A 55,829-nucleotide genomic window follows, 5' to 3' on the forward strand; every position below is an offset into this window, starting at 1 on the left:
CCCTACCTCAATACTAGTGTGAGACTTGATACTTTCGCTATCGGCCAGATCCGAAGACCCAACCTCGCGTTCGCTATCAAGCGCCCACACTTATCGGCTGTAAATTTTTAAAGATCGCGTCGCTTGACCGCCGGCAGCACCTGAAGAACCTTCCCTTCCGGTACCGCCCGTCTTGCGTTGCTGCGTCAGCAGCAGAGAAACGAGATTATGCAGAGTGTTTCGCATCGCGTCAACTGTTTTTTTAGCTTTTCGCTTAAAACCTGTTGCCGCCGGCGCCGCTTCGTCGCCGCCTCACAAAGGAGGAAGCGAATAGTAGGTCAAACACACCCGCGATGACAAGGGTGTGACGCAACTTTTTTTAGTGGCGGCGCGCCGCCGTGACGACAGCTTCGAGCGGCACCGCCGCAGCCATCGCTTCATACCCCTCGTCGCTCGGGTGGATGTGATCGCCACTATCGAAGCGCCGCTGCAGACGGTCAGGGTGCGCGGGGTCGCGCAATGCGGCATCGAAATCGACGACGCCGTCGAACGCATGGCTGTTGCGCACCCAGTCGTTCACCGCTGCGCGCACCGCCTCACGAGCGGGCGGCAACGAGGCGGGCGTCAGCGTGGCGCCGAAAATGCGCACGCCGCTCTGGTGCGCCCGCTCGATGAGTCTGCGGTAGCCCTCCGTCAGATCGCGCGCCGTCACGGCGGTATGCGGCGCGTCGCAATCCAGGCCCGCATGCGGCGGCATCGACGCGAAGTTGATGTCGTTGATGCCAATCAGCACGAGCACGGCCGTCACCCCCGCGTGACCCAGCGCGTCGCGATCGAAGCGGCGCTCGAGCGCCTGTCCATAACACGATGAATCATTGAGCAGACGGTTGCCGCTGATGCCCAGGTTGAGGATAGCCACGGGCTCGTCCCCGGCCCCTTGCAGCCGACGCCCGAACGCGTCCGGCCAGCGCCGGTTTCGATTCAGACTCGAGCGCAGGCCGTCCGTAATGGAGTCCCCGATCGCCGCGATTGCCACCCCGCGCGGCGCCTGTACGTCAAGCGCGCTGACCCACGCCGATTCGGTGAACTTGCGCGTGTACGCGGCAGGCGCCGCGTCGGCGGAGTGATCACCAGGCGCCGACACATAGTTGATTTGGTTCGCTACCCGATGCCAGGCGGTCATCGCCTGCGATGGCCCGGCCACGAGGCTGATCGCGTACGGTTCGCCCGCCGTGACTGTCGTTTGGATCGGATCGCTGTACGCTTCCGCGCCGGCCCTCAACACGATCGACGGCTTCCCGCCGAAGGTCACGCGCACGGACGTGCCCGGTTGCGTCGCCGCGCCGCCCGCGGACTGCGCGAGCGCGACGCCGGCCAGCGTAAGCGGCGCCCGCCCGTCGACGTTGCTGATCCGAATGCGCACGCCCTTGCCCGAGATCGTCGGATAGACGATTTGCCTGACCGTGCGCCCCGCTACTTCGGGCGTGCGGTAAAGAGGCGGCGGATTGGAGAGATCGGGGATCGACTGCATGGCCGATGCCCACGCGGTAACCCAACCGCTCGAAACGACGGCCGGCGCGGCAGCCTGCGCAGTGGACGCGATACAAGCCAGAAAAAGCAGGGACGCGCCTGATGCGCGGACGGCTCGCAAAATGGGGTTGGACCAATCATTCATCGGCGTGCGGGATTTCGGGACAGAAACGGAATTGTGCCTCATGAGAAGAACGATGACGGGCCCAAGCGGGGCGCGCCAAGCTGGGGTGGTGGCCCGAGGCGTGCGCACCCGAATCCGCATTCGTCAGTTTTAATCATCGGGCCGAGGCTGCCGATAAAGCACTTCTCAGTCTCGGAGATCAAAGTGAAAGCGCCTATCCGCTCGCTTATCTGCCTTCTTGTCGTCGCGGCCCTATCCGGGTGCGCGCAGTTGCAGGCGCTTCGGTCCGACGGGCCGCAGCAATCGGCGTCCGCAACTCAGACACCGACCCCGGTCGTCGACTTCACGATCCCGCCCGACGCGCTCGGCGCACGCGATCCTCATCTCACCGCGATCCTCGGGAAGGTTGGCGCGGTCGCCTCGAAACAATCGCAACCCACGACGATCCGCGTCGCCGCGCTGGCACAGGACTTCCCGTACCTGAACCAGGCGATCAAGCGCGGCATCGCACCCTCGCGCGCCGCGACCATCCGACTCGAAGACCTTGCCGTAGGCAGCTGTCAGCCCTACCGGATCCAGCTCGGACCTACCGAATAGCTTATGGAGACGACCATGTTTCGCTACTTCGCGCTCCGGTTGGCCGGATGCCTGTGCCTCGCAACAGCACTGCCGATTCATGCCCAGACGAGTCCGCACGGCGGTGCATCGCCGCTGTCAACCAAGGCAGCAGCGGAAGCTGCGGGCCCGAACGAATTGTTTCCGCCGCTGCCGTCTCTGGCTTCGTTGCCCCCTTCGTCGGCACAGCAACTGGAAGAAGACGCCGCCCCCGTCACCAAAGCCCGTCGCTCTGGCAAGAAGACCCGACGCGCGGCACCGCGCAAAGCCGTCGAAGCGACGGTCCGCGTCATCGTCAGCGATGAATCGCAGGCTTACCTGGCCGCCGTCGAACGCACGCTCGACAATGCGCTGCGCGAAACACCCCACGATCCGCGCGATCGGCTCGCGCCGTCGGGCGCGGTCTCGGTGGCAGACGTCCGTTGACAGCGCGCTTCGCCCCTCAGCCGTTGGAGATCGCCAGATGAGAACCGACTTTGCCGCCAGTGTTTGCAGCTCACGTGCGCGACTGACCGGGGTCGTGCTCGGGGTAGCCTGCTTGCTCGGCGCAGCCGGCGCGGCGCGCGCGCAAGAGGATTGCTTCGCACGCGCCGGCGCCTACCAGGGGGTCAATCCGCTCGTTCTGCGCGCGATCGCGTGGTACGAATCGAAGGGCAACCCCAACGCCGTTCACCGCAATGCCGACGGCAGCATCGACGTCGGCCAGGCTCAGATCAACTCCGTGCATTTCGCCGAGCTGCGCCGTTATGGCGTACCGCCGGGCGCACTGAAGGATGCCTGCGTCAATACCTACGTTGCGGCATGGATGCTCAAGCAAAAGATGATTCGCTACGGCAACACGTGGCACGCGATCGGCGCCTATCACTCGGAGACGCCTTCGTTACGCGATCAGTACGCACGCAGCATCCATGGCGTGCTCGTGTCATGGGGCGTGGCGAAATAGCGCGCGGCGCGCTCGTGCCGCCGGCGGGGCATGTGCCGGAGCGGCGCCTATTGCCGCTGCTGCGTGATGATCTGGTATCCGGGATCGGCGCACTCGTGCGCGGCGCGCTCCGCCTCTTCATAGGAAAGGAAGTGCTCGGCCTCCTCGAACGAGGCGGTAAAGCCAATGTCGCCATCCTCTCCCGGGCAAAGGTATTGCTCGCCGATCTTCACGAAATATACGGTCGCCATGGTCGGAACGCACGAGGCGTCGGCTGGAACACGATGCTTTCAGTCTAGCAGGCCATAGTCTGACCGCGAGCCCTGTCTGGCTTCGGCCCGGCCATCCTTTCTTTGGTCGATCGGATCCCGTCGCCTCAAAAAAATAATTTATTAACCGACCGGTCGGTTGGTTTATACTCGCGGCAACGTACAACTCAGGACGAGATCGTTCCCATGTATACGCAATCCCTCGATATTCCGGGCAACGTCGCGGCGCTCGATACGGGCGCGGCGTCGCCCGAGCAACAACGCTTTGACGCCGTCGTCGCCGCCGACGGCAAGATCGAGCCGCAGGACTGGATGCCCGACGCCTACCGCAAGACGCTTGTGCGGCAGATCTCGCAGCACGCGCATTCGGAGATCGTCGGCATGCTGCCCGAGGGCAACTGGATTTCACGCGCACCGAGCCTGAAGCGCAAGGCGATCCTGCTCGCGAAGGTGCAGGACGAGGGCGGCCACGGGCTCTATCTCTATAGCGCCTGCGAAACCCTCGGCGTCTCGCGCGATGAGCTCATCGACGCGCTGCACAGCGGTCGCGCCAAGTACTCGAGCATCTTCAACTACCCGACGCCCACGTGGGCCGACGTCGGCGTGATCGGTTGGCTCGTCGACGGCGCCGCGATCATGAACCAGATTCCGCTCTGCCGCTGTACCTACGGTCCTTATGCCCGCGCCATGATCCGCATTTGCAAGGAGGAGTCGTTCCATCAGCGTCAAGGCTACGACGCCCTGCTCGCCATGATGAAAGGTACCGACGCGCAGCGCGAACTCGTGCAGCAGGCTGTCGATCGCTGGTGGTGGCCGGTGCTCATGATGTTCGGCCCGAGCGATAAGGATTCCGTCCACAGCAATCAATCGGCGAAGTGGGGCATCAAGCGGATTTCGAACGACGATCTGCGCCAGAAATTCGTCGATGCCACGGTCGAGCAAGCGAAGGTGCTCGGCGTCACGCTGCCCGATCCCGACCTCAAATGGAACGAGGAACGCGGACACTTCGACTACGGCGCGATCGACTGGGACGAGTTTTGGCGTGTCGTCGGCGGCGACGGCCCGTGCAACCGGGAGCGCCTCGCCACACGCGTGAAAGCGCACGACGAAGGCGCCTGGGTGCGCGAAGCAGCGCTCGCCCATGCCGAAAAAGTTCGCCAGCGCGCGCAACAACAAGCGGCTTGATACACCGCCGGGCGGTAGCCGATCGCCCGGTTCTACCAAGGATTCAGGAGTCAGTTCATGAACAAGGAATGGCCGATTTGGGAAGTGTTCGTGCGCAGCAAGCAGGGCCTCGATCACAAGCATTGCGGCAGCCTGCATGCCGCGGACGCGTCGATGGCGCTGCGCATGGCGCGCGACGTCTATACGCGCCGCCAGGAAGGCGTGAGCATCTGGGTCGTGCCCGCCAGCGCGATCACCGCTTCCGACCCGAGCGAAAAGGCGGATTTGTTCGAGCCGGCCGGAGACAAGATCTACCGTCACCCGACCTTCTACACGCTACCCGACGCAGTCAACCACATGTAACCGTCATGACGACCACGCCCGAACATCTTTCCTACGTGCTGCGTCTTGCCGACAACGCGCTGATCCTCGGTCAGCGCAATGCCGAGTGGTGCGGGCACGGGCCCGTTCTCGAAGAGGACATCGCGCTCGCCAACATGAGCCTCGACCTGATCGGGCAGGCCCGCATGCTCTATTCGCACGCAGCGACGCTCGAACAATTGCTGACCGGCGCGAAGAAGACCGAGGACGATTACGCCTACTTCCGCGCCGAACGCGAATTCGCCAACTATACGTTGGTCGAGTTGCCGCATCGCGGCCCGCTGAGCGGCACGGCGAGCAGCAGCCGCGATTACGCGGTGACGATCGTGCGCAATTACCTCTATACCGCGCTGATGGCGCATATCTGGACCGCGCTCGAAGGGTCGAAGGACGCGCAACTGGCGGCGATCGCCTCGAAGGCGATCAAGGAAACGCGCTATCAATTGCAGCATGCGCGCGAGTGGCTCATTCGTTTCGGTGACGGCACGGAAGAATCGCATCGCCGTGCGCAGGCCGCGCTCGATCATCTGATGCCCTACCTGCGCGAGTGCTTCGCGGCCGATCCCATTGAAGACGCGGTGGCAGCCGCGGGCGTCGGCGTGCGCGCCGCGGACTTCGAGGCCGATTGGCAGCGCGACGTGCAAGCCACGCTCGCCGAAGCACCGCTGACGATGCCCGCGCCGGTGCAACACATCACCACGGGCAAGCTCGGCGAGCATTCGGAGCATATGGGCTTCCTGCTCGCGGAAATGCAGAGCCTCGCCCGCCAGCATCCTGGCGCGACCTGGTGATCGAATGAAGCCGTCGTCGACTGTTTTTCCGGTTCGTCAAAATGCCAAGCACATCTGACTGTTTCGACTTCGCTGAAAAGCAAGCCGGCACGAGCGGCGACGAAGCGCTCGCCCGCGCCTGGTCCGTGCTCGAATCGGTACCTGATCCGGAAATCCCGGTGGTCTCTATCAGAGAGCTTGGTATTTTGCGCAGTGTCGAGCGCGGCGAAGACGGCGCGCTGGAAGTCGTGATCACGCCGACTTACTCGGGGTGCCCGGCGATGGCGCATATCGCTGAAGACATCGGGCACGCGCTCGAGCGGGCGGGTTTGACGCCACATCGGATCAAGACCGTCCTCGCGCCTGCGTGGACCACCGACTGGATCACCGACGAAGCGCGCGAGAAGCTGCGCGCCTACGGCATCGCGCCGCCCGGCGGCCGCTGCGCGAGCGCAGCGGCCGGCGAGCAAACCATTCGCTTCGTGCCGCGCCCGGACGCCGCGCCGGCCTGCCCGCAATGCGGCTCGATCCATACGGAGCGCCTCGCGCAGTTCGGCTCGACGGCCTGCAAGGCGCTCTACCGATGCCTCGACTGCCGCGAACCCTTCGATTACTTCAAGCCCTACTGAAACCTATGACGACTCCGCAATTCCATTCGCTGCGCATCCGCGAGGTACGGCCCGAGACCGCCGATGCGGTTTCGGTTTCGTTCGAAGTCCCGCCCGAACTGCGCGAGCAATATCGCTTCACGCAAGGGCAATTCGTGACCCTGAAGGCCCACGTCGACGGCGAGGAGACGCGGCGCTCTTATTCGATCTGCGTAGGCGTGACGGACTATGACCGCGACGGCGAGCTGCGCATCGGCATCAAGCGTGTGCGCGGCGGGCGCTTTTCGAACTTCGCGTTCGATACGCTGCAGGCCGGTCATGCGATCGACGTCATGACGCCCGACGGCCGCTTCTTTACGCATCTGAACGCCGAGCAGGGCAAGCAATATGTCGCCTTCGCCGGCGGCTCCGGCATCACGCCCGTGCTGGCAATCGTCAAGACGACGCTCGATATGGAACCGCGCAGCACCTTCACGCTGATCTACGGCAACCGCAGCGTCGATGCGATTATGTTCGCCGAAGAACTCGAAGATCTGAAGAACCGCTACATGAACCGGTTCGTGCTGTACCACGTGTTGTCCGACGATATGCAGGACGTCGAGTTGTTCAACGGCGTGCTCGATCAGGCGAAATGCGCCGCATTTCTCGAGACGTTGGTGCCGGCGGCTTCGATCGACGAAGCATTCATTTGCGGCCCCGCGCCGATGATGGATGCAGCCGAGGCGGCGCTCAAGGCCGCCGGCGTGGAGCCGTCGAAGGTTCACGTCGAGCGCTTCGGTTCGCCGCTGCCGCAAGCGGGCGCAGCGCCCGTCGAGATCACCGAGGAAACGCCGGCTGCGGAGCTCGAGATCATTATCGACGGCAAGCGTCGCAAGATGCGGCTGCCGTATGAAGGGGCGAGCCTGCTCGATGTCGGCTTGCACGCGGGCCTCGCGCTGCCTTACGCCTGCAAGGGCGGCGTCTGCTGCACATGCCGGGCGAAGGTGCTCGAAGGCGAAGTGAAGATGGACAAGAACTACACGCTCGAAGAGCAGGAGATCCGCGATGGCTTCGTGCTGACGTGCCAGTGCCATCCCGTCAGCGAGCGCGTGGTAGTCAGCTACGACGAGCGCTGAGCGTCCGTCGCCTTCGCCCGACCCGCGGCGCGTTTCGCGTAAACTAGCGCCGCGGCGGCCCGAAGCAAGGCGCCCCGGCAGCGGTTCACCCGCCGCGCGGCGCCCGCAAGCGACGATCAGGAAGAGACCAGCGGCTCCTCTCTTGTACCTCGGCCGGCCCGAAACGACGATAAGACCATGGCCCGTACCCGAGCACCCGATCACGAAACCCAGCGCGAGCAAATCCTTGAACTTGCCGCCGCCGCCTTTGCACAGACGAGCTACCCGAGCACGTCGATGGCGGAGCTTGCCGCCGCAAGCGGTACCTCCAAAGCACGGCTCTATCACTATTACGAGAGCAAAGAAGCAATCCTGTTCGACCTGCTCGACCGCTACACGAAGCGGCTCATGCTGATCATCGCCGAGGTCGAAGGCGCGAGCCAGCGGCGCGGGTTGTCCGAGCGCGAGAGCTTTGCCGAACTCGTGCGCGCGTTCCTGACGGAGTACGAGACTTCGCACAGCCGGCACGTTGCGCTGCTCAACGACGTGAAGTATCTGGTCGACAGCCAGCGCGAGGTCATTCTCGATCGACAGCGCGATATCGTCGCAGCCTTTGCGCGTCAGCTCTCGCGCGCCTACCCCGAACGCGCCACGAAAGAAAACCAGACCGCGCTCACCATGATGGTGTTCGGCATGATCAATTGGACCTTCACCTGGCTCAAGCCCGGCGGACGTCTGGGCTATCGCGAATTCGCGGACCAGGTCATCGACGTTCTCGAGCGGGGACTCGTCGGCGGTGTTGACCCGACGCAGCACTGAACGCTGCATCGCAGCATGCCTTTGGGCGGATGCAATCGGTCAAAATGACATGATGCGCATGCGCAACATAGAATTTTGTACCTAATAATCAGCCACTTACGGCCGACAACGCAGCAAATAGAAGCCGCCCTCGGGGTAAGATTCGGGTTTTCCCTAGTGATGCCGATGCGCATCGGGTAAAATTCGCACTGCGTCGCAACATGAGACGCATGACGAAAAGGAGAACCCACGATGAACCCGCACCTTTCTACTCGCGCCGTCGCGTCGATCGAGCAACACGACCGCCGCTCGCAGGCGGCCCATCGTGACTTGGTGCTCGTGCGCGAGCTGACAGCCGGCGACCGGGACCCGCTCCTCGCGCATTTTCTGGCGCTGGGCGAGGACGATCGCCTGCTGCGCTTTGGCCAGGCCGCGCCCGATCATGTGATCGAGAACTACGTCCGTTCGATCGATTTCGCCCGCGACAAGGTATTCGGCGTCTACGATCACGCGCTGGAACTCGTCGGGGTCGGCCATCTGGCCTATCTGCCGGCCGACGGCGAACAACGGACCGCCGAGTTCGGCGTCTCGGTGCTCGAAAGCTCGCGAGGCATGGGCGTCGGCTCGAAGTTGTTCGAACGCGCGGCGATCCATGGCCGCAACACGCGCGTGACCACGCTTTATATGTACTGCCTGTCGCGCAACACCACGATGATGCACATCGCCAGGAAAGCCGGCATGAAGATCGAATATGCCTACGGCAGCGCGGACGCCTACCTGACGCTGCCGCCGGCCGACCAGACGAGCATCATCACCGAGATGCTGCAAGAGCAAGCCGCCCTGTTCGACTATGCGATCAAGCGCCAAGCGCGCAATACGGCGCGTTTCATCGAAGCCATGATGCCGGACGAAGCGCTGGCCTGACGCTCGCCGAACGGTCCCGCAGCTGCCGACACCCTTCATGCATCTTCCCCTGGCGCACTGCTCTCCCCTGTGCGGTGCGCCCGGCGAGGCGACTTCGGTCGCTTCGCCGCCCCATTCCCTCCATCCAGACCGACTCCGACCACGCGATCTGCCTTCGCACGCAACGGTCAAAGGATCGGCAAAGCCGTCGTCTCTTTGAACGATTCGAGTGCGAAGCTCGTCTTGACGTCGATCACCGACGGATGATGCAGCAACTGGTCCTGCACGAAGCGCGAGAAATGGACCATGTCCTTGACCTGCACGCGCAGCAGATAGTCCATTTCACCCGTCATCGCATGGCAGGCGACGACCTCGGGCCACGCCTGCACGGCCGCGCGAAAAAGCTCGGCGTGGGTCGTGCCGGCATGGCCCGTCGCGCCGCCGCGCTTCTCCAAACGAACGTTGACGTAGGCGAGCAGTCCAAGGCCTAACTTCTGCGGATCGAGCAGCGCCACGTAGCCGCGAATGACCCCGATTTCTTCGAGCCGCCGAATGCGCCGCAGGCAGGGGCTCGGCGACAGGTTCACGCGCTCGGCGATATCCTGATTCGAGGCCCGTCCGTTTTCCTGCAAAAACGCCAGAATGCGCCTGTCGACGGCATCGAGCTCGATATCAGCCATTTTCTCACTCCCCTCGGTTTTATTAGGACAGAAAATTGCGCAATCGTAGTCGACGCCGACAAATTTCGCAAATTTTCGTCGATGTGACCGCTATACACTTGCGTCTATCTGTGGCCTGCGACGCGCGGCCGCACCGACCTGATTCCAGCCGCATCATCGCGAAACACGGAGACAAGCATGCAGGTTCAAACGTGGGACAACCCCGTCGGCACTGACGGCTTCGAATTCATCGAATACACGGCACCCGACCCGAAGGCGCTCGGCAAGCTGTTCGAACAAATGGGCTTCACGGCCATCGCCCGTCACCGCCACAAGGATGTGACGCTGTATCGCCAGGGCGACATCAATTTCATCATCAACGCCGAGCCCGATTCGTTCGCGCAGCGCTTCGCGCGCCTGCACGGCCCGTCGATCTGCGCGATCGCATTCCGTGTCCAGGATGCGGCCAAGGCGTACCAGCACGCCCTCGACCTCGGCGCCTGGGGCTTCGACAACAAGACCGGCCCGATGGAGCTGAACATTCCGGCCATCAAGGGCGTCGGCGATTCGCTGATCTATTTCGTCGACCGTTGGCGCGGCAAGAACGGCGCGCAGGCAGGCAGTGTCGGCGACATCGACATCTACGACGTCGACTTCGAACCGATTCCCGGCGCCGATCCGCATCCCGTCGGCCATGGGCTCACCTATATCGATCACCTGACGCATAACGTCCATCGCGGCCGCATGCAGGAATGGGCCGACTTCTACGAGCGTTTGTTCAACTTCCGCGAGATTCGCTACTTCGACATCGAAGGCAAGGTCACAGGCGTGAAGTCGAAAGCGATGACGTCGCCGTGCGGCAAGATCCGCATTCCGATCAACGAAGAAGGCTCCGAAACGGCCGGCCAGATTCAGGAATATCTCGACGCCTATCGCGGCGAAGGCATTCAGCACATCGCGCTGGGCTCATCGGACATCTATCGCACCGTCGACGGCGTGCGTGCCGCGGGCATCAAGCTGCTCGATACGATCGACACGTATTACGAACTCGTCGATCGTCGCGTCGAGGGACACACCGAGCCGCTCGAGGAACTCAGGAAGCGCAAGATTCTGATCGACGGAGCGAAGGACGATCTGTTGCTGCAGATCTTCACCGAAAATCAAATCGGCCCGATCTTCTTCGAGATCATTCAACGCAAAGGCAATCAGGGGTTCGGGGAAGGCAACTTCAAGGCGCTGTTCGAATCGATCGAACTCGATCAGATTCGCCGCGGCGTCGTGCAGGACAAGGCCTGACGGGTCGGGCGCGCCCGGCTGCTGCCGTTGCGCGCCCGCAAGGGAGACAGGCGGCGGGGCACCCGGCCCGCAGCCGGCGCGGGTTGCACCGCGCGTCGATCACCGTTACATGAGAACGTTCGGTGCGGAATCGGCTTGGATCTGCAACTCGTGCCGCTTGGCGGCGGCCGTCTCGGCCGTCGTGGCGTGTTCGCGGCTGGCCTGCGCGATCGGGCGGGCTGCGAAACGCGAGGTCCGTGCGCCCGCCCCGCCCAGCGATGCAGCCCAGGCCTCGGCCGGGCTCGCGCCGATCCCCGCCTGAGCGAGCGTGCGCGATACCGCCGCCGCGACCACACCGGCCTGTGCGTGACGCACGGGCAAGCCCATCGCGAAGAATGCGGCGGAAATCATCAGAAAGGTTTGAACGTGTCGCTTTTCCATCTGTACTCCTTGTATTTAGTGCGCCCGCGCAGTACCGCCGCCCAGGACGCCTCGCGAGCCCGACGGGCCGGCATGTCATTCGATGACACAGCCGCTCGGACGATGGCGAGTGGGACAAATTAGACCAAATCACCCGAGGCGACTCCAGCCTTAAAACAACACGTTACGGCCGTTACAGACAGAAACGCCGCCCTGACACATCTTTGCAGAACGAATTTCGAGATATCGTGACTCCGCGAGAGTCTTGCCGGACAAGCGATGGCACTATTTTTGACTGCTGCGGCGGGTTTCCACCAGTGCTACCATCGAAAAAAATCCGCCAATATGGCGGCCCCGGCCGAACCATCCACAAGATGGCGACGCTGAGACGTTTTGGTGATCCCAAACAGGGTTGAGGAGTCAATACAATGAATGCCCCGCTGGACGCAGGTCAGCGAGCCTCGCTCGAAGCCGCGCTATCTTCCGTCACGCTCGACGACAAATACACGCTCGAACGCGGGCGCGCCTATATGAGCGGCATCCAGGCGCTGGTCCGCCTGCCCATGCTGCAACACGCGCGCGACCAGGTTGCCGGGCTCAATACGGCCGGTTTCATTTCCGGCTATCGCGGCTCCCCCCTCGGCGGTCTCGATCTCGCGCTTTGGAAAGCCAAAAAGCACCTCGCCGCCAATCAGGTCGTGTTTCAGCCCGGGATCAACGAAGATCTCGCCGCCACGGCCGTATGGGGCACGCAGCAGGTCAATCTCTACCCCGGCGCCAAATACGACGGGGTGTTCTCGATGTGGTACGGCAAGGGGCCCGGCGTCGACCGCAGCATCGACGTCATCAAGCACGCCAACTCGGCCGGCACTTCGCGGCACGGCGGCGTCCTCGTGCTCGCCGGCGACGACCACGCCTGCAAATCCTCGACGCTCGCGCACCAGTCCGAGCACGTCTTCAAGGCATCGGGCGTGCCCGTGCTGTTTCCGTCGAACGTCCAGGAATACCTCGACTTCGGCCTGCACGGCTGGGCGATGAGCCGCTACTCGGGACTCTGGGTGGCGATGAAGTGCGTGACCGACGTCGTCGAATCGTCGGCTTCGGTCGACATCGACCCGCACCGCACGCAGATCATCCTGCCGGGCGACTTCGTCATGCCCGAGGGCGGCCTGAACATTCGCTGGCCCGATCCGCCGCTCGAGCAGGAAGCGCGGCTGCTCGACTACAAGTGGTATGCGGCGCTCGCTTATGTGCGGGCGAACAAGCTCGATCGCGTCGAGATCGACTCGCCGCACGCGCGCTTCGGCATCATCACGGGCGGCAAGGCCTATCTCGACGTGCGTCAGGCGCTCGTCGACCTGGGTCTCGACGATGACACCTGCTCTCGCATCGGCATTCGACTCTATAAGGTCGGGTGCGTCTGGCCGCTCGAAGCGCAAGGCGCGCAAGCGTTCGCACGCGGGCTCGACGAAATTCTCGTCGTCGAAGAGAAACGCCAGATTCTCGAATACGCGATCAAGGAAGAACTCTACAACTGGCCGGACGGCCAGCGCCCGCGCGTGTTCGGCAAGTTCGACGAAAAAGACGGCGCCGGCGGCGAATGGTCGGTGCCGATGGGCAACTGGCTGCTGCCCGCTCACTACGAACTCTCGCCCGCGCTGATCGCCAAAGCGATTGCAACGCGTCTCGAGAAATTCGAGTTGCCGTCCGACGTGCGCGCACGCATTGCAGCGCGGATCGCCGTCATCGAAGCGAAGGAAAAGGCGCTGGCCAAGCCGCGCGTTACGGCCGAGCGCAAACCCTGGTTCTGCTCGGGCTGCCCGCACAACACGTCGACGAATGTGCCCGAAGGCTCGCGTGCGATGGCCGGCATCGGCTGTCACTACATGACGGTCTGGATGGACCGCAATACCAGCACGTTCAGCCAGATGGGCGGCGAAGGCGTCGCCTGGACGGGGCAGGCGCCGTTCACGAACGAGAAGCATGTGTTCACGAACCTCGGCGACGGCACTTACTTCCATTCGGGCCTGCTCGCGATTCGCGCCGCGATCGCCGCAAAATCGAATATCACTTACAAGATCCTTTATAACGACGCCGTTGCGATGACGGGCGGCCAGCCCGTCGACGGTGTGTTGACGGTGCCGCAGATCACGCATCAACTCGCGGCCGAAGGCGTGAAGAAGATCGTCATCGTCACGGACGAGCCGCAGAAATACAGCGGGACGACGCTATTGGCGCCGGGCGTGACCGTTCATCACCGCGACCAACTCGACGCCGTCCAGCGTGAGCTGCGCGAGATCGAAGGCACGACGATCCTCATCTACGACCAGACCTGTGCAACGGAGAAGCGCCGGCGCCGCAAGAAAGGCGAATTCCCCGATCCGGCGCGGCGCGTCGTCATCAACGAGGCCGTCTGCGAAGGCTGCGGCGACTGCTCGGTACAGTCTAACTGCTTGTCGGTCGAACCGCTCGAAACCGAGCTCGGCACGAAGCGGCAGATCAATCAGTCGAGCTGCAACAAGGACTTCTCGTGCCTGAAGGGCTTTTGCCCGAGCTTCGTCACGGTGGAAGGCGGCCAGTTGCGTAAGCCGAAAGCCGTCGGCGCCGCAGCCAGCGAGGGTCTGCCGGCGATCCCCGAACCGACGCTGCCCGCGATCGCCCGCCCGTACGGCGTGCTCGTCACCGGCGTGGGCGGCACGGGCGTCGTCACGATCGGTGCGTTGCTCGGGATGGCCGCTCACCTCGAGCAAAAGGGCGTGACCGTGCTCGACGTGACCGGCCTTGCGCAAAAGGGCGGCGCCGTGATGAGCCATGTGCAGATCGCCAATGCGCCGACGGACATCCACGCCACGCGCATCGCAATGGGCGAAGCGAATCTCGTGATCGGCTGCGACGCGATCGTCACGGCCGGCGACGAATGCACGTCGCGGATGAAGATCGGGCAGACGCGCGTCGTCGTCAACAGCTCGAAGACGCCCACGGCCGAGTTCATCAAAAACCCGAACTGGACGTTCCCCGGCACGAGCACGGAACAAGATGTCCGCGCGGCCGCCGGCGAACATGTCGATCTCATCGATGCGAACCGCTTCGCCGTCGCGCTGCTCGGCGATGCGATCTACACGAACCCGTTCGTGCTCGGCTACGCATGGCAACGCGGCTGGCTGCCGCTCGAGCATCGTTCGCTCGTGCGGGCGATCGAGCTCAACGCCGTTCAGGTCGAGAAGAACCTCGCCGCGTTCGAATGGGGCCGTCGTGCAGCGTTCGATCTGGCCAGCGTCGAGCGTGCGGCGCAGCCTGCTGCCGGTGCGCATGACGCTGGCGCGACCGTCATTTCGTTGCATACGAAAAAGTCGGTCGACGCACTGATCGCCAAGCGTGTCGAGCTGCTGACGGCTTATCAGGATGCGGCGTATGCGAAGCGCTACGAGACGCTCGTCTCGCAGGTGCGGGCCGCCGAACGCGGACTTGCTGACGGCAATGCCGTCAGCGAACCGTTGACGGAAGCTGTGGCACGCAATCTGTACAAAGTCATGGCGTACAAGGACGAATATGAAGTCGCGCGCCTGCAGACGGACCCTGCGTTCCTTGCCAGGCTGAAGGAGCAGTTCGAAGGCGACTGGAAGCTGAACTACTACCTCGCACCGCCGCTGTTGGCGAAGAAGGATGCGAAGGGCCATCTCGTGAAGAAGCAATACGGGCCTTGGATGCTCACGGCGTTCAGGCTCGTCGCGAAGATGAAGTTCCTGCGCGGCTCGGCTTTCGACGTGTTCGGCAAGACGGAAGAGCGTCGGACCGAACGTGCGTTGATCGGCGAATACGAAGGGCTCGTGCGTGAGTTGATCTCGGGGATCAAGGCCGAGAATCTGCCGCTCGCCATCGAACTCGCAAATCTGCCCGATGGGATTCGCGGGTACGGGCACGTGAAGGAAAACAACCTGAAGGCCGTGCGCGTGAAGTGGAATGACCTGCTGGCGAAGTGGCGCACGCCAGGAGGGGCGACGCGACATGCGGCGTGAGCCGGTTTGACAAGGGCGAGCGCGTGGTGAGCGCTCGCTGGAACTGAAAAAGCCAAAGCCCCGCGTTTTTCGGAACGCGGGGCTTTGTTGTTTTTACCAGCGGGTCAGGAGCGGCGGCCCGTTGCCCCGCGGCTTTACTCCGTCCGCACGTTCGCCGCGGCCACCGCCGTCATATTGATAATTCGGCGCACCGTCGCAGCAGGCGTCAGGATATGCACGGGCTTGTCCGCTCCCAACAAGAACGGCCCGACCGTCACCCCTTCCCCGCCAACCATCTTGAGCAGGTTGTACGCGATGTTCGCGGCTTCGACGTTCGGCATCAAAAGCAGATTCGCTTCGCCCGTGAGCGTCGTGCCCGGGAACGACTGCTTGCGGATCACTTCCGACAACGCCGCATCACCATGCATTTCACCGTCGACTTCGAGTTGCGGCGCACGTTCGGCAATCAACTTGCGCGCAGCGGCCATGCGTTGCGAGGATGCCGACGGCGCACTGCCGAAGTTCGAGTTCGACAGCAGCGCGATCTTCGGCACGATGCCGAAACGCTCGATCTCGCGCGCGGCCAGAATCGCCATGTCGGCCAATTGCTCGGCGCTCGGCACTTCGTTGACGTACGTATCGCAGATGAACAGATTGCGGCCCGGCAACATCAAGAGGTTCATCGCCGCATAGTGCTCGGCCTGCGGCGCGCGACCGAGCACCTGCTCGATGTACTTCAAATGGCTGTGATACGTATCGATCATGCCGCAGATCATGCCGTCGGCCTGGCCCAGACGAATCAGGATCGCACCGATCAGCGTATTGAACTTGCGCATCGCGGCCTTGGCGATCTCGGGCGTCACGCCGTCGCGCGCACCGATCTCGTGATAAAGCTGCCAGCTTTGCGTGAAGCGCGGATCGTCTTCGGGGTTGATGATCTCGAAATCGGTGCCGACCTTGAGCTTCGAGCCCATCTTCTTCAACCGCATTTCGACGACTGACGGGCGGCCAACGATGATCGGCTTGGCGATTTTTTCCATCAGCACGAATTGCGCAGCGCGCAGCACGCGTTCGTCTTCTCCCTCGGCGAACACGATGCGGGCGGCCTTCTTCTTGGCCGCGGCGAACACGGGGCGCATGACCATGCCCGTGCGGTAGACGGTGGTGCCGAGCTGCTCGCGATAAGCGTCCATGTCCTGAATCGGCCGCGTCGCAACGCCGGAATCCATCGCCGCTTGTGCAACGGCCGGCGCGATCTTGATGATCAGACGCGGGTCGAACGGCTTCGGAATCAGGTATTCGGGACCGAACTCGAGCGAGTGCCCTTCATAAGCCTTCGCCACTTCATCGCCCTGGTCAGTCTCTTCGGCCAATTCGGCGATCGCGCGCACGCAGGCGAGCTTCATCTCTTCGGTGATCGTCGTCGCACCGACGTCGAGCGCACCGCGGAAGATAAACGGGAAGCACAGGACGTTGTTGACCTGGTTCGGATAATCGGAGCGCCCCGTCGCGATGATGGCGTCCGGGCGCACGGCCTTCGCGTCTTCGGGACGGATTTCGGGCTCGGGATTGGCCAGTGCGAGGATCAAGGGCCGATCGGCCATCTCCTTGACCATCTCGGGCTTGAGCACGCCCGCGCTCGAGCAGCCGAGGAAAACGTCAGCCGATTTGATGGCATCGGCGAGCGTGCGAGCATCGGTGTCCGCTGCGTAGCGCGCCTTCGACGGATCGAGGTTGCCGCGCCCTTCGTAGATGACGCCCTTCGAATCGGCGACGAGCACGTTCTGCTTCGACAACCCGAGCTTGACGAGCAGGTCCAGACAGGCGATCGCAGCCGCCCCGGCCCCCGAGCAGACGAGCTTGACCTTCGACAGCTCTTTGCCGACGACCTTCAGGCCGTTCAGGATGGCGGCCGACGCGATGATTGCCGTGCCGTGCTGATCGTCGTGGAAAACGGGAATCTTCATGCGCTCGCGCAGCTTCTGCTCGATGTAGAAGCATTCGGGCGCCTTGATGTCTTCGAGGTTGATGCCGCCGAGCGTGGGCTCGAGCATCGCGATCGCTTCGACGAGCTTATCGGGGTCCGATTCGGACAGTTCGATGTCGAACACGTCGATGCCGGCGAACTTCTTGAACAAACAGCCTTTGCCTTCCATCACGGGTTTGGCCGCGAGCGGGCCGATATTGCCGAGGCCGAGCACCGCGGTGCCGTTCGTCACGACGCCGACGAGATTGCCGCGCGACGTGTACTTTTGCGCATCGAGCGGATCGGCGTGGATCGCCTCGCAAGCGGCCGCGACGCCGGGCGAATAGGCGAGCGAGAGGTCGAGCTGGTTCGACAGCGGCTTCGTGGGCGTGACCGAAATCTTGCCGGGCTTCGGGTTCTGGTGATATGCGAGGGCGCTTTGCTTCAGTTGTTCGTCCATTTTTGAGCCTGAGACGTAATTGAATTCGGACCGGCACGCTCGCGCGGGGCCGCGCCTGACAAGTCGGAGAGGTAGCGACTGCGGCAGCGATGCTGGCGCCGGTTGGGCGCGGCGCCAATGCCTGCCAGGGGGTGGGGCAGGCGGCGCGAGAGCGTTTCGCGGGGCGCCTAGTGTACACCCCCTAAACTGCGTTTCCAGAGGAGCTGATTCGGACTCGGGTAAAATACTGGCCCACGCGCGCAGCAAACAAGCAGCAACGAGGCCTGCGCCACGGGCAAGCCGCCCGCCTCACGCCCATCATCCAAGGATTGACTTATGACAGGCTTCGATCGCCAAACGATCTCCGATACGACCGCCAAGATTCTGCTCGAAGTGCAAGCCGTGCATTTCAACGCCGACAAGCCGTTCATCTTCACCTCCGGCTGGGCAAGTCCGGTCTATATCGACTGCCGCAAGTTGATTTCGTACCCGCGCGTGCGCCGCGCCTTGATGGAGATGGCCGAAACGACGATCCTGCGCGATGTCGGCTACGAGCAGATCGACGCCGTCGCCGGCGGCGAAACGGCCGGTATTCCGTTCGCGGCCTGGATCGCCGATCGCATGATGCTGCCGATGCAATACGTGCGCAAAAAGCCGAAGGGTTTCGGCCGCAACGCGCAGATCGAGGGCCACCTCGAAGAAGGCTCGCGCGTGCTGCTCGTCGAAGATCTGACGACGGACAGCCGCAGCAAGATCAACTTCATCAACGCGCTGCGCACGGCCGGCGCGAGCGTGAATCATTGCTTCGTGCTGTTTCACTACAACATCTTCAAGGAAAGCGTGTCGGTCCTGAAGGACATCGACGTCGATCTGCACGCGCTGGCCACCTGGTGGGACGTGCTGCGCGTCGCCAAGGCGGCGGGCTACTTCGATACGAAAACGCTCGACGAAGTCGAGAAGTTCCTGCATGCGCCGGCGGATTGGTCGGCCGCGCACGGCGGTGCGACCGCCACGCCGCAGTAACGCGACATCATCGCAGTCGATGCGCGAGGCCGCCAGCCTCGCGCGTGCCAACCGGCGCTCGCCTACGCGCTATGCGAGCGCCGTTCGTTTTTTCGGCTATGCCGCCCTCCCGCTCCCCGGCAGATGACATCCGCCACGACCGCGCCGGTGCGCCGGCTCACGGCGGGCCAGTCCCGGATGGGCCAATCCGCTCGCCCGCGCGTACTCGATCAACTCGGCATCGCCCGTCAATCCGAGCTTGCGCAGCGCCGACATCTTGTGCGAGCTGATCGTCTTGATGCTGCGATTGAACCGCGCGCCGATCTCGCTGACGCTGAGCCCCGACGCGAACAGGCGGACCACTTCGATCTCCCGCGACGACAAGGCCGGCGCACCCGGCATGCCGCCGCGCCCCGCAGCGGCCCGATCCAGCGCCGCCCGCAACGACGGGCTGATATGCCGAACCCCGCGCATCGCGTGGCGCACGGCCAGCCCGATATGCGAGAGATCGTCGCATTTGCCGACGACCGTCACCGCCCCCGCATCGAACAGGCGCCGCAGCAGCGCGGCGTTGCCGAGCATCGTCAGCACGACGATACGAAGGTCGGGAAAATGCCGTCGCAAATAGCCGATCAGTACGAGGCCATCCCCGTACCGCCCCCCGGGCATGGAGAGATCGGTCACGACGACATCGGCGGGCACGCGCCGCAGCGTGTCCACGAGTTCGGTCGATTGGCGTGCCTGGCCAAGCAGGTCGATGTCGCCGAACGCGTCGAGCGCATGGCGCACGCCGAGCAGGAAGAGCGGATGATCGTCGGCGACGACGACGCGGGTGGCCCGCACCGTCTGCACGGCGTGAGTGGGAAGGGTTGCGGTTGATTCGCTCATTTGGGATCGATGACGATTGACGTTATGCGTGGCGCCGGAAGGCGATCGGGCGCCACGAGCAAGGGGCGCCGATGTTAGACTGGCTACCGCGTTACGGCGCGCCTTGGGCAAAAAATGGGCCGTTGAAACGTCTGTCTGCATCCGTCTGTATCCGTCTGCTCTCGCCGTCGACCGGGGAATCGGCTCATGCTCCTTTTTAGCGAAGTCGTCGCATCGATTCTCGCCGGGCGATCGCCTGGGCGAGCGGTGCTCGGCTTCGGTTCGCTCTGCATCGCATTGCTGGCCGCGGGCACGAGTCAAGCCTCGGCGCAAGCGGTCTTCTCCGTGACGAGCCGCGATTTGCACGACGGCGCGGCCGTCGGCAACGCGCAGGTCTACGACAAGGACGACTGCAAGGGCGCCAACATCTCGCCGCAGTTGTCGTGGCGCAACGCGCCGGCGGGAACGAAGAGTTTCGCCGTTACCATGTTCGACCCCGACGCCCCCGGCCCGGGCTGGTGGCACTGGGCCGTCGCCGAAATCCCGAACAACGTCGATTCGTTGCCCGCGAATGCGAGCGCGTCGGGCGTCCTGAAGAAGATGGGCGCGATCGAGGCGCGCAACGATTACGGCGACGCCGGCTACGGCGGACCTTGCCCGCCGGCGGGCAAACCGCACCGCTATGTGGTCACGGTCTTCGCGCTGAATACGGCGGACTTGCGCCTGGGGCCGGCGCGCCATGCACTGATGTTCGATCACGAGATCAATACGTCGGTGCTCGCAAAAGCCCGATTGACGGTCACGTACGGGCGCTGAGCCGCTCGCCGCGCTTGCGCGTTCAGCCGGCTTCTGGCGGCAACCTGCCGCCTCGCGTCGAAATTTCACCGCAACTCCCGTTAACCCTTAAAATCATGCTTTTCGCGCCGAAGCAGGCGCCATCTCAACCGGCCATAGCGAGATCGAAATGAGCACGAAAGTTTTTGTCGACGGACAGGAAGGCACGACGGGTCTGAAGATTTTCGAATACCTGTCGCGCCGCACCGACGTCGAAGTGCTCCGCATCGAGGAATCGAAGCGCAAGGATCTGGACGAACGGCGCCGGCTCATTAATGCTTCCGACGTGACGTTCCTCTGCTTGCCGGACGTCGCCTCGCGCGAGTCGGCCAGCCTCGTCGAGAACGCGAACACGGTGCTGATCGACGCCAGCACGGCATTTCGCACGCACGCCGATTGGGCGTACGGCCTGCCCGAACTCACGCATGCGCAGCGCGAGCGCCTGCGTACGGCCAAGCGCATCGCCGTGCCGGGCTGCCACGCTTCCGCGTTCGTGCTGGCCATGCGTCCGCTCGTCGATGCCGGCTTCGTCCCGGCCGATTTCGCCGCGCACAGCCACTCGATCACGGGCTACAGCGGCGGCGGCAAGAAGATGATCGCCGACTACGAAGGCGAACCGAACCCGAAGCTGCAAAGCCCGCGTCCTTACGCGCTCGCGCTCGGCCACAAGCATCTGCCCGAAATGGCGGCCCATACGGGCTTGCGCGCCGCACCGATCTTCACCCCGATCGTCGGGCCGTTCTATAAAGGCTTGGCCGTCACTACGTACTTTTCGCCGAACCAACTGGCCAAGCGCGTGAGCCCGCGCGACGTTCAGGCCGTGTTCGCCGAATACTATGCCGGCGAAGCGTTCGTCCGCGTCGCGCCGTTCGATGCCGAAGACAATCTCGACGGCGGTTTCTTCGACGTGCAGGCCAACAACGACACCAACCGCGTCGACCTGTTCGTGTTCGGCAATGAAGAGCGTTTCGTCACCGTCGCGCGGCTCGACAACCTCGGCAAGGGGGCATCGGGCGCGGCCATCCAATGCATGAATCTGAGCATAGGCGCCGACGAACAAGCCGGGCTGCAGCGCTGATCGGCTCACCCAACGAATGCTTGATGAAGCCGGCAGCAATGCCGGCTTTTTTTATGGTACTGAGATGGCGCTTTAGCGCCTGACTCCGGCCTCATGCAGCGCAAGGCTGCATCGCAATAGCGGATTGCATGCTTCGAATAGCGGCATCGCCATGAACGGCGCATGGCTTTCCAATCACTTACATTTCCCTTATCCCTCCGACGGGCATTCAGCAATAACTGCGTTATCGATCAGATTCATGGATCGTTGAGCGCACAACTTTCCGATTGCGCTTGCCAGCGGCGGGCAACCACCGCTTCGCCCCACGCCCCCGCCCTCCGGCAAACCGTGTGCAGGATCGTGCCAGACCGGCCTTTGCATGCATCCGCTTGAAACGCTGTTTTTGTTTCAATATCGCGCCGCTCCCCTTATCTCGCTTTGCTTTGATTGATGCGTCGTTTTTTGAATTGGCTTTTTTAGACGGCTTTATCAATTGACACAAAATAAATGCGCGAGGAAATTATGCCGCATAACGAGATCAGATCAGGGAGACGAGCGGCGACACCCACGCCGCTCCGACGACGAGCGCGGCACAGCCGCCGCCGCTCGATGGCTGCTGCATGCCGCCTTCTTCTTCCCCGATCGACCGACTGTTTGGAACACTGCCGGCGCGCGCGTTGCCGCCGCCGGCTGCGGGCAACGCGTGCGCACCGCGGAAGGAGGAAACAAACGACACATCGGAATCAGTTAGCAGTACGAATCAAATCAAGCGGCAGCCGACGGGGAGCCGGCCGCCCGATAACGATAAAGCCTGGAGGAACGTCATGACCCGGAACGCCCCTTTCAACGCTCTTTTGACGCTGACGCTCGTCGCGCCTTTCCTGACCGCATGCGGCGGCGGCGGCGGCACTAGCGGCGCGGCCGGCGGCAGCTCTGCTGCGGTTGCAGACCGGCTCTGCCCGGCTTCGCTCGATTACAACACCGTGTTCACGGGCGGCGGCGGTGACGGCGAGCTCGTCAAGATGCAGATCGATACGACGAAGATGACCTGGCAGGTGACTTACGTCGAATCGGCGATCCCCGCGACGACAGGCACCGTGTCGCCCTCGCGTGCCGGCACGTCGCAAAGCGGCACGCTCGCGCCCGAGACGCTGCTGCCGACGCAGAAGCAGAACGAATGTGCGTTCTATCTGCAGGGCGCCAGCCTCGACCCGAACAAGCCCGCACGTATTTTCGTCGGGCAGGGGGTGCTGGGCGGCACGATTCCCGGCAAGGAGATCCAATACAACGGTGTAGTCGGCTTCGGCGCTGTACCGGACAACAAATTCCCGTACTTCCCGTTTATCGGCTTTTCGTCGATCGAAACGAATCTCGCGAATGTGGCGGGCACCTATAACCAGTTGGGCTATCACATCATCCCTTCGCAGAACTATGCGACGGTGCCCGTCGACGCCAAAATCGTCATCCACGCCGATGGCACCTGGAGCGAAACCGACAACGTCGGCGTCAACGCAGGCAAGACCCAGCAGGCCGGAAGCGATTGGGCGCAGTCGAGCGACGGCAGCGGTGCGTTCGAAAGCGACAACTTCCAAAGCCAGGCGAAGGCCACCAATGCGGTCGTCCCTGCCGGCAAGGGCTACATGATCGTCGGCAAGTTGCGCAATCAACTCGTGCCGATCCTGATCAGAACAGGCTATGCGAACCCGTCGACGCTCCAGGCCGACGACGAATCGGGCATTTCGATACTCGCGCCGCAAACGCCGATTGCCGTCGACACGCAGAACGGCCAATACATCGGCGTCGATAGTCAGTTCGCCTACCGCGCCACCGCACTCGAAGGCACCGAAGCCACGATGCTCGACCCGTATCAGGCATCGAATGCGTCGCTGGCAACGCCGCTCAATCTGAGCTTCGCCAACGCCGTGCCGGGCGTCGTGTTATCCGCCGTCAGTACCGCTTCGTCCACCGCAGCCACGGGCAAGCTCATTTTCACGGGCGGCGTGTTCGGCTACCTCTACAACGAAAACTCGGCGCCGTATTTCACCATCAACGCATTCGTCCAATGACGACGTGAGGCCAAGCGCAATACGACGCAAAGGCGGCCCATGCGCCGCGCCGCCCGCCCGATGGCGGTAGGGCAGCGCGCGATCGCACAAAAGAACGAAGACAGGGAGGAAACATGAAGATCAGCAATAACAGCACGAAGCGCGTCCGCGCCGCATGCATGGCGCTGCTCGGCACGTTCGCAGGCGGCGCGAACGCGCAAAAGGCCGGCGACAATGTCGTCTCGCTCGGGTGGTTTCACATCATGCCGCAAGATTCGAGTACGCCGATGACCACCTATGTCACGCCGCAGCCGATCGATACGCCGCTGCGGCTGCCTAGTGCGTTTACTTCCTCCGGCACGGGGCTGTCGACGAACAATGCGGACACGCTCGGTCTCGTCTTCAGTCACTTCCTGACCGACCATGTCGCGGTGACGACCGTGGCCGGCGTGCCCCCGACCTTCAAGATCAAAGGCCATGGGTCGATCGTGCCGCCGGGCCCGGCAGGCGCGCTCGGGACCGAGAACCTTGACGATCCGTCGAACGAACCGATCGTCAAGAGCGTTCGCCAATGGAGTCCGGCGATGATGATCCAGTACTACTTCAATTCGGCGACGGCGCGCTTCAGGCCATTTGTCGGCGTAGGCGTGTCATACAACTTCTTTACGAATCTCAAACTGAACCCGAACTTCATCACGTCGACGCAGAACAATCTGGGCTCGGTGCTCGCCGCCGGTGCCGCCCGCCCTGGTGTGACGAGCGTGTCGGCGAAGGCGTCGCCGTCCTGGGCGCCCGTCTTCAATGCCGGGGCTTCGTACGACTTCTCGCAGCATTGGGGCGTGAGCGCGTCCGTCACCTACATTCCGCTCAAGTCGCGCTCGACGGTCTATGTGCGCGCGGCCGACGGCACCCTGCTAGGGACGACGCAGGCACAGTTGACGGCCGACCCGATCATCACTTACGTGGCACTGTCGTACAAATTCTGACGAGAGCGGCACGCTCGACCGGCGTACCAGGCGGCGGCCCATGCCCGACGGCGCCCACGGGCGCGGGGCCATGGCTAAAAAAAAGCCCGCCTAGGTGGCGGGCTGAATCCATATCAGAGGAGACATGGAGGAGACAAGTCCACTCTAGCAAACCCTTAGATGCAATGCAACACGATCTATCCAACCACTCCCGAAGCTCGTTGCCGTGGCACAACATTCCGCCTGACGAGGCGGATTGTCACGCAAGTGTCATCGACAGCAGGAAACCCAGCTGATCGACGCCCACCGGTTTGACGAGATGCACATCGTATCCGGCAGCCAGCGCCATTTCGCGATACTGCGGTTGACCCCAACCGGTCAGCGCAATCAATAACATGGCGGACTGTCCCGCCACCTCTCGCATGCATCGTGCCGCGGGCAAGCCCTCCAGCATCGGCGCGCCGATATCGATCAGCGCCGCGTCTGGCAGTGCAAGCCGCGCCGCTTCCAGCGCCTCTTCCGTCGAGCGCGCCGCTACGGCCACGTAGCCCAGGCTCTCCACCAGATTGACGAGCATGCGGCGCGCTGCGTCGTCAGGGTCGGCGATCAGCACGCGCTTGCGCGGGCTGGCGCTCGTGGGCTCGCCGGGCTCGTCCGTCCCGTGCACGACTGCTTCGTGTGCACCGTCCCAATCGGATTTCATTGCTTCATCCTCGTTGCACGGAGCTCATTACGGTTCGCCCGGATCGGCACAGCGTTTTGTACGATGATTCGCAGTATCACGGATGTCCTGCACCTCAATCAAACGAGCGTTTGGAGAACGAGTTCAGCGCTGGGTTAAAAATAAGGGTTTCTGCTCACATAGGCAAAATTTTTTTCAACGGTGCGGCAACGCGCCCTCTCTTCCATCCGCTTCAAACGAGACACCGCCCCGAAAATCGGTCGCATCCCTTGCTGCGCAACGACCGCACTGCGCGGGTCGAACGCTACCCGCCACGCTGCATGTCCCGCCCCCGTTCCCCAAAGTGCCGCCACTGCGCGCCGAGGTGCGACGAATAGGGCTAAAGATCCGCGTTCCACGACCGTTCTTCCGACTGTTACGACATCGCACCCGCAGCGCGGAGGCGGCGCCCGACCGGGATGCGCACGGACCCGCACCGATGGTACGCACGATGTCGATGGATCTACCGGTTCTCCGGTGCCTCATCAGCGAAGGAAAAGCAGTGAAATCGCATATTTATTCGGGCGCAATGGCAATCGCCGTTGGGCTCGCCGCAGCCGGTGTCGTAGCCCCACCGGCAGCCGAAGCAGCCCTCGGCCAGCACTTCGACAGCATCGCCACCGACGCCGCCCGCCTCTCTGCCATTGCGCACGCAAGTAACGTGCATGCCGCCTACATCGTTCATACGATTACTCTCCCCTCGGGCACCGTGGTACGCGAATACGTGGGCGCGAACGGCGTCGTGTTCGGCGTCGCCTGGGAGGGCCCCACACTGCCCGACCTGAAAACGACCCTCGGCGCTTCGTTCGATCGATTCGCGAATGCCAGCCCGACACGCGGCGCCGGGCCACTCGCGGTTTCGGCGAGCGACCTGGTCGTCTACTCGGGCGGACACCTGCGCGCGTTCGCGGGTCACGCGTATTTGCCGCAAGCGTTGCCGGCCGGCGTCGACGCCGCCGTCGTTCGTTAGGGGTACGAACGATGTTTCGACACTCATTTTCAAAGACCGTCAAATTCGCGACGGCGCTCGTGCTCGCCTGCCTGACCGCGGCCTGCGGCGGGGGCGGAGGCTCGGGCGCGGCGTCTTCGGTCAGCAACACGTCCACTCAAGCGCCGGCTCCCGCGACGTCGGCAGCAACCGCCAATGTCGCAACGATCACCGTCGATCACGGCGTGTCCGGCGTGCCCAACATGCCGTTCGTCAGCGTCACCGTCTGCACGCCAGGCGCGGCAAGCTGCCAAACGATCGATCACGTGCTGGTCGACACGGGATCGTGGGGCTTGCGCGTGTTCGCATCGCAACTGCCGGCCTCCGTCGCGTTGCCGCAGCAGACTAACGCAGCGGGCGGCGCGCTGGCCGAGTGCATGCAGTTCTTCGACGGCTACACCTGGGGCTCCGTGCGTATCGCCGATGTGCAGATCGCCGGCGAGCGAGCAGCGTCGCTGCCGGTCCAGGTCATCGACCCGAACTACGCAGCCGTGCCCACGAGTTGCTCGAACACGGGCGCTGCCCGCAACACGCCGAACGCGCTCGCCGCCAACGGCATTCTCGGGATCGGCGTGTTCAAGCACGACTGCGGCGCAGCCTGCGCCAATCAGGCGATCGCGGGCACCTACTACGCCTGCACCGGCGCCAGTTGCGCACCGACCGCCATCGCCGAAGCGCGGCAGGTCGCCAATCCGGTGCCGTACTTCGGTGTCGACGGCAACGGGGTGATCGTCAGCCTGCCCGCAGTACCGAGCGGCAGCGCGACGAGCGTCACCGGGCAGTTGGTGTTCGGCATCGGCACGCAAAGCGACAACGCGCTCGCCGCGACGGCGCAGGTGATCGGTGTCGATTCGATGCGCGGCGTGTTTACGACGATGGAAAACGGCACGACCTACTCCGGCAGCATCATCGACAGCGGCTCGACGGGCCTGTTTTTCGCGACCAATCAAATGCCGGCCTGCGCCAGCCCGAATCAGAGCTACTACTGCCCAAGCTCGACGGAGCAGTTCAACGCGACCAATATCGGCACCAATGGCGTATCGAGCTCGGTCAGCTTCAGCGTCGGCAATGCGGCTCAGATCTGGCAGGCCTCGGGCGGCGCATCGGCCATGCCGCTATTCGCGGGGCCGGCGTTCGTCGGTTCGCAGGTGTTCGACTGGGGACTGCCGTTCTTCTATGGCCGCAACGTCTACGCGGCCATCGAGCAACAGTCGACGCCAGGCGGCGCGGGACCGTACTTCGCCTATTGACGGACGGGTTGCGCCAGCGCCTCGCCCAGCGTATCGCGCAACAATGCCAGGGGCCGCACGAGGCGGCCCGGCAGCGTGCCATGCACGAGCCAGACGTTCAGGCCGCCTGACAACTCGGGCGCGTCGATGACCTGCAGCGCGTCCTTGTGCGCGCTCGCGGCAAGCTGGCCCGGCGTGACAATCCCCAGCCCCACACCGCGCGCGACCAACGACAGCTGCAATTCGGAGCCGAACGCTTCCACCGCAACATCGAACCGCAGCGACGCCGCGCCGAGCGCCCGGCTCAGCGCCGAACGCATGCCGCAGCCATCCTGACTGAGCACCCACGCATGTTGCGCGAGCTCGGCCAGCGTGAGCCGCGGCGCGCCCTGCCCCCGCTTCGCCTTGCGCGGCAACGGCAACGAACGCGAGGCCACGACGACAGTAGGCTGCACCGCAAGCAGCGTCGCCGTCACCGTATCGGGCAGCGTGGTAGAGGTTGGCGTCATGACGACCGCCGCATCCAGTTCGGCCCGCATGACCCGTTCAAGCAGCGTCGGCGACCAAGCCGCCGTCACGCGCAGCGTGAGGCGCGGAAACGCCGCGCGCAGCCGATCGATCGGCTGTTCGAGCGCCAACTCCGACAGGAACGGCGGCACACCGATTTTCAGTTCGCCGGCCGGCTCGCTACCGGGTGCGGCGACGGCCAGCAAGTCGTCGACGCTGCGCAGCACCGCGCGCGCCAGCACATACACCTCCTTGCCCGCGCCGGTCGGCTTCATCGGCTTGCTCTGCCGGTCGAGCAGCGGCACGCCGAGCGTCGTTTCGAGGTTCTGCACGCGCCGCGTCAAACCGGGCTGCGTCAGATGCAATTTCGTCGCAGCACGAACCATCGAGCCACTGTCGACGACTTCGACGAATGCCTGCAAGTCTCGCGTGTTCAAAACAACTCCGCATAATCAATATCGACATATTTCAATTGTCGCATAACTTGCGCGAGCCTACGATGAGCGCTCCTTCAATCGTCCGCTCGACCCTCCATGAATCGGCCCGCCACCTCACCTGAGCTTACTTGTCCGTCCACCGCGCCCGCGGCGGCCGAGGGGCAGACGCCCCACCGGCTGACCACGCCGCTCACGATCTTGTTCGCCGCGGCGACCGGCGTCATCGTCATGAACCTGTTCGCGGCGCAGCCGCTGACCGGTCCCATTCAGCGCTCGCTGGGCGTGCCCGCCTCGTTGACAGGCGCGATCGCGATGCTGCCTCAACTCGGCTATGCGCTCGGTCTCGTGCTGCTCGTGCCGCTCACCGATCTCGTCGAAAACCGTCGGCTTATCGTGCGCACGTTGGTGGCCTGTGCGGCACTTCTGGCGATAGCGATGCTCGCGCAACAAGGCAGTGTGTTCCTCGCCGCACTCTTTCTTGCCGGCGCGAGTTCGAGCGTCATTCAGATGCTCGTGCCGATGGCCGCATCGATGGCGTCGGAAGCCCGGCGCGGACGTGCCGTGGGCAACGTCATGAGCGGTCTCATGCTCGGCATCCTGTTGTCGCGCCCGCTCGCGAGCGTAATCGCCGGCTCGATCGGCTGGCGCGCGTTCTACGGCGTTGCAGCCGCGGCCGACGCACTGCTCGCGCTCGGGCTCTCGACGCGCTTGCCGCGCCACGCACCGCACGTCTCGACGACTTATGGCGCGTTGCTACGCTCGCTGTGGACGCTGCTCAAGGGCGAGAGGGTGCTGCAACGGCGCGCGCTTTCCGCTGCGTTGGTGATGGGTGCGTTCAGCGCGTTTTGGACCGCGATCGGCCTGCGGCTCGCGCACGGCCCGTTCGATTTCAATTTTTACGACATCGCGTGGTTCGCTTTGGCAGGCGCGGCCGGCGTCGTGGCGACGCCGCTCGCGGGATGGGCCGGCGACAAGAAGTTGGGCCGTGCGGCGCTCGCCATGGCTCACGTGAGCATGCTCGCGGCGCTCGTCGCCAGCGGGATCGTCGGCGCCGGCTGGCTCGGCTTCGATCCGGCCGCGCACCGTGAACTCGCGGTCGGCCTGCTCGTCGTCGGCGCGGCGACGCTCGATGCGGGCGTCGTCACCGACCAGACGCTGGGCCGCCGGGCGATCAACCTACTCAACCCGGCCGCACGCGGACGACTCAACGGGCTGTTCGTCGGCATCTTTTTCGTCGGCGGGGCTGCGGGCGCTTCGGCTGCGGGCGCGGCCTGGGCGGCGGCGGGTTGGAGCGGCGTCTGCGTCGTCGGGCTCATCTTCGCCGGTGCGGCGTTCCTACTGGGCCTGATGCCCGGCGCGCACGACTGAGCCGAAACGACAAGGGCCGAGTCCCGTGCCACACAGGACCCGGACCTTGAGCGCTCAGCGTTCGATGGACCGATCTTGCACCATCGATCGGTGCGCCGACTTCATCGCCCCTTCGTGTCGACTTCCGGGGCGATTTCGAACAAATCAGTGCCGCACGAGCGCCATCATCGCGCCGAACCCGACGAACACGCCGCCCGTCAGCCGATTGAATGCACGCGCGACGCGTCCGCTTTTCAGCGTGGAGCCGATGCGCGCCCCGCACGCGGCATAGACGAGGTACCAACTGACCTCGATCACGGCGAAGGTAGCGACAAGGATGCCGAACTGCGGCAACGTCGCCTTCGACGCATCGATGAACTGCGGCAGCAGCGCGGCCGCGAACAGGATTGCCTTGGGGTTGCTGCTCGCCACGAGAAAGCCGTTGCGATAGAGCGCGCCCAGCGAGCGCCCGGGCCTGCCCGGTATCGTATCGAGGCCCGGTGCGTCGGCGACAGGCGCTGCGTCGGCCACGTTCGCGCGCCAGGACTTCACGCCGAGATAAATCAGATACGCCGCGCCGATCAGACGCAGTGCGTCGAACATCGTGGGCCATGCCTTCAAGAAGACGCCGAGCCCCGCGGCCGAAATCGACAGCATGAGCACGAGCGCCGACAGGCATCCGGCCATCGTCGCCGTTGCTCGGCGCATCGTGTGCTGCGCACTATGCGTCATCACCACGAGCATGTTGGGGCCAGGAATGGCGGAGATCACGAAAACAGTGGCGACGAACAACCACCAGGTGTGCAAATTCATGACGAAAAGCTTCCGGTAAAAAGCGCGAAGGCACGATTATGCGCGCGTTTCACCGCCGGCTCCTGCTCATGCGCCGGCGCGCATCGCTTCCACCGACCCATCGCGCCTCCATCCTCGACCCGCGCCACCGGCAACATCACGCCCGGGCGATCGCCTCAAGGCGCGGCGCGCCCCGCGCGGCGGGCGGCTACTTCGCCGAGCACGGCGAAGTCTTTCTCGCCGTCGCCGTGCGCGACGACATCGAGCAGGTTGTCGCGAAGCAGGCTGCCGAGCGGCAACGGAGTGGACGTGGCTTCGGCCGCTTCGAGCGCGAGCCGGACATCCTTCAGGCCAAGCCGCGCCTTGAACATGGCCGGCTCGTAGCGACGTTCGGCGACAAGCTTGCCGTAGCCGGCGTAGACGGGGCCCGGGAAGACGCTCGACGTGATGACATCGAGATAGTCGGTGACCGCTACGCCGTGCGCGCTCAAGAGCGACGCCGCCTCGCCGAGCGTCTCGACGGCCGCGGCGAGCGTGAAGTTGGCCGCGAGCTTGATGACGTTCGCCTGTTCGGGCAGCGAACCGATGCGCCAGGTCTTTTGCCCGATCGCATCGAAGATCGGCTGCACGCGGTCGATGGCTTCGGCAGGGCCGGCCGCGATGATGGTCAGTTTCGCCGCCGCCGCAACATCGGGACGCCCCAACACCGGCGCGGCCACATAGTGGAGACCACGCGCGGCGTGGTCGTGCGCCAGCGCCTGGGCCAACGCAACCGACACCGTCGCCATGTTCACATGCACAAGACCACGCGGCGCCCGGTCGAGCAGCGCCGCATCGATGACCTCGCGCACGGCGGCATCGTCGGCCAGCATCGAGAACACGGCGTCGCCCGAGAAGGCGGCCCCCGGCTCGTCGACGATCTGCGCGCCGAGCGCCGCCAGCGGCTCTGCCCGCTCGCGCGTGCGATTCCAGACGCGCACGCGATGGCCTGCCTTCAGCATGTTCTCCACCATTGCGTGGCCCATGTTGCCCAACCCGATAAAACCGATGTCCATTGCGCATTCCTCCGCCAAAAAATCGAGAACCGCAGTAAAGCACGATTGCGGCAGGTCTGCCGACGCGTGCGCACGGCGCCGCTGCACACCTGCGGGCGTCGTCGGTGCGATACTCGTGCGATGTCGCCGATAACCGCCACGTTCCGTTTTTACGAGGAGCTGAACGATTTTCTCGCCCGCCCGCTGCGAGGCCGTGCGTTCGAGAGCGTTTGCGCGCATACGGCCACAACGAAACACATGATCGAAGCGCTCGGCGTGCCGCACACCGAGGTGGAGCTGATTCTCGTGAATGGCGAATCGGTCGGCTTCGACCGGGTGCTGGCAGACGGCGATCGCGTAGCCGTCTATCCGAAGTTCGAAGCGCTCGATGTAACGCCGCTTCTGCGCGTGCGCGAACGTCCGCTGCGCACGATCCGGTTCGTTGCCGATGCGCATCTGGGCGGCCTCGCGCAACTGCTTCGCCTGGCCGGCTTCGACACGCTGTACGACAACCATTTCGCCGATGCGGAAATCGAGGCGCTGGCTGCGTCGCAGGAGCGCATCGTCCTCACGCGCGACCGCGAACTGCTCAAGCGCCGCACGATCACGCACGGCTGTTACGTCAGAGCGCTCAAGCCGCAAACGCAACTGCGCGAGATCGTCGACCGCCTCGATCTGGCCGGCAGCGTTCGCGCCTTTCGGCTTTGCCTCTCATGCAACGCGCCGCTGCGGCGAATCGACAAAGCGCAGGCCGAGGGCCGCGCGCCCGAAGGGGTGCTCGAGCGCCATGCGCAGTTCGTCACCTGCGACGTCTGCCGACGTGTGTTCTGGGAAGGCTCCCATTGGAAGCGTATGCGCACGCTCATCGATTCGCTTGTGCCGGAGCAGCGCGAACGCGACGCCAAGGCTTAGCGGATTTCGACGCAGGCGCGATACTGTTGCGCGCTTTCCACACCCGCGGCGCGACGGCGCCTTCGCATCGTCAGCGCCCGCGGCCGCTATGCGCGTGGACGTACGGACGGACCGAAAAAATTGAGGTGGCACCAAACTCGCTTATTGACGCATCTTTGATGCAACAACTAAAATTCAACCAATTCCACAAATGGGGCATATGCCTTGGACAGTTGCAGTAGTCGACCTTCGAACAGTGTTTCCGCCTGATCGGCACGACGCTCGCTGAATTCTTCCTTTAGCCGCCGTCCTGCCCTCAGGCAGACGGTGCGCATCGCAGTACTTTCCCCGTTTCTTCGCGCATCGAATTTCGAATGGCCACCGGGTCGCCCGGACGCCGCTGCGTGTGCTCGCGCGCACGCAAGCGCCCATCGGCCCGACGCCGCGAGCGGTTTCGCTCGCGCCCATGCACGACCACGCCGGTCACGTTCGCGTCAAGCGTCACTGCCGCCGTGCCGATGAATACGTTCATGCGCCTGCCGCGTATGGACGACGCGACAGAACATCGAGCATCACTAAGGAAAATTAAAATGTCCACGCCTGCAAACGTCTCCCCGGCACGTCGCACCGTGCTCGACGACGCCCACATCGGCGATATCAAAGGGGCCTTCGGGACGATCGCGCACCACGACACCGCGCCGCGCCGCAATTGGGGCGCGCGCCTGCGTACGTTGCTCGCGATTCTCGGCCCGGGGCTCATCGTCATGGTGGGCGATAACGACGCGGGCGCGTTCGGCACCTACACGCAAGCGGGGCAAAACTACGGCACCACATTGTTGTGGACGCTCGCGCTGTTGATCCCCGTGCTTTACGTCAATCAGGAAATGGTGCTGCGTTTGGGCGCCGTGACGGGCGTCGGGCACGCCCGGCTGATTTTCCAGCGCTTCGGCAAATTCTGGGGCGCATTCAGCGTCATCGATCTGTTCCTGCTCAATGCGCTGACGATCGTGACCGAGTTCATCGGCATCACGTTTGCACTCGATTTCCTCGGTGTATCGAAGATAGCCGGCGTATGCATCGCAGCCGCTCTGACGATGGCCGCCGTCAGCACCGGCGACTTCCGCCGCTTCGAACGCTTCGCGATCGTCCTTTGCGTGCTGAGCCTGCTGCTCGTCCCCGTGCTTGTTTCGATTCATCCGCCGGTCGGCATCATTGCTCACAATTTCTTCGTCCCGACCTGGCCCAAAGATTCGAAGCTGTCCGACGTCATGCTGCTCGTGATCGGGATCGTCGGTACGACCGTCGCACCGTGGCAGCTGTTTTTTCAGCAGAGCTACGTGATCGACAAGCGCATCACGCCGCGCTTCATGAAGTACGAAAAGATCGATCTGTGGATCGGCATCGCGCTGGTGATCGTCGGCGCTGTCGCCATGATGGCGTTCACGGCCGCGCTGTTCCACGGGCGCGCCGAGTCCGGCCAATTCACCGACGCGAGCGGCGTCATCGCCGGGCTGCATAAGTATGTCGGCCGCACCTCGGCCACGATCTTCGCAGTGGCGTTGCTCGACGCATCGATCATCGGTGCGGCCGCCGTGTCGTTGTCGACGGCTTATGCGATCGGCGATGTCTTCGGCATCCGCCATTCGCTGCATCGCAGCGTGTCCGATGCCAAAGGGTTCTATCTCGTCTACTTCGTCATCATCGCGCTCGCTGCCGGGCTCGTGCTGATGCCCGGCAGCCCGCTCGGCCTGCTGACCGAAGCAGTGCAGACCCTGGCCGGCGTGCTGCTGCCGAGCGCCACGGTGTTCCTGCTGCTGCTGTGCAACGACAAGTCCGTGCTCGGTCCCTGGGCCAACTCCAGGCGGCTCAATGTCTTTACGGGCGCCGTGATCGCCGTCCTCGTCGTGTTGTCGATCATTCTGACGGCGGCGACCGTGTTCCCCGACATCTCGGCCAGGGCGATCATCGGCATTCTCGTCGGCGGCACGCTGACGTTCGCGCTCGGCTACGCGGCCGTCGCGATCATGCGACGTCGCGACGGTGCGGCCAACGGTGCGGCCAACAACAAGGCCAACCTCGCGGACGGCGCCGCGCGCGCGGTGACCCGTGCGTTGCGCGACACCTGGCGCATGCCGCCACTGCACGAGTTGCCGCCGCCACAACTGACGGTCGCGACGCGTCTCTGGATGGGCGCCATGCGCGGCTACCTCGTCGTCGCAGTCGGACTCGTGATCGTCAAAGTCGTGCAGATGGCGATGCAGTGAATGCGCTGGCCGACCGCTGGCCAACCGGTCACGCGCGCGCTTCGTCGCTCGCATCGTAGGCGCCGCGCGCAGCCGCGCTGTTCAGGCGCGCCCGCTTGAGCAGCGCCTGTTGCGCCGCCTCGACGTTGGCCGCCATGCCGCGCCACGCCGCGAGCGCCGGCTCTTGCAGTGCGCGCCCGTAGGAAAAGCTGAGCGGCCACGGGCGGCGTCCCACCCGATTGATCGCATCGAGGTGAGCGCTCGCTTCTTCCGGCGTTTGGCCTCCCGATAAGAAGTAGATGCCGGCAACGGCTGGCGGCACGGTGCGGCCCAGGATCGCCACCGTCCGTTCGCCGGCTTCGCGCACGCTCGCCGGCCGCACGTGCGCCTTACCGGCGACCACCATGCTCGGCTTCAACAGCATCAGCTCGAGCGTGACGTGATGGCGGTGCAGCGCATGAAACACTTCGTGCAACACCGCCTGCGTCACTTGCGCACAACGTTCGATCGAATGATCGCCGTCCATCAACACCTCGGGCTCGACGATCGGCACGACGCCGGCCGACTGGCAAATCGCCGCGTAGCGCGCGAGCGAATCGGCGTTCGCCTCGATCGCGAGCCGGCTCGGCAACGTGTCCGACACGTTGTAGACGGCGCGCCATTTCGCGAAACGCGCGCCCTGTGTCTTGTACTTTTCGAGCCGGCCGGCCAACCCGTCCAGCCCCTGGGTGATTTCATCCCCTTCGGCGTGCGCCAATGCGATCTTGCCCGTGTCGACCTTGATGCCGGGCACGATGCCGAGTCGCGCCGCCAGAGCCGGCAGCGGCTCCCCGTCGTCAGCGCACTGTCCGAGCGTTTCCTCATAGAGAATCACGCCGCTCACGTATTGGCTCAGGCCGGGCGTCGAGAGCAGCAGGTGACGCCAGGCGCGGCGGTTCGCTTCCGTCGATTCGACATCGATCGTCTTGAAACGCTTGGCGATGGTGGGGCCGCTTTCATCTGCCGCGAGCAGGCCCTTACCGTCCTGCACGATGGCGTCGATCGTTGATTGCAGTGCGCTCTCGGTTTGCATCGTCTGCTCCTTGGGACGAAAGAATCGCGTCGCGCGCACAACGGATTGCGCGCAGCGCTCGCTCAAGTGTGCGCGGCGCCGTGCGTGGGCGCCAGCCATCGATGTGCGTTCGACCGCTTTGGGTCGTCAGACTGAGCAAGCAATCCAGGTACCTGCACCATTACGCCGATCGTGCGGGAGGGCTCGCCCAAGGCTCACCCAAAAAAAAACCGCAGAGCGGCAACCCCAGGCGGGGCGGCCGTTCCGCGGTCAGGACCGGAACCTGGGTTCTTGTTAATTCACGGCTTAACGCGCCGGCGCGCGGCGGGAAAATTTGAAGAAACGAAAATGCCGAAACAGATTGAACGCGATCAGATTGCCGAGCACGACCAGCGCGAGACCGATCGCGGCCGGCGCCGACCATCGATAGCCCTCGAACACCGTGGATACGGCCAACGCGACGAACGGAAACAACACCGTGCAGTACGCCGCCCGCTCGGGCCCGATGCGGCCGACGAGCGTCAGGTATGTCGTAAAACCGATCACCGAACCGGGTATGGCCAGATAAAGCAGCGCGCCGAAATAGCGCGGCGTCCATTCGGGCTGGAACGAGAAGCCCGCCGCCAGGCTGCCGACCGTCAACACGGTTGCGCCGATCAGCATCGCCCAACCATTGGTTACGGTTGGATGCAGGCCCATCGACTGCATCCGGCTCGACAGCAGATTACCGGCCGAGAAACACATCGTGCCGACCAAGGTTATCGCCAAACCGAGCCACATCGTCTTGTCGCCGGCATGACCGGCCACCTCGGGCGCAAACAGGCAGAGGATGCCGATGAGCCCCAAGACCGCGCCGACGATCGCGCTCGGCTGCAGCGCACGGCCCATGAACACGCGCCCGTTGATGGCATTGAACAGCGGCGCGGTCGAGAAGACGACGGCCACGAGACCGCTCGGCACAATCTGTTCGGCGTAGTAAAAGCACAGAAAGTTGCAGCAGAACAGTGCGAGTCCTTGCGCGAACAGCAACGGCCAGGCGGCGCGCGGCGGCCGCATCGGGCGCCGCATCAGGCGCACGACGGCCAGCATGACAATCGAGGCAAGGATGAATCGGAACGCGATCGAAACCGGGGGCGCGACGACGCCGGTCTGCCACTTGATGGCGATCCAGGTCGTGCCCCAAATCAGCACGGTGGTCAAATAGAGCAGCAGGTTCATGGCAACAATGTGTGTCGAACGATTCGAAGCGGGGCCGGATTGCCCCGGGCTCTTTCACTATGCAACCGGGGCCCCGATCCGCGTTGTCTATCCTTGCGGTTTTGTTGGCGCCGCTTCGGCGTGATCGCGCCGGTTTCTCTATACTCACCCGGTCATGACTCGATTCGCATTGCCCACGCCGTGAACGCGAGCCCCTTCGCCCCCGCTCCGACCGACGCTTCGCTTGCCGATGCGGCGCCGTTCGGCATGCACTCGGTCGGCGTCACGCTCGCCAACGCAAACGCCACGCTCGAGCGTTTCGCGTGGCTTGGCGACCGGCTCGCCGCCGCTATCTGGCGACGCGATATCGTCGAAGATGAAACGGCCTACGATCGCCCGGGCCATCACACGCTTTCGTGCTACCTCGACGGCGGCTACCGGACCGAACGGCAGAAGTTGCCGGGCCAGTACGGCGCGCCTGCGCGACTGTGCGCGCTGCCCGGCGATCACGAATCGCGCTGGTGGGTGCGCGGCCACATGCATTTCATGCATCTGTACTTCCTGCCCGAGCATTTCACGCGGCGTGCCGTCCAAGAGCTCGATCGCGAGCCGCGCGAACTGACGCTCGCCGATCGAACCTACTTCGAAGACGCCCATATTGCCGCCCTCTGCCGCGCGCTGGCCGCGCAACCGTGGGACGCGCCCGACGCGCGCCTGCGGGCGAACGAAACGGCGCACGAAATCCTGAGCCTTTTGCTGCGCAGCCAATCGGTGCGCCGCGCGGACGCCCCGGTCAAGGGCGGCCTCGCGCCGGCCGTGCGCCGACGCCTGCGCGATTACATCGAAGCGCACCTGGCCGATGCAATCACGTTGGGCGATCTGTCCGACGTGGCCTGCCTCTCCGAATTCCATCTTTCGCGCATGTTTCGCGCCTCGTTCGGCATGCCGCCGCACGCGTGGGTCGCCGCGCGCCGCGCCGACCTTGCGCGGGCCCTGCTGCGCACGACGACGCTGCCGCTCGATGCGATCGCCGAACGTGCGGGCTACGCCGACGCCAGCCATTTCGGCCATCGTTTTCGCGCGGCGGTGGGCGCCTCCCCGCTGGCCTACCGCCGCGCGTTGAGGTGCGACTTCAGTGCATCGACGACGGCGGCAACTTTCGGCGAAGACTGGCGCGCCGAGGGATAAACGGCCTGAATCGCCGCCGGCTCGCCCGCCCAGCGTGGAAACAGACGCACGAGCCGGCCGGCCGCCATGTCTTCCTCGATCGAAAAATCCGTCAGCAGCGCGAAACCCGCGCCCGCGAGTGTGGCCGCGCGGCAAGCGGTGGCCGTATTGGCCAGAAAGGCGCGCCTGCAACGAATGCGCAGGCGTTGTCCGCCCGCGCTCTCCAACGAAAGCGTGTACGGGTGCGCGATCGTCGTCAGCGCGACGAACGGCACGTCAGCCAGGCCGCTCGGCGATTGGGGCATGCGCCATTCGGTGAGGAAATCGGGGCTCGCCACGAGCCAGCGCATGTACTGCCCGAGCCGCGCCGATCGGTAGCTCGAATCCTTCAGGTTTCCTAAACGAATCGCGACGTCGATACGCTCCGCGACGAGATCGGCATATCCGTCGCCACCGATCAACTCGACTTCCAGCTCCGGATGCGCACGCCGCAGCGCGACCAGCGCAGGCGCCACGACGAGCGCGCCGTAGTCGACCGGCGATGCGACGCGCACGGTGCCGCGCAACGGTCCCGCCGTGGCGGAAATGGCCGCAAGGCCGTCGCTCGCAGCCTGTAAGCAGGACCGGCTCGCCTCATAGAACGTGCGCCCCGCCTCGGTCAGATTCGAACGGCGCGTCGTGCGCACGAGCAGCGTCGCCCCCACCTCGGCTTCGAGCCGCTGCATGTGCGTGCTGACCATCGTCTTGGCGAGGCCCAGACGCTCGGCCGCCGCGCTGAGCGAACCCGTTTCGACGACAGCGGCAAAGACGACGAGCCGGTTGAGATTGATGTCGCGCAGTTCAGGCATAGGCAATTGTCCATTTTTAATGGATTGTGATTGAGCGATTATCCACCTTATGCGTTCAATGGCGCTGCGATACGCTTGACGTCAAAGCACTTGACTTCATCGTTACTCTTCGCAAGGACAATCTCATGCCGCTCGTTCAGCCCGACCGCCCGATTCGTTTTTATGGAATGCGTTTTTCAGGGCACGCGCATCGTGTGAAGCTCTTTTTGAGCCTGCTCGGTCTGCCGTTCGAAACGGCCGAGGTCAATCTGCGGGCCGGGGAGCAAAAAACCCCGGCATTCCTGGCGATGAACCCGTTTGGACAGGTCCCTGTGATCGAGGACGGCGAGACCGTCCTATTCGACTCGAACGCGATTCTCGTCTACCTGGCAAAGCGCTATGGCGATTCGTCGTGGCTGCCTGAGGACCCCGTCGGCGCAGCGCGGGTGGCGCAATGGCTGTCGATCGCGGCCGGACAAATCACGTACGGCCCGTGCGCCGCGCGCCTCGTCAGAGCATTCGGCAACGAACTCGACTACGACGCGGCCGTGCGCACGGCGCTCAAGCTGTTCGACGTGATCGAACCGCTGCTCGGCAAACATGCGTTCGCAATCGGCCCGCAGCCGACTATCGCCGATGTCGCCGCTTACACCTACATCGCGCACGCGCCCGAAGGCGGGATTTCGCTCGAACCGTATCCGAACATCCGCGCCTGGCTCGCTCGTGTCGAGGCGCTGCCGGGGTTTGTTGCAATGCCCGCGTTCGAGCCGGCGCCTGCAACGCCGTGAACTGCCGCCGATACCTTCGCCATGAGGTCGATTGAGCCATGAGCCCTGAACTCACCGAACGCCGCCCCGTCAGTCCGCCGCCGGGCTGGGATCTCGACGAAGCCCCGTTCCACGCCGGCGAAATCGCCGTGCAAATGCGCGCCGGCGTACGCGAGAAAGCCGAGATTGGCGGGCGGCGCTCAATTCGCCGCTATATGCCCGATCAACACCGTCAGTTCTTTGCCCAGCTGCCGTTCATCGTCCTTGGTGGCATCGATGCGCAAGGACAGCCGTGGGCGACGTTGCGCATCGGCGAACCCGGTTTTGTTTCGTCGCCCGACGCGGGCACGCTGCGGATTGCCGGCGAGATGCTCGATGGCGATCCGCTCGTCGACGCCTGGCGCACTGGCGCAGCGCTGGGCGGACTCGGGATCGAGCCTCCCACGCGGCGGCGCAATCGCGTCAACGGCGTGGTGACCGACGACGCGGACGGCGCTCTGATGGTCCAGGTTCGCCAAAGCTTCGGCAATTGCGCGAAGTACATTCAAAGCCGCACGCCTGAGCGGATCCTTGCGCGGGAAGTCGATTCGACACGTGCACCACAGCATCGGTCCGCGACATTGGACGCCGCCGATCGCGCGCTGATCGCACGCAGCGACACCTACTTCATCGCTACGCGCAGCACGTTGCGCGACGACGCTCCGTCGCAAGGTGTCGATGTCTCGCACCGCGGCGGCCTGCCGGGTTTCGTTCGCGTCGAAGACGAGTCGACTTTCCTCGCGCCCGACTATCGCGGCAATCAGTTCTTCAACACGCTGGGCAATATCGTTGAAGACTCGCGCGCCGGGCTGCTTTTCATCGACTTCGACAATGGCGACGTGCTCTACATCGCCGCACGCGCCGAAATCGTCTGGGAAGGCGCTGCACTCGACGAATTCAGCGACGCCCAGCGCCTCGTCCGTTTCAAAGTGGAGCAGGTGCGTCGCAGCCCGTCAGCGCTGCCATTCCGGTGGTCGGCCGTCGAATATGCGCCGCAATGGCGCGTTTCCGGCGCGGAGTCATTCAATCCAGCGCAGCGCGAGGCGCAGGGTGGCCATCGCCTTCATTTATAAAAACAATTATCGATTAATAATCGATAGTTTTAATATAAGCACCGAGTGTAAGACGAACGAGGTGCGCCATGACGACTGCGCAGATGCAATTGGGGATGAGCGAGCGAACGACGCTCGCGCTCGGCACAGCGCTTGCCGGTCACGGCGCGGGCCGCCCGTTCGCGCGGTGGCGCGCTGCGCTGCTGTTCGCGGGCCCCGCCGTCGTGGCGTCAATTGCTTACGTCGACCCGGGCAACTTCGCCACCAACCTGCAGGCCGGCGCCAGGTACGGCTACTCGCTGCTTTGGGTCGTGTTGGCGGCGAATGTCATAGCCATGCTGTTCCAAGCCCTCTCAGCCAAGCTCGGGATCGTCACGAACCGAAATCTGGCCGAGATCAGCCGCGCACATTTTCCCGCGCCGGTGGTTTATGCAATGTGGGGGGTGAGCGAGATCGCCGCGATGGCTACCGACCTTGCGGAGTTTCTCGGCGGCGCGATCGGCTTGTCGCTGCTGCTGCACGTGTCGCTGATCATCGGCATGGCGATGACGGGCGCCGTCACCTACGCGATCCTGGCGGCCGGGAAGCAGGGATTCCGTCCGCTCGAACTGATCATCGGCGCGTTGATCGGCACCGTGGCGCTGGCTTATGTGGTTGAGCTGCTGCTCGTCGACGTCAACTGGAGCGAAGCCGCGTACGGCGCACTCGTGCCGCAATTGCAAGGCCCCGGTGCATTGTCGCTCGCAGCCGGCGTCATCGGCGCCACCGTCATGCCGCATGCGATCTATTTGCACTCGGGCCTGACGCAGCACCGCGCACCCGCGCGCAACGATGCGGCGCGCCAAACGTTGCTCCGGTTTTCCAATCGTGAAGTGATTGCAGCGCTGTCGGTCGCGGGGCTCGTCAATATGGCGATGGTGATCATGGCCTCCGGGGCGTTCCATGCCGGCCACGCTGATATCGCCGAGATCGAAACAGCCTATCGCAGCCTCACGCCGCTGCTCGGCGCAGGCGCAGCCGCTGTCTTTCTCGTCGCGCTGCTCGCCTCGGGCATCTCGAGCTCGGTCGTGGGAACGATGGCGGGCCAGATGGTTATGCAAGGCTTCGTCGGCTTTCATATTCCGGTCGGCGTGCGGCGGCTGTTGACGATGGCGCCCGCGTTCGTGATCGCGGCGCTCGGCGTACGGGCAACCGATGCGCTGCTCTACAGCCAGGTGGCGTTGAGCTTCGCGCTGCCGGTGCCGATGATCGCGCTCGTGATCGTGACGAGCCGTCGCGACATCATGGGCCGGTTTGCCAACAGCCGGCGCATGACGGCCATCGCCACGGCCGCGACCATCGTCATCCTCGCGGTCAATGTCGTGCTGTTGCTGCAAAGCTTCGGGCTGATGGCGCAGGTGTGAGCGAGCGGCTCTGCGGTTAATGAGACCCCGCTCCGAAACGGTCGTTGAACGTGTGGAATTGCTCCATGTACTTCTCGTATCCCTGCTCTGCCGCAAATCGCAGCGGGTAGACACGTTTGACGAGCACTTCGCGGGCGTTCGGTTGCGTTTCGAGGATGCTCATGACTTCTTCGATGAATTCGGCAAGCGGCATGGCGTTGGGATCGTTCGCCTGGCTCTCGCCCATCAATTCGGTCGCCACATAAGGCGGTGCAATCTCGATGACATCGACCGACGTGTCGCGCAATTGATAGCGCAATGCATCGCTGAAGGCATGAATCGCAGCTTTTGTCGCGCTGTAAGTCGGCGTATGGGCGAGCGTCAAGAATGCCAGACCCGACGAAACAGTCAGCACCGTCGATTTCGGCTGACGTTTCAATTGCGGCAGCAACGCTGCCGTCAGGCGAATCGGTGCGAGCAGATTGGTGGCGATCGTCGCCTCCGCCGTGGCAAGGTCCACCTTGTCGGCGCGCCAATTTTCCATCTGCATGATGCCGGCGTTATTGAGGACGGCATTGAGCTTCGGGAATGCTTCGGCCATCCGCGCGGCGAATCGTTCGATGTCTTCGGGGCTTTGCAGATCGAGCACGGCCGTTTTCATGCCCGGATTCGCTTCCGCCACTTCGCGCAAAGCATGCTCGCGCCGCCCCGCAATGATGACCTCGTTGCCGCGACGATGAAACGCTTCGGCCAGAGCGCGCCCGATGCCCGAGCCGCCGCCCGTGATGAGAATGGTGTTTCCAGTCACTTGCATGATGGTTCTCCGTTGGTTGACCGACACCAGAATATCGCCAATACTCTCATTCAGGAAGTAGGCACCGAAATGTGCCGTACGAACATATTGGTAAGTAATCAATCAGGAAGCGGTCATGGCAGCGAAAAAACAAAAACCGACCGGGCGCGCCGTCGTCTTCGAATCGCCCACGGGCAAACCGTCCACGCCGGAAATCGACGACGTCGTCATGGAAGTGATCGGCCGCGTCGCCGACAAATGGACCATGTGTGTGCTCGAAGTCCTCTCGCAACAGGGCGTTCTGCGATTTACGCGCATTGGCGAACTGGTCGGCGGGATCAGTCAGCGCATGTTGACGAAGACGCTGCGGCAAATGGAAGAAGACGGGTTCGTCACGCGCACGGTTTATCCCGAAGTGCCGCCGCGCGTCGAATATGAGCTGACCGCGCTCGGCGAAAGTCTATGCGCCGCATTTTGCGGTGTCTGGCTCTGGGCCGAAAAGCATTACGCGCAATGGCAATCGCTACCCAAACGCGCGAAGGCGCGGTGAAACGAGGCGAACGTAACGCCCGCATCACGGCGACATTTCTGCGATTTGCTTCATTTACCCGTCAATACGTCTTGTTTTAGCCGAATCAGCGCCGAAGCCCCAGCAAACCACGAAGATCGACGTGCTCGCCATCGGCGGGCGCATTGCAATCCGCGTCCATCTATCAAAAGGGGCACATCATGATTCGACGATTCACTGTTTGGGCGTCATCGCGCACGGCGATCGCGGCATCGGCATGCGCGCTGTTTTGTTCATTGCCGTTCAACGCGCGGGCGTTGCCGGCTATGCCGTCGCCGCAGGTCCAACTCGTCGAAGGCGTCGTCGAAGGCGATCGCCTGATGACGGGCATCCATCAGGTCAACGTCTTCCGCGGCATTCCCTACGCAGCGCCGCCCGTCGGCGTCAACCGCTGGCGCGAGCCGCAACGGTTGGCGCCTTGGACAAGCGTGCGAGATGCCAAGACGTTCGGGCCGCGCTGCATGCAAATGCCCCTGCCCGGCATCCGGTTTCGCTCGATGAGCATGAACGAAGACTGCCTTTATCTGAACGTCTGGGCGCCTCCATCGAGCAACGACGGCAAGCTTCCCGTGCTCGTCTATTTCCATGGCGGCGGCTTTGCGTTCGGCGACGGATCGGAGCCGCGTTACGACGGCGCGCATCTGGCAGCGCGCGGCATGATCGTCGTCACGGTCAACTTTCGGCTCGGCGCGTTCGGGTTCATGGCGCATCCCGACGCATCGCGCGACAGTGCGGCCGGCGCAACGGGGAACTATGGCTTGCTCGATCAGCAGGCGGCGCTGCGCTGGGTCCGCGACAACATCGCGCGGTTCGGCGGCAACCCGGCGAAGGTGACGATCGGGGGTGAAACGACCGGAGCGATGGCCGTCAGCGCACATATGGCATCGCCGTCGTCGCGCGGTCTTTTTGCGCGCGCGATCGGAGAAAGCGGCGGAGCATTCACGCCGAACACCTTCTGGCACCGCGCGAAAGCGGAAAAGATCGCCAAGGCGTTCGCCACGCGCCTCGGGGCCGACTCGTTCGATGCGCTGCGCGCGATGCCGCCCGAGAAGGTGCAGGCGGCAATGGGTACCCGCCATGACCCTCAACCCGCTTTCTGGCCGAACATCGACGGCCAGTTCCTGGCCGACACGCCGGCCGCCGTATTCGAAGCGGGCCAGCAAGCGAACGTGCCGCTACTTCTCGGCTCCAATTCGCAGGAAAGCCATTTCCGAACCATCTACGGCCCGATCGCGCCCACGGCCGAGAACTGGAACATCATCCTCACCGCGGTCTTCGGCAAGGAAATCTCCGAGGCGCACCGGTTCTATCCGGGCAACGACGAGGACGAGATCAACCGATCAGCAGCCGTGCTGGCAAACGATCTGACAACGAGTCACAGCGCGTGGCGGTGGATGGATCTGCACCGGAACACGGGCCGCGCGCCGGTCTATTTCTATCTGTTCACGCATCGACGGCCGCGGCCCGTTGCCTCGGCTGCGAAGGAGGCCGAAGCTGAGAACCCGTCTCCCGCCACGGGCGCCCCGCATCGATCGGAAATCGTTTATGCCCTCGCCAATCTCGACGAAGATCGACGCTATCGGTGGACCGAGGACGACCGCGCTGTCTCACGGATTTTTTCCGGGTATATCGAGCAGTTCGTCAAGACGGGCAACCCGAACGGCGTCAATGACCGGCAAGCGGATTTCACCCGGCTTGGGCGCATTTCGAGCGTGGGACGTCTGCCTCATTGGCCTGCCGTGCGGCAAGAGCGCGATGGACTGACCCGGCAGGCGATCGGTACCGAAACGGTCACCCTGTGGGATTCGAGCGCCGAACGCCAGGCGTTGATCGAGCGGATCATGCAAGCGCGGTCGAGTCATTGATCACTCGCCCGGCACGTCGACCGTTGCCGAACCATGATCCGAAGCCGCCTTGCGCACCGGGCGGCGAACCACTCGCACTTTTGCGCTTTTGCCCCCGCCGCAAAAGAATCGATCCGCGCCGTCCGATTCAAGCCCCGCGACGACCATGCCCTCCGGCATCGCAAGTGCTTCGAGCACTTCGCCTGTCTGCGCGTCGACATGCCGGATTTCGCTTTGATCGCCTTCCCAAGTACCGTGCCACAGTTCGCCGTCGACCCACGTCACCCCGGTTACGAATCGATTCGACTCGATCGCGCGCAGCACCTGGCCCGTTTCGGGATCGACCTGGAAGATCTTGCGCTCCGAATAGCGCCCTATCCAGAGCGAGCCTTCGGCCCACGCCAACCCGGCATTTCCGCCGCCGGGCGGCGCGGCAATCGTACTGAGCACGCGCCCCGTCGCGAGGTCGATCTTCTGAATCAGATCGTCGGCAAGCTGAAAAATATGCTGCCCATCAAAAGCAGTCCCCGCTCGCGCGGGAACGTCGATCGTCCGTTGCGCGTGCCCGTTTGCTGGATCGAGCGCACATAGCCTGTCGCCGGCGGCAAACCATACGTAGCGGCCGTCATACGTCACGCCATGAACGGCCTCGATCCCCGGCAGGGGGCCATATTCGCAAAGGATTTCTGCATTCGATGGGTTCATGGCGCGCATCCTAAACGTTCGGTAGCGGAGAGGGGAGTAACAACGTAGTCGCGAATCCGACGACGGGCGACGTCATCCATCGGCGCGCCCGCCCTTCGCCTACGGCTTCGATCCTGCCTGCCGATGCAAGCGCATCGAGCGCGCGCTGCACTGCGCGTTGGCTCGCGCCCAACGCCAACGCCAACGCGGAACTCGACCACAATTGACCGTCGGCGAGCAACGCGAGGACCGCCGCGTGCTTGTCCTCGAATGGTCGAGCCAGAACGACGACATCATGCGCGCCGTCAGGCATCAACGCGAAGCCCCGCTTCGTTGCCGTCACGTCGGCCAGCGTGCTCAACAGGGCTCGCAGACGGCCGATCTCGACGCGCAATCGCACCCGGTGTGACTCGTCGGAGAATTTCGTTCTGAACGCCTTGTGGATCAACTCTTCTCTCGCGACGTCTTGCGGCCATGCGTCGGCGAGAATGCGTGCAAGTGCAAACAACACGGGACGCGTGGCCAGCGGGATGGTCCTGTTCGCATCACGCACGACATAACGACAGGCATCGACGATCAAACGCTGCTGCGAGGACAACGCCTGCACTTGCTCCAGGGTCAGCGGCGTGGCCTGCCCTTGCGACACCAGGTGTGCGGCCGGTTCGACGAGCGAGCGCGCCGCGTCGTCCACCTCGGCCATCAACGCAGCGATTCCCGATGCACGCGCCGCTCGTGCCGCGCGCTCGAACGCATCGCGCGCGGCACGAGCGTCCAGACAACGCACTGCAATGCCGGCAGCAATCAATTCGTGCGTCGCGCGCAATGCCGGTGGAAACGAAGCAGGAGGACGATCGGCCAGCGCTTCATGTGCATCGTCGAGTCGCCCGAGCAGCAACAGACGCCGCGCAGCCAGATTGCGCGCATGAGCCGCGTTGATTCGATCGCCGTGCACTTCGAGCGTCGCCCGCGCTTCATCCAGCGATTGTTCGGGCCAGCGCAAATCGCGCGATGCGAGCGCGACCTCGGCCTCTGCGACGATACAACGAGCGCGGGCGAGCGGCTGCTTCGGCCCGAATGCGCGCGCCGCACGGCGCAACAACTGCTTCGCGCGAACGAGATCGCCGAGTTGGGCCATGGCGATACCGCGCAACGCGAGCCCCGGCGCGTCCTCGCGCAGCAACACGCCGTTCAGCGCGGCGAGCGGATCACCGGCCGCCAATGCGCGCGCGGCCGCGGCGATCAATGAGTCCATTCGAATCCCGACACACTTGTCACTCCCACCGTTGGATGCGGGTCACTAATCTAGCACGTGACATGTCACGACATGTGGCCGCCTCGTCGACGCAGATTCTGCATGCCATACGACGACGATGCGACGAATGACCAACGATCCGACGGAGTCAATCATGACGACACATGCAACAGGAACCCGCGACGAGTGGCTCGCCGCCCGTCTCGCGCTGCTCGAAGCCGAAAAGGCGCTGACGCGGCGCAGCGATGAACTTGCGCGCCAGCGACAGGCCCTGCCCTGGGTGCGCATCGACAAAGACTACCGATTCGATACGGAGCGCGGAACCGTATCGCTGCCCGACCTTTTCGACGGGCGCTCGCAGTTGCTCGTCTATCACTTCATGTTCGGGCCTGATTACAAGGCCGGCTGCCCGTCATGCTCCGCAATCGCCGATACGTTCAACGGGTTTCACGTTCATCTGGCCAATCACGACGTGACGCTGACCGCCGTCTCGCGCGCGTCGCTGGACAAGCTGCAGGCGTACCAGCGTCGTATGGGTTGGTCGTTTCCGTGGGCCTCGTCGGGCGACAGCGAATTCAACTTCGATTTCAACGTGTCGTTCACGGAGATGCAACAGCGCGATGGCGAAGTCGAATACAACTATGAGCGCGGCGGACACGCAATGGACATGGACCCCGTCCCGCCGACCGTCGAGCAGTTTGCGCAGACCTGCGGGACCAATGCGAAGACCTATTCAAGGGATCGGCCAGGGGTCAGTGCGTTCGTGCTCGAAGACGGGGTCGTTTATCACACGTATTCGACCTATGCGCGTGGGCTCGATGCGCTGTGGGGCATGTATCAATGGATCGATCGCGCACCGCTCGGTCGCAACGAAACGGGCCCCTGGTGGAAGCGGCACGACGAGTACGCGGCCCGGTGAGACCCGCCATGGGCGCGCTGCCTATGCCCGGCGACTGGTTCATGTCCGCCATGTGGCTACCGATGTGCGGCCAGACATGGCTCGACGCCGCGGCAACGTTCACCGGCAACTGGGCGCTCATGATGACGCCGATGATGCTGCCCGCACTGTACCGTGCGTTACGGGCGCATTGGACGCGCGCCCGTCTCGTGGGGGATGAGCGCCCCGCATCTTCGACGTTGTGGATCGGCGTGGGCTATTGTCTCGCATGGACGGCAGCCGGAACGATGGCGTTTGCCGTCGGCGCCGCGCTGGCGGCCAACATCATGCGATCCAGTGCGCTCGCGCGTGCGATGCCCGTTTGCGCCGGCATCGTCATCGCCTTCGCGGGGTTCGTCCAATGTTCCGCATGGAAGGCCCGCCGCATCGCGTACTGTAGAGCGACGCCGCGGCATACTGCAGCGGGCGCCTTCGATCTACGGCGTGCGCTCGGGCACGGGCTTCGACTGGCGCTTCACGAAGGCTATGGCTGCGCCAATCTGATGGGGGCGCTATTCGCCCTCGGCGCCATGGACCTGTATGCGATGTTTGCAATCACCGTCGCGATGGTGCTCGAACATTGGGCGCCGTTGGGCGGACGCACCTTCAAATGCATCGGGTTCATACTCATTGCCATCGGCGCTTTCCTCATTAGCCGGGCGATGCGCCATACCACTACGTAATTCTACGTAGCACCCTTAAGTAGTTGTGCGCTTGCGCGCCAATATGCGAAACGCAAATACTACGCCCGTCAATTGCATGCGATGGCGCGAGAATGCACGCGCCTTTTACGCCATCGACCATCGCATTTGGCTCGATTCATCCCACGATATTCAATAAAGACAGAGAGTGGGCAGTCGCAGTTTAAAAGACGCCCATCGCGTAATTGCCGGCCCCTAAGGAGCATCATGGAGACCCCGACCTCGACCCCGCCGCGCCGTGCGTGGCTACCGCTTATTTTGCTATTGCCTTATCTGGCACTGCTGTGGCTGCCGTTCTATAACGGCGCGCCCCCCTCGCTGCTCGGCTTCCCGTTCTTCTATTGGTACCAATTCCTCTGGGTGCCGATTACTTCGCTGCTGATGTACGTTGTCTACCGGAGCGCCAAATGAACCCGTTGACCCAGTCCGCTCCGATCAATACGACCGCTCTGGCGATCTTCATCGCATTCTTCGCACTGATTACGGTGCTCGGCTTTGTCGCGGCGCGCTGGAAACGCGGCGACCTTACGCAATTGCATGAGTGGGGACTCGGCGGCCGCCAATTCGGCACCGTCATTTCGTGGTTCCTCGTGGGCGGCGATTTCTATACGGCATATACGGTCATTGCCGTCCCCGCGCTCGTCTATTCAGTCGGCGCATATGGTTTCTTCGCACTGCCCTACACGATCATCGTCTATCCGTTCGTGTTCGCCGTGATGCCGAAACTATGGCAGGCATGCCATCGCGGCAATCACATCACCGCGGCCGATTATGTGCAAGGCGTGTTCGGCGGCAAATGGTTCCCTGCCGCCATCGCGTTGACCGGCATCGTCGCCACGATGCCCTATATCGCGCTGCAGCTCGTCGGCATGCAAGTGGTCATCAAGAGCCTGGGCATCACCGGCGAATTGCCGCTCATCATCGCGTTCGTGATTCTCGCTCTCTATACGTATGCGAGCGGCTTGCGGGCACCGGCGATGATCGCGTTCGTCAAGGACATCATGATTTACATCGTCGTGATCGTCGCGGTGTGCTGGATTCCGACGAAGCTCGGCGGCTACGGCGCGCTGTTCGATATCGCCGACAAGCACTTCGCAGCCAAGGGCGGCGCCACGGGCATTTTGCTGAAGCCGTCGCAGTTCACGGCTTATGCGACGCTTGCGCTCGGCTCCGCGCTCGCCGCATTCATGTATCCGCACACGATGACGGGCGTGCTCTCGTCGAGATCGGCTGCCACCGTCAAGAAGAATGCGATCTTCCTACCGGCCTACACCATTCTGCTCGGGCTGATCGCATTGCTCGGCTACATGGCGATCGCCGCGGGCGTGCACGTGAAGTCGCCATCCGATGTCGTGCCCGCGTTGTTCCTCACGCTGTTCCCGTCGTGGTTCGTCGGCTTCGCGGCCGCAGCGATTGCAATCAGTGCGTTGGTGCCGGCGGCGATCATGTCGATCGGTGCTGCCAATCTGTTCACGCGCAATCTCTACAAGCCGCTGATCGCACCGAACGCTACGCCTGAGAAGGAAGCGTCGAATGCGAAGCTCGTCTCGCTGGTCGTCAAGTTCGGTGCGCTCGTCTTCATCATCGCGCTGCCGACTCAATACGCGATCGATATGCAACTGCTCGGCGGCGTCTGGATTCTGCAGATTTTCCCGGCTGTGGTTTTCTCGCTCTACACGCGACGCTTGAGCACGCCGGGCCTGTTCCTCGGCTGGTTTGCGGGGATTTCACTGGGTACAGTGCTCGCAGCGATGCAAGGGCTCAAGCCTGTCTATGCGCTGCATTTCGCCGGTGCTACGTACCCGACGTATATCGGTTTGATCGCGTTGGTCGTCAATGTTGTCGTCACGGTCGTCGTATCGGCCGTGACAGTGAAGAATCAGGCCGCGAACGTGAAAGTCGCGGCGCAATAAGCGCTATCGCTCCAACAACGGCCGTCGCAACGACGGCCGTTTTTTTTCGACCCGCTCGTCAGTTGCGCGCGAGCCGATCGTCTAAACGTTCGCGCCTGTCTGCCGGCGCGCCTTTCGTATGGCGCGTGTGTCAAACATCGCACGATCGATCAGCCACACGCCGACAAGCGTCAGCCCCATCAGCGGGAACACGATGCCGAGCACGACGAGCGCGGCCTTCCACGCCCGCATCGGGGGTCCTTCCCGCTCCCGGCTCGGCGCGCCGAGCGCACCGGCGGGCCGACGCTTCCACCACATCACGAAACCCGTCACCGCCATCGCAGCGAGCCCCAATGAAATCGCCGCGCAAACGATTTGATTGGCCACGCCGAAATAACGCCCCATGTGCAGGGCGGTACCATACGACACAGCCTTTGCAATCGGACCATAGTCGCGATAGCGGATGTCCTTCAGCACGGTTGCGCTGTACTGATCGAGGTAGAGCGTGCGCTCGCGTTGCGGATCGTCGGGGAAGTAGCTGACGGTATAGACTCCGTCGCGTCCTTGCGGGAACGCGATCTCGTACCCATTCGTCAAACCGAGTGAACGCAGTCGGCTCACGATGCGCCCGAGCGGCAAACGCTGCGCGGCCGCGTGAACCGGGGCCTTCGGCACAGGCATCGCGCCCACGGCCCACGGCACGTTCGACAACGGCATATCGTCCATCACCATGCCGGGCATTGAATCGGCATTGCTCGATTGGACCGGCTGCGCCGACTGCTTCTGTTGCTTCGTCGCAGGCACTTCAGCCGACTCGCCCGCTTGCGTCCCGTTGCCCCCGTTCACCCCTGGCATCGTCGAATGAAGCGGCAAGCCGCCCCATGCGCCGGGCGGTGCACCGAGTTTCGCGGTGGTCGCTAACGACTTGAAGTGTTTGCCCCAGGATCCGGTCCACGGCAGGCCCGTGACGATGAACGCTATCGCACCGACCGCGAGCCAGATGCCCATCACGGCATGGATGCTCTTCCACAACGGGCGCCCGCGTAAAGCCAGTTTCGGCCAAAACAGTTCGTGAACGCGAGCCGTCTCCCTCGGCCACCAGAGCGCGATGCCGGTGCCGATCATCACGAGCGTCCAGCATGCGGCCAGTTCCATCAACAGCTCGCCCGGCTTACCGAGCAAGAGCTTTCGATGCAGCATCCGGTCGATCTGCATGAAGCGGCGTTCGACGCTCAACGTACCCAACACCACACCCGTATAGGGATTCACATAGACGCTCTCGCGTTCTCCGTTTGGCAGCCGAAATACGAATTCGGCACTGCGCGCAGGGTCGTCCGTCACGCGCGCGCTGCTTGGCGTGGCGCCGGCCGGCATCGCGGCAGCCGCGCTCGCCAGCAACGATTCCTCAGACAGCCTCGGCTTCATTTGCGGCTCGACCAACAGGCGCTGCGGATAAAGCAATGGCTCGATCTGCGGTTGAAAGCAATAGAGCGTGCCCGTGACGGCAAGCACGATCAACAGCGGCATCACGAAGAGAGCCGCATAGAAATGCCAACGCCAAAGCGTTCGATAACCGGTGTTCTGCATCATCACATCCTCAGTTTTGCATCGACATAGAAGGTGCGCCCTGGATAGGGGTGATAGACGAAGTAGCGCGCATCGAACAGGTTGTCGACGCCTACGCCGATTTCGGCATGCTTCGCCGGCTTGAACGTGAAGCGGGCATCCGCGACCGTGTACGTGCTCGTGCCCCCGAAGACATCGGGGTTCGCGTCGACATTGGCGAGCGTGTTGTATTGCCGCCCCGAATAGCGCGCCGCAAGCGTAAGCGCCATCCGTGCGTCGATGCGATAGGTCGCAGCGAGATCGGCCCGCCATAGCGGAATGCGATAGAAGTACTTGCCGATCGATGCCGGGTTCTGCGCATTGGCAAGAATCTTCGACTGGGTGTAAGCGAGGCTCGCGAGCAGATCGAGCCCGCGTATGCCGACATCCTCGCCCGCGTAGCTGACCTCCACTCCACGTGAACGCACTTTGCCGATGTTCTGAAAACTCGTGACGTTCGGTATCACGGTGGTATCGGTCTGACTGAAGATCGTGTTCTTGACGTCGTCCTGGAACAGCGAAACGCGCCATACGCCATTCCAATGCGCCCATTCGGCCGTGAACTCCTTCGACAGATCGTCTTCGGCGGTGAGATAGGGATTGTTGTTGACGATGGACGAGCCGTTGATCTGCCCTTGGAACAATTCGCTGACAGTCGGGAAGCGGTACGCGCGCCCGATCGATGCGCGCAGTGTGATGTCATCGGTGACATCGAACGACAGCGATGCTTTCGGCGATACGTGATGCAGATCCGCCTGCGGGTATGGCAGCGAAGTCGCACCGATTGCCTGGCGCCCACCGTAAGCATTCCAATTTTCGTAACGCGCGCCATAGACGAATTTCCATCGCGGCAGAAAGCGCCAGGCGTCCTGCACGTAAAGCGCCTGCGTTTGCGTTTTTCCGCCGAACGCATTCGCGAGCGAGGCGGCCGCACCGCTTTGCCAATTCGCCGTGTTATAGGTCTGCGTCGCCGCGTAGTAATTGTCGTAGTGGTAGCCGAAGGTCAACCCATGGCCGCGCCATCCCGCGTTGCGCGAAGCGGGCGTCCACGTCGCCTTCAGATCGAGTGTCTTCCAACCGGCGCCGTCGCCGAACGTGACGACCCCGGGGCCGTTGCCGGGGCCGCCCGCATTGGCCGTGCGGGCCTCGCTGCGCGTGACGTCATAGTAAGAAGCGGTCGCTTCGGCATTCCACCCCTGAACCTGGTGCGTGCGCACCGACACGCCATAGAGCCAGTTTTCGTTGACGCCGAGGCTTGGCGCCAACGCCGCAGCGGGGATCGCATATTCGTAGCCGCCGATATCGACTTTTCCGCTATAGACCGGGTTGCCGTTCGAATCGGCTAGAAACGTCGATGTGCGGCTGTTATACGTCTGATGCCAATAGCCGAGCGTGAACGTGCCTTGCACTATGGGCGTGAAATCGTATTGTGTCTTCAGCGTCCATTGATCCTGGATCGTATGTTCGACACCTTCGCCGTTCACGCCGAGCACGGCGGTCGGCGCATTCGTTTGATTGTTGTAGAAGTACGCCCCCGTCACGGGGATATCGCCTGGCCTCGCGGGCGTCGACGATCTCGCGAGCGTCGCGAACTGCAGCGGCTGACTCGTGTTCTCGAGATGATTGACGCCGAGCCGGAACGAGAACCTGCCGATCTTGTCGCCGAGTGTTGCCGTCGTCTCGCTGCCGTTGAAGTTCGCGTTGACGCCGTACAGGTCGAAGTGCTGCGTGAACCCTTTCACATCCGCCTCGGCCTCGAAGCGCTTGGGCATGCGCGTCGAGATCAGCACCGTCGCCCCAAGCGAATTGCCCGGATAAAGCGCGGAAAACGGCCCATAAATAACGTCGACGCGCTCGATCGAATCGGGATTGACCATCGACCAGCGCGGCGGAAACGAATAGCTGTTGCCGAGCAGGTTGCTCAGCAGCAAGCCGTCGGCGTAGACGAGTCCGCGTGCGCTTTGTGTGTTGCTGGTACCGCGCACGGCGATGATTGAATTGAGATCGCCGATGAAGCGTTTGCGCACAGCGAGATTCGGCGTGTACTTCAGCGCGTCTTCGGCATTGACGGCATTCCAGTTCGAAAATTGTCTGCGCGTGACGGACTCGACCGTCGCCGGTAGATTCGGATCGACGATCCGGGTCGATGATGATCGCCCCGCATCGGCGCTCGCCGTGACGACGACGGCCGGCAATGTCAACGGGGCGGCGGTGTCTTCAGCGTGTGCGACGCGCGAGAACAGCGAGACGGGTAGAAGAATGAACGTGACATGACGCGCCCGCTTGCGACGGCAAGCAGGCCCGCGATGTAGTGCGGACGGCAGCATCGATATTTCCTGAAAGCGTGGGACGAGCGACCGCGTGCGCCAACGATGGGCGCACAGTCAGTACAAGCGGTCGAACGGGGTAGCGGTCAGGAAACGAACGGTGGCGCTCTGGGGCGACCGGATGGAAATGCGCCAAGCGGCGTGAAGCGCACCGATAGCACGGGCACGATCATGACGATCGTCAACGTCAACGGCTGCGCGACAGCCGGCGGCACCGATGGCATCGCAGCATGCGTGGCGAGCAAATCGCAATAGCCGCATGCCGATAAGGGATCCGTCGATCCGCCGTGATGCGCGGCATCGGCGGGCGCAACAGCCGAACAGAGCGGCGCGATGGGCGCATCGGCGCGCGCGGCGATGACGAGCTGACTGATGAGCGGCACGCAAACGACAAGCCACATGGCCATGAGGCCAAGCCATGCGGTCGTGCGAGCGTGTCGTCGAAGGTTCATATCGTCGGAGATGCCTCGGGCGTCGCGGAGTCTAGCATCGGAGCAAGGGGTATGGCCAGCCCGCTTTCGTCGTCTGGGACGGCTCGTGCGGCGGCTCGTGCGAGGTCGGCGCTCAGCGCTTCGAGCGGCGCGGTCCAATCGCGGAAGGCACGCTGGCGATACAGCTTGATCGTCGGATACCACGGGCTGTCGTCGCGCCCGGTCATCCAGACCCAGTGCGGATTCACGTCGAGCAGTAACCACGTTGGCCGCCCCAACGCCGCTGCGAGATGCGCCACCGACGTGCAAACAGTCACCACGAGGTCCAGGTTCGCAATCAGCGCAGCCGTTGCGTCGAAGTCGTTCAACTCGCTCGTTCGATCGATGACATGCAATCCGGCTGTGGCCATTCGCGCGACGTCCTGCGCGGCGCCGATCTGCAG

53 protein-coding genes and 1 pseudogene (1 of these 54 running past the window's edge) are annotated in these 55,829 nt (G+C 63.6%); 32 read left to right on the forward strand and 22 right to left on the reverse strand.

The annotated features are described in order from the left end of the window. Positions 1 to 358: 358 nt before the first annotated feature. Entirely contained in the window at positions 359 to 1,510 is a 1,152-nt protein-coding gene (locus C0Z19_RS23750) for an SGNH/GDSL hydrolase family protein (protein ID WP_425330308.1), read from the reverse strand. 327 nt (positions 1,511 to 1,837) lie between these two features. Here C0Z19_RS23750 and C0Z19_RS23755 point away from each other — a divergent pair, with 327 nt between their 5' ends. From C0Z19_RS23755 to C0Z19_RS23765, 3 genes are read left to right on the forward strand one after another with little or no spacing between them, the layout of a single operon-like run. Next, positions 1,838 to 2,230, forward strand: coding sequence for a hypothetical protein (locus C0Z19_RS23755; protein WP_233196266.1), 393 nt, complete (start codon positions 1,838 to 1,840; stop codon positions 2,228 to 2,230). A gap of 15 nt (positions 2,231 to 2,245) precedes the next feature. Further along, positions 2,246 to 2,674, forward strand: a complete 429-nt coding sequence (locus tag C0Z19_RS23760; protein WP_146012128.1) for a hypothetical protein — start codon at positions 2,246 to 2,248, stop codon at positions 2,672 to 2,674. A gap of 37 nt (positions 2,675 to 2,711) precedes the next feature. After that, positions 2,712 to 3,191 (forward strand): lytic transglycosylase domain-containing protein, encoded by a 480-nt coding sequence (locus tag C0Z19_RS23765; protein WP_102612299.1) that lies wholly within the window; start codon positions 2,712 to 2,714, stop codon positions 3,189 to 3,191. 47 nt (positions 3,192 to 3,238) lie between these two features. Here C0Z19_RS23765 and C0Z19_RS23770 read toward each other — a convergent pair whose 3' ends face one another. Next, positions 3,239 to 3,421, reverse strand: coding sequence for a hypothetical protein (locus tag C0Z19_RS23770; RefSeq protein WP_102612300.1), 183 nt, complete (start codon positions 3,419 to 3,421; stop codon positions 3,239 to 3,241). 204 nt (positions 3,422 to 3,625) lie between these two features. On the opposite strand from C0Z19_RS23770, the gene paaA reads away from it, so the two are divergent. The 7 genes from paaA (at position 3,626) to C0Z19_RS23805 (ending at position 9,178) form a co-directional block, all read left to right on the forward strand. Next, positions 3,626 to 4,624 (forward strand): 1,2-phenylacetyl-CoA epoxidase subunit PaaA, encoded by a 999-nt coding sequence (gene paaA, locus C0Z19_RS23775; RefSeq protein WP_102612301.1) that lies wholly within the window; start codon positions 3,626 to 3,628, stop codon positions 4,622 to 4,624. 57 nt (positions 4,625 to 4,681) lie between these two features. Further along, positions 4,682 to 4,966: a 1,2-phenylacetyl-CoA epoxidase subunit PaaB gene (paaB, locus tag C0Z19_RS23780; RefSeq protein ID WP_102612302.1), complete on the forward strand. Its 285-nt coding sequence runs from the start codon at positions 4,682 to 4,684 to the stop codon at positions 4,964 to 4,966. 5 nt (positions 4,967 to 4,971) lie between these two features. Beyond that, positions 4,972 to 5,775, forward strand: a complete 804-nt coding sequence (gene paaC / locus C0Z19_RS23785) for a 1,2-phenylacetyl-CoA epoxidase subunit PaaC (protein WP_102612303.1) — start codon at positions 4,972 to 4,974, stop codon at positions 5,773 to 5,775. A 41-nt stretch (positions 5,776 to 5,816) separates the two neighbouring features. Continuing rightward, on the forward strand, positions 5,817 to 6,383 hold the full coding sequence (paaD, locus tag C0Z19_RS23790; protein ID WP_102612304.1) for a 1,2-phenylacetyl-CoA epoxidase subunit PaaD: 567 nt from the start codon (positions 5,817 to 5,819) through the stop codon (positions 6,381 to 6,383). A gap of 5 nt (positions 6,384 to 6,388) precedes the next feature. Continuing rightward, on the forward strand, positions 6,389 to 7,477 hold the full coding sequence (gene paaE, locus C0Z19_RS23795) for a 1,2-phenylacetyl-CoA epoxidase subunit PaaE (protein WP_102612305.1): 1,089 nt from the start codon (positions 6,389 to 6,391) through the stop codon (positions 7,475 to 7,477). A gap of 177 nt (positions 7,478 to 7,654) precedes the next feature. Further along, a complete protein-coding gene (locus C0Z19_RS23800) occupies positions 7,655 to 8,275 on the forward strand; it encodes a TetR/AcrR family transcriptional regulator (protein ID WP_102612306.1) in 621 nt (206 codons plus the stop codon). Positions 8,276 to 8,506: 231 nt separating this feature from the next. Beyond that, positions 8,507 to 9,178 carry a GNAT family N-acetyltransferase gene (locus tag C0Z19_RS23805; RefSeq protein WP_146012129.1) on the forward strand — a complete coding sequence of 224 codons (672 nt, stop codon included), beginning with the start codon at positions 8,507 to 8,509 and terminating at the stop codon, positions 9,176 to 9,178. Positions 9,179 to 9,345: 167 nt separating this feature from the next. Here the strand turns inward: C0Z19_RS23805 and C0Z19_RS23810 are convergent, their stop codons facing one another. Beyond that, the gene (locus C0Z19_RS23810) at positions 9,346 to 9,837 is read right to left on the reverse strand and encodes an Lrp/AsnC family transcriptional regulator (protein ID WP_102612307.1); all 492 of its coding nucleotides are present in this window, start codon (positions 9,835 to 9,837) and stop codon (positions 9,346 to 9,348) included. Positions 9,838 to 10,014: 177 nt separating this feature from the next. On the opposite strand from C0Z19_RS23810, the gene hppD reads away from it, so the two are divergent. Beyond that, positions 10,015 to 11,112, forward strand: coding sequence for a 4-hydroxyphenylpyruvate dioxygenase (gene hppD, locus C0Z19_RS23815; RefSeq protein WP_102612308.1), 1,098 nt, complete (start codon positions 10,015 to 10,017; stop codon positions 11,110 to 11,112). A gap of 105 nt (positions 11,113 to 11,217) precedes the next feature. Here the strand turns inward: hppD and C0Z19_RS23820 are convergent, their stop codons facing one another. After that, positions 11,218 to 11,532, reverse strand: a complete 315-nt coding sequence (locus C0Z19_RS23820) for a hypothetical protein (protein WP_102612309.1) — start codon at positions 11,530 to 11,532, stop codon at positions 11,218 to 11,220. Positions 11,533 to 11,939: 407 nt separating this feature from the next. Between C0Z19_RS23820 and C0Z19_RS23825 the strand changes: the two genes are divergently transcribed. Further along, positions 11,940 to 15,527, forward strand: coding sequence for an indolepyruvate ferredoxin oxidoreductase family protein (locus tag C0Z19_RS23825; RefSeq protein ID WP_102612310.1), 3,588 nt, complete (start codon positions 11,940 to 11,942; stop codon positions 15,525 to 15,527). 134 nt (positions 15,528 to 15,661) lie between these two features. Here C0Z19_RS23825 and C0Z19_RS23830 read toward each other — a convergent pair whose 3' ends face one another. Further along, positions 15,662 to 17,932, reverse strand: coding sequence for an NADP-dependent malic enzyme (locus C0Z19_RS23830; RefSeq protein ID WP_102612311.1), 2,271 nt, complete (start codon positions 17,930 to 17,932; stop codon positions 15,662 to 15,664). 315 nt (positions 17,933 to 18,247) lie between these two features. On the opposite strand from C0Z19_RS23830, the gene C0Z19_RS23835 reads away from it, so the two are divergent. Beyond that, positions 18,248 to 18,934, forward strand: a complete 687-nt coding sequence (locus C0Z19_RS23835; RefSeq protein WP_102612312.1) for an orotate phosphoribosyltransferase — start codon at positions 18,248 to 18,250, stop codon at positions 18,932 to 18,934. A 96-nt stretch (positions 18,935 to 19,030) separates the two neighbouring features. On the opposite strand, the gene C0Z19_RS23840 is transcribed toward C0Z19_RS23835, so the two are convergent. Next, positions 19,031 to 19,801 carry a response regulator gene (locus tag C0Z19_RS23840; RefSeq protein WP_102612313.1) on the reverse strand — a complete coding sequence of 257 codons (771 nt, stop codon included), beginning with the start codon at positions 19,799 to 19,801 and terminating at the stop codon, positions 19,031 to 19,033. Between the two features lie 186 nt (positions 19,802 to 19,987). Between C0Z19_RS23840 and C0Z19_RS23845 the strand changes: the two genes are divergently transcribed. Next, the gene (locus C0Z19_RS23845) at positions 19,988 to 20,596 is read left to right on the forward strand and encodes a YbhB/YbcL family Raf kinase inhibitor-like protein (RefSeq protein ID WP_102612314.1); all 609 of its coding nucleotides are present in this window, start codon (positions 19,988 to 19,990) and stop codon (positions 20,594 to 20,596) included. Between the two features lie 148 nt (positions 20,597 to 20,744). After that, entirely contained in the window at positions 20,745 to 21,692 is a 948-nt protein-coding gene (argC, locus tag C0Z19_RS23850) for an N-acetyl-gamma-glutamyl-phosphate reductase (protein WP_102612315.1), read from the forward strand. Between the two features lie 517 nt (positions 21,693 to 22,209). On the opposite strand, the gene C0Z19_RS23855 is transcribed toward argC, so the two are convergent. Further along, on the reverse strand, positions 22,210 to 22,407 hold the full coding sequence (locus C0Z19_RS23855) for a hypothetical protein (protein ID WP_102612316.1): 198 nt from the start codon (positions 22,405 to 22,407) through the stop codon (positions 22,210 to 22,212). Between the two features lie 88 nt (positions 22,408 to 22,495). Between C0Z19_RS23855 and C0Z19_RS23860 the strand changes: the two genes are divergently transcribed. Continuing rightward, positions 22,496 to 23,737 carry a DUF2957 domain-containing protein gene (locus tag C0Z19_RS23860; protein WP_102612317.1) on the forward strand — a complete coding sequence of 414 codons (1,242 nt, stop codon included), beginning with the start codon at positions 22,496 to 22,498 and terminating at the stop codon, positions 23,735 to 23,737. 158 nt (positions 23,738 to 23,895) lie between these two features. Beyond that, positions 23,896 to 24,702: an OmpW/AlkL family protein gene (locus tag C0Z19_RS23865; RefSeq protein WP_102612351.1), complete on the forward strand. Its 807-nt coding sequence runs from the start codon at positions 23,896 to 23,898 to the stop codon at positions 24,700 to 24,702. 238 nt (positions 24,703 to 24,940) lie between these two features. Here the strand turns inward: C0Z19_RS23865 and C0Z19_RS23870 are convergent, their stop codons facing one another. Continuing rightward, positions 24,941 to 25,384, reverse strand: a complete 444-nt coding sequence (locus tag C0Z19_RS23870) for a response regulator (RefSeq protein WP_102612318.1) — start codon at positions 25,382 to 25,384, stop codon at positions 24,941 to 24,943. A gap of 547 nt (positions 25,385 to 25,931) precedes the next feature. On the opposite strand from C0Z19_RS23870, the gene C0Z19_RS23875 reads away from it, so the two are divergent. Both C0Z19_RS23875 and C0Z19_RS23880 read left to right on the forward strand, forming a co-directional pair. Further along, positions 25,932 to 26,372: a DUF2844 domain-containing protein gene (locus C0Z19_RS23875; protein ID WP_102612319.1), complete on the forward strand. Its 441-nt coding sequence runs from the start codon at positions 25,932 to 25,934 to the stop codon at positions 26,370 to 26,372. An 11-nt stretch (positions 26,373 to 26,383) separates the two neighbouring features. Next, positions 26,384 to 27,640, forward strand: coding sequence for a DUF3443 domain-containing protein (locus tag C0Z19_RS23880; RefSeq protein WP_102612320.1), 1,257 nt, complete (start codon positions 26,384 to 26,386; stop codon positions 27,638 to 27,640). Here C0Z19_RS23880 and C0Z19_RS23885 read toward each other — a convergent pair. Further along, positions 27,634 to 28,563: a LysR family transcriptional regulator gene (locus tag C0Z19_RS23885; RefSeq protein WP_102612321.1), complete on the reverse strand. Its 930-nt coding sequence runs from the start codon at positions 28,561 to 28,563 to the stop codon at positions 27,634 to 27,636. The genes C0Z19_RS23880 and C0Z19_RS23885 overlap by 7 nt on opposite strands. A gap of 96 nt (positions 28,564 to 28,659) precedes the next feature. Between C0Z19_RS23885 and C0Z19_RS23890 the strand changes: the two genes are divergently transcribed. Continuing rightward, a complete protein-coding gene (locus tag C0Z19_RS23890) occupies positions 28,660 to 29,931 on the forward strand; it encodes an MFS transporter (protein WP_102612322.1) in 1,272 nt (423 codons plus the stop codon). Between the two features lie 144 nt (positions 29,932 to 30,075). On the opposite strand, the gene C0Z19_RS23895 is transcribed toward C0Z19_RS23890, so the two are convergent. Next, positions 30,076 to 30,723 (reverse strand): LysE family translocator, encoded by a 648-nt coding sequence (locus C0Z19_RS23895; RefSeq protein WP_102612323.1) that lies wholly within the window; start codon positions 30,721 to 30,723, stop codon positions 30,076 to 30,078. Between the two features lie 155 nt (positions 30,724 to 30,878). After that, positions 30,879 to 31,757: an NAD(P)-dependent oxidoreductase gene (locus C0Z19_RS23900; protein ID WP_102612352.1), complete on the reverse strand. Its 879-nt coding sequence runs from the start codon at positions 31,755 to 31,757 to the stop codon at positions 30,879 to 30,881. A gap of 120 nt (positions 31,758 to 31,877) precedes the next feature. Between C0Z19_RS23900 and C0Z19_RS23905 the strand changes: the two genes are divergently transcribed. After that, entirely contained in the window at positions 31,878 to 32,648 is a 771-nt protein-coding gene (locus tag C0Z19_RS23905; protein WP_102612324.1) for a Mut7-C RNAse domain-containing protein, read from the forward strand. A 295-nt stretch (positions 32,649 to 32,943) separates the two neighbouring features. Here C0Z19_RS23905 and C0Z19_RS23910 read toward each other — a convergent pair whose 3' ends face one another. After that, positions 32,944 to 33,159 carry a hypothetical protein gene (locus tag C0Z19_RS23910; RefSeq protein ID WP_102612325.1) on the reverse strand — a complete coding sequence of 72 codons (216 nt, stop codon included), beginning with the start codon at positions 33,157 to 33,159 and terminating at the stop codon, positions 32,944 to 32,946. Positions 33,160 to 33,217: 58 nt separating this feature from the next. Here C0Z19_RS23910 and C0Z19_RS23915 point away from each other — a divergent pair, with 58 nt between their 5' ends. After that, entirely contained in the window at positions 33,218 to 34,891 is a 1,674-nt protein-coding gene (locus C0Z19_RS23915; RefSeq protein WP_102612326.1) for an Nramp family divalent metal transporter, read from the forward strand. A 28-nt stretch (positions 34,892 to 34,919) separates the two neighbouring features. Here C0Z19_RS23915 and C0Z19_RS23920 read toward each other — a convergent pair whose 3' ends face one another. Together C0Z19_RS23920 and C0Z19_RS23925 are read right to left on the reverse strand one after the other, a co-directional pair. Then, the gene (locus C0Z19_RS23920) at positions 34,920 to 35,942 is read right to left on the reverse strand and encodes a class I fructose-bisphosphate aldolase (RefSeq protein WP_102612353.1); all 1,023 of its coding nucleotides are present in this window, start codon (positions 35,940 to 35,942) and stop codon (positions 34,920 to 34,922) included. Positions 35,943 to 36,227: 285 nt separating this feature from the next. Beyond that, a complete protein-coding gene (locus C0Z19_RS23925; protein WP_102612327.1) occupies positions 36,228 to 37,139 on the reverse strand; it encodes a DMT family transporter in 912 nt (303 codons plus the stop codon). Between the two features lie 180 nt (positions 37,140 to 37,319). Here C0Z19_RS23925 and C0Z19_RS23930 point away from each other — a divergent pair, with 180 nt between their 5' ends. Further along, a complete protein-coding gene (locus C0Z19_RS23930; protein ID WP_483409869.1) occupies positions 37,320 to 38,306 on the forward strand; it encodes a helix-turn-helix domain-containing protein in 987 nt (328 codons plus the stop codon). Here the strand turns inward: C0Z19_RS23930 and C0Z19_RS23935 are convergent. Continuing rightward, on the reverse strand, positions 38,225 to 39,133 hold the full coding sequence (locus C0Z19_RS23935) for a LysR family transcriptional regulator (protein ID WP_102612328.1): 909 nt from the start codon (positions 39,131 to 39,133) through the stop codon (positions 38,225 to 38,227). The two genes, C0Z19_RS23930 and C0Z19_RS23935, sit on opposite strands and share 82 nt — an antisense overlap. A 125-nt stretch (positions 39,134 to 39,258) precedes the next feature. On the opposite strand from C0Z19_RS23935, the gene C0Z19_RS23940 reads away from it, so the two are divergent. The 3 genes and pseudogenes from C0Z19_RS23940 (at position 39,259) to C0Z19_RS23950 (ending at position 42,373) form a co-directional block, all read left to right on the forward strand. Further along, positions 39,259 to 39,900: a glutathione S-transferase family protein gene (locus tag C0Z19_RS23940; RefSeq protein ID WP_102612329.1), complete on the forward strand. Its 642-nt coding sequence runs from the start codon at positions 39,259 to 39,261 to the stop codon at positions 39,898 to 39,900. A 38-nt stretch (positions 39,901 to 39,938) separates the two neighbouring features. After that, positions 39,939 to 40,934 (forward strand): annotated as a pseudogene (locus C0Z19_RS23945) (pyridoxamine 5'-phosphate oxidase family protein); the annotation flags it as partial. Positions 40,935 to 41,059: 125 nt separating this feature from the next. Next, a complete protein-coding gene (locus C0Z19_RS23950) occupies positions 41,060 to 42,373 on the forward strand; it encodes an Nramp family divalent metal transporter (protein ID WP_102612331.1) in 1,314 nt (437 codons plus the stop codon). A 16-nt stretch (positions 42,374 to 42,389) separates the two neighbouring features. Here the strand turns inward: C0Z19_RS23950 and C0Z19_RS23955 are convergent, their stop codons facing one another. Continuing rightward, the gene (locus C0Z19_RS23955; protein ID WP_102612355.1) at positions 42,390 to 43,166 is read right to left on the reverse strand and encodes an SDR family oxidoreductase; all 777 of its coding nucleotides are present in this window, start codon (positions 43,164 to 43,166) and stop codon (positions 42,390 to 42,392) included. Between the two features lie 115 nt (positions 43,167 to 43,281). Between C0Z19_RS23955 and C0Z19_RS23960 the strand changes: the two genes are divergently transcribed. Together C0Z19_RS23960 and C0Z19_RS23965 are read left to right on the forward strand one after the other, a co-directional pair. Beyond that, a complete protein-coding gene (locus C0Z19_RS23960) occupies positions 43,282 to 43,695 on the forward strand; it encodes a winged helix-turn-helix transcriptional regulator (protein WP_102612332.1) in 414 nt (137 codons plus the stop codon). Between the two features lie 179 nt (positions 43,696 to 43,874). After that, positions 43,875 to 45,578 (forward strand): carboxylesterase/lipase family protein, encoded by a 1,704-nt coding sequence (locus C0Z19_RS23965; RefSeq protein WP_102612356.1) that lies wholly within the window; start codon positions 43,875 to 43,877, stop codon positions 45,576 to 45,578. Here the strand turns inward: C0Z19_RS23965 and C0Z19_RS23970 are convergent, their stop codons facing one another. Both C0Z19_RS23970 and C0Z19_RS23975 read right to left on the reverse strand, forming a co-directional pair. Then, complete coding sequence (locus tag C0Z19_RS23970) at positions 45,579 to 46,262, reverse strand: Vgb family protein (protein ID WP_102612357.1); 684 nt, start codon at positions 46,260 to 46,262, stop codon at positions 45,579 to 45,581. A gap of 10 nt (positions 46,263 to 46,272) precedes the next feature. Then, positions 46,273 to 47,493 carry a helix-turn-helix domain-containing protein gene (locus C0Z19_RS23975; protein ID WP_102612333.1) on the reverse strand — a complete coding sequence of 407 codons (1,221 nt, stop codon included), beginning with the start codon at positions 47,491 to 47,493 and terminating at the stop codon, positions 46,273 to 46,275. Positions 47,494 to 47,647: 154 nt separating this feature from the next. On the opposite strand from C0Z19_RS23975, the gene C0Z19_RS23980 reads away from it, so the two are divergent. The 4 genes from C0Z19_RS23980 to mctP all read left to right on the forward strand — a co-directional run bounded on the left by C0Z19_RS23980 (position 47,648) and on the right by mctP (position 51,044). Beyond that, positions 47,648 to 48,412, forward strand: a complete 765-nt coding sequence (locus tag C0Z19_RS23980; protein ID WP_102612358.1) for a DUF899 domain-containing protein — start codon at positions 47,648 to 47,650, stop codon at positions 48,410 to 48,412. An 8-nt stretch (positions 48,413 to 48,420) separates the two neighbouring features. Then, the gene (locus C0Z19_RS23985) at positions 48,421 to 49,113 is read left to right on the forward strand and encodes a copper chaperone (RefSeq protein WP_158243058.1); all 693 of its coding nucleotides are present in this window, start codon (positions 48,421 to 48,423) and stop codon (positions 49,111 to 49,113) included. A gap of 225 nt (positions 49,114 to 49,338) precedes the next feature. Then, the gene (locus C0Z19_RS23990) at positions 49,339 to 49,542 is read left to right on the forward strand and encodes a DUF3311 domain-containing protein (protein WP_102612335.1); all 204 of its coding nucleotides are present in this window, start codon (positions 49,339 to 49,341) and stop codon (positions 49,540 to 49,542) included. Then, a complete protein-coding gene (mctP, locus tag C0Z19_RS23995) occupies positions 49,539 to 51,044 on the forward strand; it encodes a monocarboxylate uptake permease MctP (RefSeq protein ID WP_175084089.1) in 1,506 nt (501 codons plus the stop codon). Before C0Z19_RS23990 ends, mctP begins: the two co-directional genes overlap by 4 nt. Positions 51,045 to 51,125: 81 nt before the next feature. Here mctP and C0Z19_RS24000 read toward each other — a convergent pair whose 3' ends face one another. From C0Z19_RS24000 to C0Z19_RS24015, 4 genes are all read right to left on the reverse strand, one after another. Further along, positions 51,126 to 52,613, reverse strand: a complete 1,488-nt coding sequence (locus C0Z19_RS24000; RefSeq protein WP_102612336.1) for a PepSY-associated TM helix domain-containing protein — start codon at positions 52,611 to 52,613, stop codon at positions 51,126 to 51,128. Then, positions 52,613 to 54,955, reverse strand: a complete 2,343-nt coding sequence (locus C0Z19_RS24005) for a TonB-dependent receptor (RefSeq protein WP_102612337.1) — start codon at positions 54,953 to 54,955, stop codon at positions 52,613 to 52,615. Before C0Z19_RS24005 ends, C0Z19_RS24000 begins: the two co-directional genes overlap by 1 nt. Before the next feature lie 86 nt (positions 54,956 to 55,041). After that, on the reverse strand, positions 55,042 to 55,407 hold the full coding sequence (locus C0Z19_RS24010; RefSeq protein ID WP_102612338.1) for a DUF2946 domain-containing protein: 366 nt from the start codon (positions 55,405 to 55,407) through the stop codon (positions 55,042 to 55,044). Beyond that, on the reverse strand, positions 55,404 to 55,829 hold the final stretch of the coding sequence (locus C0Z19_RS24015; RefSeq protein ID WP_146012130.1) for a tetratricopeptide repeat protein. 1,449 nt of this gene lie beyond the right edge of the window; the window shows 426 of its 1,875 coding nt (coding positions 1,450-1,875); its start codon lies off the right edge, out of view; it ends in the stop codon at positions 55,404 to 55,406. The genes C0Z19_RS24010 and C0Z19_RS24015 overlap by 4 nt, the downstream gene beginning before the upstream one ends.

It is taken from the genome of Trinickia soli, from assembly GCF_002879855.1.
Taxonomy (GTDB): domain Bacteria; phylum Pseudomonadota; class Gammaproteobacteria; order Burkholderiales; family Burkholderiaceae; genus Trinickia; species Trinickia soli.

Excerpts from the sequence above, each read along its gene's own strand:
- C0Z19_RS23750 (WP_425330308.1), bottom strand. The coding sequence starts at position 1,510 with ATGCAGTCGATCCCCGATCTCTCCAATCCGCCGCCTCTTTACCGCACG.
- C0Z19_RS23760 (WP_146012128.1), top strand. The coding sequence starts at position 2,246 with ATGTTTCGCTACTTCGCGCTCCGGTTGGCCGGATGCCTGTGCCTCGCA.
- C0Z19_RS23765 (WP_102612299.1), top strand. The coding sequence starts at position 2,712 with ATGAGAACCGACTTTGCCGCCAGTGTTTGCAGCTCACGTGCGCGACTG.
- C0Z19_RS23770 (WP_102612300.1), bottom strand. The coding sequence starts at position 3,421 with ATGGCGACCGTATATTTCGTGAAGATCGGCGAGCAATACCTTTGCCCG.
- paaA (WP_102612301.1), top strand. The coding sequence starts at position 3,626 with ATGTATACGCAATCCCTCGATATTCCGGGCAACGTCGCGGCGCTCGAT.
- paaB (WP_102612302.1), top strand. The coding sequence starts at position 4,682 with ATGAACAAGGAATGGCCGATTTGGGAAGTGTTCGTGCGCAGCAAGCAG.
- paaC (WP_102612303.1), top strand. The coding sequence starts at position 4,972 with ATGACGACCACGCCCGAACATCTTTCCTACGTGCTGCGTCTTGCCGAC.
- paaD (WP_102612304.1), top strand. The coding sequence starts at position 5,817 with ATGCCAAGCACATCTGACTGTTTCGACTTCGCTGAAAAGCAAGCCGGC.
- paaE (WP_102612305.1), top strand. The coding sequence starts at position 6,389 with ATGACGACTCCGCAATTCCATTCGCTGCGCATCCGCGAGGTACGGCCC.
- C0Z19_RS23800 (WP_102612306.1), top strand. The coding sequence starts at position 7,655 with ATGGCCCGTACCCGAGCACCCGATCACGAAACCCAGCGCGAGCAAATC.
- C0Z19_RS23805 (WP_146012129.1), top strand. The coding sequence starts at position 8,507 with ATGAACCCGCACCTTTCTACTCGCGCCGTCGCGTCGATCGAGCAACAC.
- C0Z19_RS23810 (WP_102612307.1), bottom strand. The coding sequence starts at position 9,837 with ATGGCTGATATCGAGCTCGATGCCGTCGACAGGCGCATTCTGGCGTTT.
- hppD (WP_102612308.1), top strand. The coding sequence starts at position 10,015 with ATGCAGGTTCAAACGTGGGACAACCCCGTCGGCACTGACGGCTTCGAA.
- C0Z19_RS23820 (WP_102612309.1), bottom strand. The coding sequence starts at position 11,532 with ATGGAAAAGCGACACGTTCAAACCTTTCTGATGATTTCCGCCGCATTC.
- C0Z19_RS23825 (WP_102612310.1), top strand. The coding sequence starts at position 11,940 with ATGAATGCCCCGCTGGACGCAGGTCAGCGAGCCTCGCTCGAAGCCGCG.
- C0Z19_RS23830 (WP_102612311.1), bottom strand. The coding sequence starts at position 17,932 with ATGGACGAACAACTGAAGCAAAGCGCCCTCGCATATCACCAGAACCCG.
- C0Z19_RS23835 (WP_102612312.1), top strand. The coding sequence starts at position 18,248 with ATGACAGGCTTCGATCGCCAAACGATCTCCGATACGACCGCCAAGATT.
- C0Z19_RS23840 (WP_102612313.1), bottom strand. The coding sequence starts at position 19,801 with ATGAGCGAATCAACCGCAACCCTTCCCACTCACGCCGTGCAGACGGTG.
- C0Z19_RS23845 (WP_102612314.1), top strand. The coding sequence starts at position 19,988 with ATGCTCCTTTTTAGCGAAGTCGTCGCATCGATTCTCGCCGGGCGATCG.
- argC (WP_102612315.1), top strand. The coding sequence starts at position 20,745 with ATGAGCACGAAAGTTTTTGTCGACGGACAGGAAGGCACGACGGGTCTG.
- C0Z19_RS23860 (WP_102612317.1), top strand. The coding sequence starts at position 22,496 with ATGACCCGGAACGCCCCTTTCAACGCTCTTTTGACGCTGACGCTCGTC.
- C0Z19_RS23865 (WP_102612351.1), top strand. The coding sequence starts at position 23,896 with ATGGCGCTGCTCGGCACGTTCGCAGGCGGCGCGAACGCGCAAAAGGCC.
- C0Z19_RS23870 (WP_102612318.1), bottom strand. The coding sequence starts at position 25,384 with ATGAAATCCGATTGGGACGGTGCACACGAAGCAGTCGTGCACGGGACG.
- C0Z19_RS23875 (WP_102612319.1), top strand. The coding sequence starts at position 25,932 with ATGGCAATCGCCGTTGGGCTCGCCGCAGCCGGTGTCGTAGCCCCACCG.
- C0Z19_RS23880 (WP_102612320.1), top strand. The coding sequence starts at position 26,384 with ATGTTTCGACACTCATTTTCAAAGACCGTCAAATTCGCGACGGCGCTC.
- C0Z19_RS23890 (WP_102612322.1), top strand. The coding sequence starts at position 28,660 with ATGAATCGGCCCGCCACCTCACCTGAGCTTACTTGTCCGTCCACCGCG.
- C0Z19_RS23895 (WP_102612323.1), bottom strand. The coding sequence starts at position 30,723 with ATGAATTTGCACACCTGGTGGTTGTTCGTCGCCACTGTTTTCGTGATC.
- C0Z19_RS23900 (WP_102612352.1), bottom strand. The coding sequence starts at position 31,757 with ATGGACATCGGTTTTATCGGGTTGGGCAACATGGGCCACGCAATGGTG.
- C0Z19_RS23905 (WP_102612324.1), top strand. The coding sequence starts at position 31,878 with ATGTCGCCGATAACCGCCACGTTCCGTTTTTACGAGGAGCTGAACGAT.
- C0Z19_RS23910 (WP_102612325.1), bottom strand. The coding sequence starts at position 33,159 with ATGAACGTATTCATCGGCACGGCGGCAGTGACGCTTGACGCGAACGTG.
- C0Z19_RS23915 (WP_102612326.1), top strand. The coding sequence starts at position 33,218 with ATGTCCACGCCTGCAAACGTCTCCCCGGCACGTCGCACCGTGCTCGAC.
- C0Z19_RS23920 (WP_102612353.1), bottom strand. The coding sequence starts at position 35,942 with ATGCAAACCGAGAGCGCACTGCAATCAACGATCGACGCCATCGTGCAG.
- C0Z19_RS23925 (WP_102612327.1), bottom strand. The coding sequence starts at position 37,139 with ATGAACCTGCTGCTCTATTTGACCACCGTGCTGATTTGGGGCACGACC.
- C0Z19_RS23935 (WP_102612328.1), bottom strand. The coding sequence starts at position 39,133 with ATGCCTGAACTGCGCGACATCAATCTCAACCGGCTCGTCGTCTTTGCC.
- C0Z19_RS23940 (WP_102612329.1), top strand. The coding sequence starts at position 39,259 with ATGCCGCTCGTTCAGCCCGACCGCCCGATTCGTTTTTATGGAATGCGT.
- C0Z19_RS23950 (WP_102612331.1), top strand. The coding sequence starts at position 41,060 with ATGACGACTGCGCAGATGCAATTGGGGATGAGCGAGCGAACGACGCTC.
- C0Z19_RS23955 (WP_102612355.1), bottom strand. The coding sequence starts at position 43,166 with ATGCAAGTGACTGGAAACACCATTCTCATCACGGGCGGCGGCTCGGGC.
- C0Z19_RS23960 (WP_102612332.1), top strand. The coding sequence starts at position 43,282 with ATGGCAGCGAAAAAACAAAAACCGACCGGGCGCGCCGTCGTCTTCGAA.
- C0Z19_RS23965 (WP_102612356.1), top strand. The coding sequence starts at position 43,875 with ATGATTCGACGATTCACTGTTTGGGCGTCATCGCGCACGGCGATCGCG.
- C0Z19_RS23970 (WP_102612357.1), bottom strand. The coding sequence starts at position 46,262 with ATGAACCCATCGAATGCAGAAATCCTTTGCGAATATGGCCCCCTGCCG.
- C0Z19_RS23975 (WP_102612333.1), bottom strand. The coding sequence starts at position 47,493 with ATGGACTCATTGATCGCCGCGGCCGCGCGCGCATTGGCGGCCGGTGAT.
- C0Z19_RS23980 (WP_102612358.1), top strand. The coding sequence starts at position 47,648 with ATGACGACACATGCAACAGGAACCCGCGACGAGTGGCTCGCCGCCCGT.
- C0Z19_RS23985 (WP_158243058.1), top strand. The coding sequence starts at position 48,421 with ATGGGCGCGCTGCCTATGCCCGGCGACTGGTTCATGTCCGCCATGTGG.
- C0Z19_RS23990 (WP_102612335.1), top strand. The coding sequence starts at position 49,339 with ATGGAGACCCCGACCTCGACCCCGCCGCGCCGTGCGTGGCTACCGCTT.
- mctP (WP_175084089.1), top strand. The coding sequence starts at position 49,539 with ATGAACCCGTTGACCCAGTCCGCTCCGATCAATACGACCGCTCTGGCG.
- C0Z19_RS24000 (WP_102612336.1), bottom strand. The coding sequence starts at position 52,613 with ATGATGCAGAACACCGGTTATCGAACGCTTTGGCGTTGGCATTTCTAT.
- C0Z19_RS24005 (WP_102612337.1), bottom strand. The coding sequence starts at position 54,955 with ATGCTGCCGTCCGCACTACATCGCGGGCCTGCTTGCCGTCGCAAGCGG.
- C0Z19_RS24010 (WP_102612338.1), bottom strand. The coding sequence starts at position 55,407 with ATGAACCTTCGACGACACGCTCGCACGACCGCATGGCTTGGCCTCATG.